The sequence below is a fragment of the Loktanella sp. IMCC34160 genome (assembly GCF_004145845.1).
Taxonomy (GTDB): domain Bacteria; phylum Pseudomonadota; class Alphaproteobacteria; order Rhodobacterales; family Rhodobacteraceae; genus SELP01.
Genome location: NZ_SELP01000004.1, coordinates 109,850 through 165,048, shown reverse-complemented (window position 1 = coordinate 165,048; position 55,199 = coordinate 109,850). Strand labels below are relative to the sequence as shown.

Annotated in this window: 59 protein-coding genes (2 of these 59 running past the window's edge); 20 read left to right on the top strand and 39 right to left on the bottom strand. The window is 63.7% G+C overall.

All coding sequences use genetic code 11. The features are described from left to right. On the top strand, positions 1-102 hold the 3' end of the coding sequence (locus tag EU803_RS11960; RefSeq protein ID WP_129683103.1) for a 5-(carboxyamino)imidazole ribonucleotide synthase. The gene continues 972 nt to the left of window position 1, outside the view; 102 of the gene's 1,074 nt are visible here — the last part of the coding sequence; the start codon falls outside the window, past its left edge; its stop codon occupies positions 100-102. 99 nt (positions 103-201) lie between these two features. Here EU803_RS11960 and EU803_RS11955 read toward each other — a convergent pair whose 3' ends face one another. Next, positions 202-951, bottom strand: coding sequence for an alpha/beta fold hydrolase (locus EU803_RS11955; RefSeq protein WP_129683101.1), 750 nt, complete (start codon positions 949-951; stop codon positions 202-204). An 89-nt stretch (positions 952-1,040) separates the two neighbouring features. Here EU803_RS11955 and EU803_RS11950 point away from each other — a divergent pair, with 89 nt between their 5' ends. Beyond that, entirely contained in the window at positions 1,041-1,496 is a 456-nt protein-coding gene (locus tag EU803_RS11950; RefSeq protein ID WP_129683099.1) for an NUDIX hydrolase, read from the top strand. A gap of 51 nt (positions 1,497-1,547) precedes the next feature. Here the strand turns inward: EU803_RS11950 and EU803_RS11945 are convergent, their stop codons facing one another. From EU803_RS11945 to EU803_RS11915, 7 genes are all read right to left on the bottom strand, one after another. Continuing rightward, positions 1,548-3,023, bottom strand: a complete 1,476-nt coding sequence (locus tag EU803_RS11945) for a Do family serine endopeptidase (protein WP_129683097.1) — start codon at positions 3,021-3,023, stop codon at positions 1,548-1,550. A 112-nt stretch (positions 3,024-3,135) separates the two neighbouring features. Continuing rightward, positions 3,136-3,342, bottom strand: a complete 207-nt coding sequence (locus tag EU803_RS11940; RefSeq protein WP_242494355.1) for a DUF2065 domain-containing protein — start codon at positions 3,340-3,342, stop codon at positions 3,136-3,138. Then, positions 3,342-4,241 carry a protease modulator HflC gene (locus EU803_RS11935; RefSeq protein ID WP_129683095.1) on the bottom strand — a complete coding sequence of 300 codons (900 nt, stop codon included), beginning with the start codon at positions 4,239-4,241 and terminating at the stop codon, positions 3,342-3,344. The genes EU803_RS11940 and EU803_RS11935 overlap by 1 nt, the downstream gene beginning before the upstream one ends. Further along, the gene (gene hflK / locus EU803_RS11930; protein WP_129683093.1) at positions 4,241-5,455 is read right to left on the bottom strand and encodes an FtsH protease activity modulator HflK; all 1,215 of its coding nucleotides are present in this window, start codon (positions 5,453-5,455) and stop codon (positions 4,241-4,243) included. The genes EU803_RS11935 and hflK overlap by 1 nt, the downstream gene beginning before the upstream one ends. A gap of 94 nt (positions 5,456-5,549) precedes the next feature. After that, positions 5,550-6,905, bottom strand: coding sequence for a glutathione-disulfide reductase (gene gor / locus EU803_RS11925; RefSeq protein ID WP_129683091.1), 1,356 nt, complete (start codon positions 6,903-6,905; stop codon positions 5,550-5,552). A 115-nt stretch (positions 6,906-7,020) separates the two neighbouring features. Further along, positions 7,021-7,809: a ribose-5-phosphate isomerase RpiA gene (rpiA, locus tag EU803_RS11920; protein ID WP_129683089.1), complete on the bottom strand. Its 789-nt coding sequence runs from the start codon at positions 7,807-7,809 to the stop codon at positions 7,021-7,023. An 81-nt stretch (positions 7,810-7,890) separates the two neighbouring features. After that, entirely contained in the window at positions 7,891-8,769 is an 879-nt protein-coding gene (locus EU803_RS11915) for a LysR family transcriptional regulator ArgP (RefSeq protein ID WP_129683087.1), read from the bottom strand. A gap of 95 nt (positions 8,770-8,864) precedes the next feature. Between EU803_RS11915 and EU803_RS11910 the strand changes: the two genes are divergently transcribed. After that, entirely contained in the window at positions 8,865-9,470 is a 606-nt protein-coding gene (locus tag EU803_RS11910) for a LysE/ArgO family amino acid transporter (RefSeq protein ID WP_129683085.1), read from the top strand. Positions 9,471-9,510: 40 nt separating this feature from the next. Next, complete coding sequence (locus EU803_RS11905) at positions 9,511-10,416, top strand: DMT family transporter (RefSeq protein WP_129683083.1); 906 nt, start codon at positions 9,511-9,513, stop codon at positions 10,414-10,416. 10 nt (positions 10,417-10,426) lie between these two features. On the opposite strand, the gene EU803_RS11900 is transcribed toward EU803_RS11905, so the two are convergent. Both EU803_RS11900 and EU803_RS11895 read right to left on the bottom strand, forming a co-directional pair. Continuing rightward, the gene (locus EU803_RS11900; RefSeq protein ID WP_129683081.1) at positions 10,427-11,173 is read right to left on the bottom strand and encodes a leucine-rich repeat domain-containing protein; all 747 of its coding nucleotides are present in this window, start codon (positions 11,171-11,173) and stop codon (positions 10,427-10,429) included. Between the two features lie 117 nt (positions 11,174-11,290). Then, the gene (locus tag EU803_RS11895) at positions 11,291-12,040 is read right to left on the bottom strand and encodes a YebC/PmpR family DNA-binding transcriptional regulator (protein ID WP_129683079.1); all 750 of its coding nucleotides are present in this window, start codon (positions 12,038-12,040) and stop codon (positions 11,291-11,293) included. A gap of 232 nt (positions 12,041-12,272) precedes the next feature. On the opposite strand from EU803_RS11895, the gene EU803_RS11890 reads away from it, so the two are divergent. After that, positions 12,273-13,019, top strand: coding sequence for a 1-(5-phosphoribosyl)-5-[(5-phosphoribosylamino)methylideneamino] imidazole-4-carboxamide isomerase (locus EU803_RS11890; protein WP_129683077.1), 747 nt, complete (start codon positions 12,273-12,275; stop codon positions 13,017-13,019). A 51-nt stretch (positions 13,020-13,070) separates the two neighbouring features. Here EU803_RS11890 and EU803_RS11885 read toward each other — a convergent pair whose 3' ends face one another. After that, positions 13,071-13,289, bottom strand: a complete 219-nt coding sequence (locus EU803_RS11885; protein ID WP_129683717.1) for a DUF465 domain-containing protein — start codon at positions 13,287-13,289, stop codon at positions 13,071-13,073. 162 nt (positions 13,290-13,451) lie between these two features. Between EU803_RS11885 and EU803_RS11880 the strand changes: the two genes are divergently transcribed. The 3 genes from EU803_RS11880 to EU803_RS11870 all read left to right on the top strand — a co-directional run bounded on the left by EU803_RS11880 (position 13,452) and on the right by EU803_RS11870 (position 14,694). After that, entirely contained in the window at positions 13,452-13,874 is a 423-nt protein-coding gene (locus EU803_RS11880; protein ID WP_129683075.1) for an Hsp20 family protein, read from the top strand. Next, positions 13,871-14,101 carry a DUF1150 family protein gene (locus tag EU803_RS11875; RefSeq protein WP_129683073.1) on the top strand — a complete coding sequence of 77 codons (231 nt, stop codon included), beginning with the start codon at positions 13,871-13,873 and terminating at the stop codon, positions 14,099-14,101. Before EU803_RS11880 ends, EU803_RS11875 begins: the two co-directional genes overlap by 4 nt. Before the next feature lie 116 nt (positions 14,102-14,217). Next, positions 14,218-14,694 carry a cytochrome b/b6 domain-containing protein gene (locus EU803_RS11870; RefSeq protein WP_129683071.1) on the top strand — a complete coding sequence of 159 codons (477 nt, stop codon included), beginning with the start codon at positions 14,218-14,220 and terminating at the stop codon, positions 14,692-14,694. 62 nt (positions 14,695-14,756) lie between these two features. On the opposite strand, the gene EU803_RS11865 is transcribed toward EU803_RS11870, so the two are convergent. The 4 genes from EU803_RS11865 to trxB form a co-directional block, all read right to left on the bottom strand. Beyond that, positions 14,757-15,170, bottom strand: a complete 414-nt coding sequence (locus EU803_RS11865) for a hypothetical protein (protein ID WP_129683069.1) — start codon at positions 15,168-15,170, stop codon at positions 14,757-14,759. Between the two features lie 120 nt (positions 15,171-15,290). Next, on the bottom strand, positions 15,291-17,366 hold the full coding sequence (locus EU803_RS11860; protein WP_129683067.1) for a bifunctional sulfate adenylyltransferase/adenylylsulfate kinase: 2,076 nt from the start codon (positions 17,364-17,366) through the stop codon (positions 15,291-15,293). A gap of 154 nt (positions 17,367-17,520) precedes the next feature. After that, positions 17,521-18,021, bottom strand: coding sequence for an RES family NAD+ phosphorylase (locus tag EU803_RS11855; RefSeq protein WP_165352829.1), 501 nt, complete (start codon positions 18,019-18,021; stop codon positions 17,521-17,523). Then, positions 18,018-18,962, bottom strand: coding sequence for a thioredoxin-disulfide reductase (trxB, locus tag EU803_RS11850; protein WP_129683063.1), 945 nt, complete (start codon positions 18,960-18,962; stop codon positions 18,018-18,020). Before trxB ends, EU803_RS11855 begins: the two co-directional genes overlap by 4 nt. A gap of 225 nt (positions 18,963-19,187) precedes the next feature. On the opposite strand from trxB, the gene EU803_RS11845 reads away from it, so the two are divergent. Beyond that, the gene (locus EU803_RS11845; protein ID WP_129683061.1) at positions 19,188-19,688 is read left to right on the top strand and encodes an Lrp/AsnC family transcriptional regulator; all 501 of its coding nucleotides are present in this window, start codon (positions 19,188-19,190) and stop codon (positions 19,686-19,688) included. On the opposite strand, the gene EU803_RS11840 is transcribed toward EU803_RS11845, so the two are convergent. The 5 genes from EU803_RS11840 to lgt form a co-directional block, all read right to left on the bottom strand. After that, positions 19,685-20,476: a Hint domain-containing protein gene (locus tag EU803_RS11840; protein WP_242494354.1), complete on the bottom strand. Its 792-nt coding sequence runs from the start codon at positions 20,474-20,476 to the stop codon at positions 19,685-19,687. The genes EU803_RS11845 and EU803_RS11840 overlap by 4 nt on opposite strands. Before the next feature lie 309 nt (positions 20,477-20,785). After that, entirely contained in the window at positions 20,786-20,983 is a 198-nt protein-coding gene (locus EU803_RS11835; protein ID WP_129683059.1) for a hypothetical protein, read from the bottom strand. A gap of 263 nt (positions 20,984-21,246) precedes the next feature. Continuing rightward, a complete protein-coding gene (gene pgeF, locus EU803_RS11830) occupies positions 21,247-22,014 on the bottom strand; it encodes a peptidoglycan editing factor PgeF (RefSeq protein WP_129683057.1) in 768 nt (255 codons plus the stop codon). Beyond that, on the bottom strand, positions 22,011-23,069 hold the full coding sequence (locus EU803_RS11825; RefSeq protein WP_129683713.1) for an SAM-dependent methyltransferase: 1,059 nt from the start codon (positions 23,067-23,069) through the stop codon (positions 22,011-22,013). The genes pgeF and EU803_RS11825 overlap by 4 nt, the downstream gene beginning before the upstream one ends. After that, positions 23,066-23,950: a prolipoprotein diacylglyceryl transferase gene (lgt, locus tag EU803_RS11820; protein ID WP_129683055.1), complete on the bottom strand. Its 885-nt coding sequence runs from the start codon at positions 23,948-23,950 to the stop codon at positions 23,066-23,068. The genes EU803_RS11825 and lgt overlap by 4 nt, the downstream gene beginning before the upstream one ends. A gap of 107 nt (positions 23,951-24,057) precedes the next feature. On the opposite strand from lgt, the gene chrA reads away from it, so the two are divergent. Then, the gene (gene chrA / locus EU803_RS11815) at positions 24,058-25,254 is read left to right on the top strand and encodes a chromate efflux transporter (protein ID WP_129683053.1); all 1,197 of its coding nucleotides are present in this window, start codon (positions 24,058-24,060) and stop codon (positions 25,252-25,254) included. Positions 25,255-25,312: 58 nt separating this feature from the next. Here the strand turns inward: chrA and soxB are convergent, their stop codons facing one another. Then, positions 25,313-27,010, bottom strand: coding sequence for a thiosulfohydrolase SoxB (gene soxB / locus EU803_RS11810; RefSeq protein WP_277985710.1), 1,698 nt, complete (start codon positions 27,008-27,010; stop codon positions 25,313-25,315). A 217-nt stretch (positions 27,011-27,227) separates the two neighbouring features. Between soxB and EU803_RS11805 the strand changes: the two genes are divergently transcribed. Continuing rightward, positions 27,228-27,473, top strand: coding sequence for an accessory factor UbiK family protein (locus EU803_RS11805; RefSeq protein ID WP_129683049.1), 246 nt, complete (start codon positions 27,228-27,230; stop codon positions 27,471-27,473). Positions 27,474-27,489: 16 nt separating this feature from the next. Here the strand turns inward: EU803_RS11805 and EU803_RS11800 are convergent, their stop codons facing one another. Next, positions 27,490-27,933: a hypothetical protein gene (locus EU803_RS11800; protein ID WP_129683047.1), complete on the bottom strand. Its 444-nt coding sequence runs from the start codon at positions 27,931-27,933 to the stop codon at positions 27,490-27,492. A 151-nt stretch (positions 27,934-28,084) separates the two neighbouring features. Between EU803_RS11800 and EU803_RS11795 the strand changes: the two genes are divergently transcribed. After that, the gene (locus EU803_RS11795; RefSeq protein ID WP_129683045.1) at positions 28,085-29,854 is read left to right on the top strand and encodes an SLC13 family permease; all 1,770 of its coding nucleotides are present in this window, start codon (positions 28,085-28,087) and stop codon (positions 29,852-29,854) included. 231 nt (positions 29,855-30,085) lie between these two features. Continuing rightward, a complete protein-coding gene (locus EU803_RS11790; RefSeq protein ID WP_129683043.1) occupies positions 30,086-30,820 on the top strand; it encodes a glutamine amidotransferase in 735 nt (244 codons plus the stop codon). A gap of 6 nt (positions 30,821-30,826) precedes the next feature. Here the strand turns inward: EU803_RS11790 and speB are convergent, their stop codons facing one another. The 6 genes from speB to mgtE all read right to left on the bottom strand — a co-directional run bounded on the left by speB (position 30,827) and on the right by mgtE (position 37,624). Beyond that, positions 30,827-31,783, bottom strand: coding sequence for an agmatinase (speB, locus tag EU803_RS11785; RefSeq protein WP_129683041.1), 957 nt, complete (start codon positions 31,781-31,783; stop codon positions 30,827-30,829). A gap of 70 nt (positions 31,784-31,853) precedes the next feature. Then, positions 31,854-33,635, bottom strand: coding sequence for an SLC13 family permease (locus EU803_RS11780; protein ID WP_129683039.1), 1,782 nt, complete (start codon positions 33,633-33,635; stop codon positions 31,854-31,856). After that, positions 33,632-34,588, bottom strand: a complete 957-nt coding sequence (locus tag EU803_RS11775) for a DMT family transporter (protein ID WP_129683037.1) — start codon at positions 34,586-34,588, stop codon at positions 33,632-33,634. The genes EU803_RS11780 and EU803_RS11775 overlap by 4 nt, the downstream gene beginning before the upstream one ends. After that, on the bottom strand, positions 34,585-35,400 hold the full coding sequence (locus EU803_RS11770; RefSeq protein WP_129683035.1) for a TIGR00282 family metallophosphoesterase: 816 nt from the start codon (positions 35,398-35,400) through the stop codon (positions 34,585-34,587). The genes EU803_RS11775 and EU803_RS11770 overlap by 4 nt, the downstream gene beginning before the upstream one ends. Before the next feature lie 251 nt (positions 35,401-35,651). Beyond that, positions 35,652-36,224 (bottom strand): 5-formyltetrahydrofolate cyclo-ligase, encoded by a 573-nt coding sequence (locus tag EU803_RS11765; protein ID WP_129683033.1) that lies wholly within the window; start codon positions 36,222-36,224, stop codon positions 35,652-35,654. A 23-nt stretch (positions 36,225-36,247) separates the two neighbouring features. Further along, entirely contained in the window at positions 36,248-37,624 is a 1,377-nt protein-coding gene (mgtE, locus tag EU803_RS11760; protein ID WP_129683031.1) for a magnesium transporter, read from the bottom strand. A 620-nt stretch (positions 37,625-38,244) separates the two neighbouring features. On the opposite strand from mgtE, the gene EU803_RS11755 reads away from it, so the two are divergent. Both EU803_RS11755 and guaD read left to right on the top strand, forming a co-directional pair. Then, positions 38,245-39,087 (top strand): DUF481 domain-containing protein, encoded by an 843-nt coding sequence (locus EU803_RS11755; protein ID WP_129683029.1) that lies wholly within the window; start codon positions 38,245-38,247, stop codon positions 39,085-39,087. Between the two features lie 153 nt (positions 39,088-39,240). After that, positions 39,241-40,536, top strand: coding sequence for a guanine deaminase (gene guaD, locus EU803_RS11750; RefSeq protein WP_129683027.1), 1,296 nt, complete (start codon positions 39,241-39,243; stop codon positions 40,534-40,536). On the opposite strand, the gene EU803_RS11745 is transcribed toward guaD, so the two are convergent. Further along, the gene (locus EU803_RS11745) at positions 40,533-41,021 is read right to left on the bottom strand and encodes a CAP domain-containing protein (RefSeq protein WP_129683025.1); all 489 of its coding nucleotides are present in this window, start codon (positions 41,019-41,021) and stop codon (positions 40,533-40,535) included. The two genes, guaD and EU803_RS11745, sit on opposite strands and share 4 nt — an antisense overlap. 69 nt (positions 41,022-41,090) lie before the next feature. Beyond that, positions 41,091-42,428, bottom strand: coding sequence for an 8-oxoguanine deaminase (locus EU803_RS11740; RefSeq protein WP_129683023.1), 1,338 nt, complete (start codon positions 42,426-42,428; stop codon positions 41,091-41,093). 217 nt (positions 42,429-42,645) lie between these two features. On the opposite strand from EU803_RS11740, the gene EU803_RS11735 reads away from it, so the two are divergent. Continuing rightward, positions 42,646-43,284 (top strand): DUF1638 domain-containing protein, encoded by a 639-nt coding sequence (locus EU803_RS11735; protein ID WP_129683711.1) that lies wholly within the window; start codon positions 42,646-42,648, stop codon positions 43,282-43,284. On the opposite strand, the gene EU803_RS11730 is transcribed toward EU803_RS11735, so the two are convergent. Beyond that, positions 43,281-43,691: a SufE family protein gene (locus tag EU803_RS11730; RefSeq protein WP_129683021.1), complete on the bottom strand. Its 411-nt coding sequence runs from the start codon at positions 43,689-43,691 to the stop codon at positions 43,281-43,283. The genes EU803_RS11735 and EU803_RS11730 overlap by 4 nt on opposite strands. A 125-nt stretch (positions 43,692-43,816) precedes the next feature. Here EU803_RS11730 and EU803_RS11725 point away from each other — a divergent pair, with 125 nt between their 5' ends. Then, positions 43,817-44,305, top strand: a complete 489-nt coding sequence (locus EU803_RS11725) for a hypothetical protein (RefSeq protein WP_129683019.1) — start codon at positions 43,817-43,819, stop codon at positions 44,303-44,305. 2 nt (positions 44,306-44,307) lie between these two features. Here the strand turns inward: EU803_RS11725 and rnd are convergent, their stop codons facing one another. Next, the gene (gene rnd, locus EU803_RS11720) at positions 44,308-45,468 is read right to left on the bottom strand and encodes a ribonuclease D (RefSeq protein WP_129683017.1); all 1,161 of its coding nucleotides are present in this window, start codon (positions 45,466-45,468) and stop codon (positions 44,308-44,310) included. Between the two features lie 192 nt (positions 45,469-45,660). On the opposite strand from rnd, the gene EU803_RS11715 reads away from it, so the two are divergent. After that, a complete protein-coding gene (locus EU803_RS11715; protein ID WP_129683016.1) occupies positions 45,661-46,668 on the top strand; it encodes a Hint domain-containing protein in 1,008 nt (335 codons plus the stop codon). On the opposite strand, the gene purN is transcribed toward EU803_RS11715, so the two are convergent. Beyond that, positions 46,608-47,225, bottom strand: a complete 618-nt coding sequence (purN, locus tag EU803_RS11710) for a phosphoribosylglycinamide formyltransferase (RefSeq protein WP_129683014.1) — start codon at positions 47,223-47,225, stop codon at positions 46,608-46,610. The genes EU803_RS11715 and purN overlap by 61 nt on opposite strands. Beyond that, on the bottom strand, positions 47,222-48,265 hold the full coding sequence (gene purM / locus EU803_RS11705; RefSeq protein ID WP_129683012.1) for a phosphoribosylformylglycinamidine cyclo-ligase: 1,044 nt from the start codon (positions 48,263-48,265) through the stop codon (positions 47,222-47,224). Before purM ends, purN begins: the two co-directional genes overlap by 4 nt. A gap of 243 nt (positions 48,266-48,508) precedes the next feature. On the opposite strand from purM, the gene EU803_RS11700 reads away from it, so the two are divergent. After that, the gene (locus EU803_RS11700; RefSeq protein ID WP_129683011.1) at positions 48,509-49,969 is read left to right on the top strand and encodes a DEAD/DEAH box helicase; all 1,461 of its coding nucleotides are present in this window, start codon (positions 48,509-48,511) and stop codon (positions 49,967-49,969) included. A gap of 86 nt (positions 49,970-50,055) precedes the next feature. Then, a complete protein-coding gene (locus EU803_RS11695) occupies positions 50,056-50,616 on the top strand; it encodes an HD domain-containing protein (protein WP_129683009.1) in 561 nt (186 codons plus the stop codon). Here the strand turns inward: EU803_RS11695 and EU803_RS11690 are convergent. The 5 genes from EU803_RS11690 to nuoN form a co-directional block, all read right to left on the bottom strand. Beyond that, positions 50,613-51,452, bottom strand: a complete 840-nt coding sequence (locus tag EU803_RS11690; protein WP_129683007.1) for a phytanoyl-CoA dioxygenase family protein — start codon at positions 51,450-51,452, stop codon at positions 50,613-50,615. The two genes, EU803_RS11695 and EU803_RS11690, sit on opposite strands and share 4 nt — an antisense overlap. Positions 51,453-51,538: 86 nt before the next feature. Beyond that, entirely contained in the window at positions 51,539-53,206 is a 1,668-nt protein-coding gene (locus EU803_RS11685; protein WP_129683005.1) for a ribonuclease J, read from the bottom strand. Then, positions 53,203-53,976, bottom strand: coding sequence for a type III pantothenate kinase (locus EU803_RS11680; RefSeq protein WP_129683003.1), 774 nt, complete (start codon positions 53,974-53,976; stop codon positions 53,203-53,205). The genes EU803_RS11685 and EU803_RS11680 overlap by 4 nt, the downstream gene beginning before the upstream one ends. A gap of 9 nt (positions 53,977-53,985) precedes the next feature. Further along, a complete protein-coding gene (locus tag EU803_RS11675; RefSeq protein ID WP_129683001.1) occupies positions 53,986-54,747 on the bottom strand; it encodes a biotin--[acetyl-CoA-carboxylase] ligase in 762 nt (253 codons plus the stop codon). Then, positions 54,737-55,199, bottom strand: partial view of an NADH-quinone oxidoreductase subunit NuoN gene (nuoN, locus tag EU803_RS11670; protein ID WP_129683000.1) — the 3' end only. 974 nt of this gene lie beyond the right edge of the window; 463 of the gene's 1,437 nt are visible here — the last part of the coding sequence; its start codon lies beyond the right edge, outside the window; its stop codon occupies positions 54,737-54,739. Before nuoN ends, EU803_RS11675 begins: the two co-directional genes overlap by 11 nt.

Genomic DNA, 55,199 nt, shown 5'->3' with positions numbered 1-55,199 from the left:
ATCGCGCGGACAGATGCGGCGATCCATCTTTACGGCAAGGCCGAGGCCAAGCCGGGCCGCAAGATGGGGCACGTCAACCGGGTGACCGGCCCCGCGTCCTAAAGCGTCATGCGAAAAACCTGAATCACCTAACGCTGCCTGAAATCCAAGATTTCAAAGCGTTAGGTGATTCTTGTTGCTTCAGGTATTTCGTCAGACGCTCTAGCTGTCGTCTTCGCCGAAGATCACGCCGGTCAGGGTCAGGCTGCGGTCAAACCGCCCGCTGTCCAGAAAGGCGATGACCTGCGCCATAACCAGCGGGTTGTTCATCATGAAGGTATGGGTGACCGGCAGGACGATATGGTCGCGCATCCCGTCCATCCGGGTCGAGGCGACCGAGACCTTACCGTCATCCGGCCCCTCGATCAGGCTGGAATAGATGGGGTTCAGGGATTGGTTCCCGGCGATGATCCCCACCTCGTAACTTGGCAGGGCAAGGGAATTGGGCAGGCTGGTCTCGGCGGTGCCCAATTGCAGCCCCGCCGGGCCGTTGACCCATTGGAACGGCTCGAAATCCCCGAACATATCCACCAGTTCCGACCCGTGGTTCGGCGGCCCCATCATCACCACGCGGCCCATTTTCGCGGGCCGGTGTTTCGTCAGCCACGCCCGGACAAGGATGCCGCCCATTGAATGGGTGACAAAGTTCACGGTCCTGTCGCCACAGGCCTCTACATCGCGGGGCAAGGCAATATCGACGAGGGTCTGGATGGTCTGTTCCGTTGAGGGGTAGCCGGAATTGACGACGAAATAGCCTTCCCGCTCAAGCACCAGCTCCATCGGCGCAAGCGAGAAATCCGACCGGGCCAGCCCATGCAGCAGAACCACGCAATCCGTATCCGGCGAAGGCGTGGCACGCAGCGGCGTTGCGGATAGGGCCAACAGGGCAAAAAGGGCGACAAGGCGTTTCATGGGGTCAAAGATAAGAGTTGCCCAGGTCGGTTATAAGGTGAGGTCATCCTGACCTTGCGTCAGTATGCCAGAACCGGCAATTTGGCGCCATGGCACAGCCGCCCCGCCCCATCCGGATCGCGACCCGCGCGATTATCATGCACGATAATCGGTTGCTGATCGTGAATGCTTGGAAAGGCCGCACTCATCTGTGGTGTGCACCCGGCGGCGGGGCCGAACCGCATCAAAGCCTGCCCGAAAACCTTGCCCGCGAGGTGATGGAGGAATGCGGGTTGGAGGTTGCGGTTGGCGCCCCCTGTCTGGTGAACGAATTTCACGATCCGGGCGGCGCTTTCCATCAGGTCGATATCTATTTCCGGTGCCGGATCATCAGCGGCAATCTCACCGGCGACTGGACCGACCCGGAAGGGGTGGTGACACACCGCCGCTGGGTCACCCGAGAGGAGTTGTCGCGGCTTCGCGCAAAACCTGACAGTCTTGCCGCGGTCGCGTGGAAGGACCCCGGAGCGCCAGCCTACGACCCGCTCGAGCCGATCCAGAAATAGACAAGGGGCGGTTCGACGACCGCCCCTTCTCCAGTTCGAATGGTATCGGACCTATTCGTCCAAACCCAGCGCCACGAATCGCGGGTCGCCGCCGCGGCGGATCAGCAGGAGGATCGATTTCCGCCCTGCTTCGCGGGCCTCTTCGATCCGCGCTTCAAGGTCTTCAACACTCGCGACCGGTTGCTGGCCTGCCTCGGTGATCAGATCGCCGGGGACAAGTCCCTTGGATTCGGCGTCCGACTCCGGTGCAACCTCGGTGATGACCAGCCCGTCCGACAGTGTCAGGCTGAACTGATCGGCAAGCTCGGGCGTGATCTCGGACAGGGTCAGTCCAAGCACCTGGGCCTGTTCCACCACTTCCGGTTCCTCGGCGGGGAAGGCAGCGGCCTCGGCGGTTTCGCGGCGGCCAAGGGTCACGGCAAGTGTCACCGGTTCACCATCGCGCAGCACGATCACCTCGACCGTTTTGCCCACGGGCGAATTGCCGACGATACGGACCAGTTCGCGGGTGTCGGCGATTTCGATCCCGTCGAAAGACGTGATGACATCACCGGCTTCGACACCACCATCCAGGGCCGGGCCTTCAGGCACGTCCGACACCATCGCGCCACGCGCCACCTCAAGCCCTTCAATCGCCTCGACCATGTCTTCGGTCACGTCCTGAATGCGGACGCCCAGCCAGCCGCGCCGGGTTTCCCCGTATTCCTTCAGCTGATCGACAACATTGGTAACCACATTCGACGCCATGGAAAAGCCGATCCCGATGGACCCGCCGTTTGGCGACAGGATCGCGGTATTCACGCCAATCACCTCACCGTCCAGATTGAACAGCGGCCCGCCAGAGTTGCCCCGGTTGATCGCCGCGTCAGTCTGGATGTAGTCGTCATAGGTGCCCGACAGTTCCCGGTTGCGGGCCGATACGATCCCGGCCGAGACCGAGAACCCTTGGCCAAGCGGGTTGCCCATGGCCATGACCCAATCGCCCACGCGGGCGGTGTCACTGTCGCCGAAAGGCACAAAGGCCAGCCCCTGCGCATCGACCTTCAAAAGGGCGATATCGGTGTTGGGGTCAGTGCCGACCAATTCGGCGGGCAACTCGTCACCCGAGAAAAACTCGATCAGGATTTCATCGGCGCCTTCGATGACGTGATTGTTGGTCACGATAAACCCGTCCGCGGAGATCACGAAGCCAGAGCCGAGCGCCGAGGATCGGCGCGGACCATTGTTGCCCCGGTCCTGAAAGTCGCGGAAGAAATCTTCGAACGGGGATCCTTCGGGCACAACGCCCTGCGGGCCGGTGTTGGCCGCCACAACGGTCGAGGTGGTGATATTGACCACTGCCGGGCTGACCTGCTCTGCCAGATCGGCAAAGCTTGCCGGCCGGTCCTGCGCCCCGATGGGCAGGGCCTGCGCCAGCGCAAGGGCCAGACCAAGGACCAGTGCGGTCACGCCCGCACGAAGTTTCCCCTCGTCCCGCCGGGTCAGGGAAATTGCTTTGCTCGTCACGATGGACCTCCTTGTTTCCATTGCCGTCACCGGTGGAAACCGGTGACCCTCCGGGGCTGAATGTCATCCTAAGGGTCGCCGGGTTCAACGCAATCCCGGATCGCATTCCGTCACTTGCGCGTGAAGCCGCCGGTCAGGCGCCAAGCCCCTTTGCGATCCAGACCAGAACCACGCCAAACGCCAGCGCGCCCAGCCCGAAGGCCCGCCGCTGATCCATTGGCATCCGCCGCATTGCGTCCAGAAGATCTTCGATGATGGAGGGGGCGACCGCGTAGATCAGCCCCTCCACCACGAAGACAAGGCCCAGCGCCAGTAGCGCGGTGGCCAACACCTCTGCCATCAGTTGGCCGAGGCGTCCGCGTCGGCACCGCTGTCCGACTTCAGGTAGTTGAAGAATTCATTGTCCGGGGTCAGCACCAAAGAGGTGGACCCGGGACGCAGCGAATTCTGATAGGCGGTCATCGAGCGGTAGAATTCAAAGAATTCCGGGTCTTCGCCAAAGGCTTCGGCAAAGATGCGGTTCCGCTCGGCGTCGGCCTCACCACGGATGATTTCCGCCTGACGGGTCGCGTCAGACACCCGTTCCACCACGGTCCGGTCGGCCTGTGCACGGATACGCTGCGCGGCTTCGCGGCCACGGGCGCGTTCGTCTTCGGCCTCGCGTTCCCGTTCGGCCACCATCCGGCGGAAGGTCGCCTCAAGGTTCGCGGGCGGCAGGTCGGTCCGCTTCAGGCGCACGTCGATCACCAGAAGACCCAGCGCATTGGCTTCGGAAATTGCGGCGTTACGGATACGCAGCATCAGCGCGGCCCGATCCGTCGACAGGATGTCATTGGAGCTGACCGAACCAAGCACCTCTCGCGTCGCGGCGCGCAGGATCGAGTCGAGCCGGCGGCTGGCGACAAAAATCGCCTGATCGCCACCGGCACCGGTGGCTTGACGGAACTGTTCCACGTCGTTGATCCGGAACCGCGCGAAGGCGTCCACGATCAGACGGCGGTCATCCAGCGGCGTGACTTCCAGCGGGTCCATGTCGATCGACAGGATACGGTCATCGTATTTGACAACCTGCTGGAAGATCGGGATGCGGAACCCGATGCCGGGATCGTCCTCGACCCGGACAATCTGTCCGAATTGCAGGACCAGCACCTTTTCGCGTTCATCCACGATGAAGATAGAGGCCAGGCCAGCGGCCACAAGCGCCACGAAAGCGGGCAGAAGCAAAGCAGTCTTGCGCATCAGTTCGACCCTCCCGTGGTGGTGCTTCGGCGAATTTCATTCAGGGGCAGGTATGGCACGACACCATTGCCGCCATCCCCCGCGCCATCATCCAGCAGGATGATGTCGACGCCACCCAGAACCTGTTCCATCGTTTCGAGGTACAGGCGCTTGCGGGTCACTTCCGGCGCATTGCGGTATTCTGCCAGAACGGCGCTGAACCGGCTGGCTTCACCGCTGGCTTCGTTCACGACCTGCGCGCGGTAGGCTTCGGCCTCTTCCAGAAGCTGGGCCGATTGACCCCGCGCTTCGGCAAGTGCCCGGTTGGCATAGGCATCTGCACGGTTCTGAAGCTGGTCACGTTCCTGTTCGGCGTCCTGCACGTCGCGGAAGGCATCCAGCGGCGAGGTGCGGCGCTGGTTTCCGTCGATGTCGGTGACTGCCACCTCGGTCGAGGGCGGTTCGGCCGCGTTCAGGTTCACACGGACGATGTTGACCCCGCTGTCATAGCTGTCGAGAGTGGACTGGATCAGGTCCTTCAGACGGTCGGCAATCGCGCCCCGGTCCCGGTTCAGGATCGGCGCCATTTCCGACTGGGCGATGATTTCGCGCATGGCCGACTCGGACACCGCTTCGATCGTGGCGGCGGGCGCGGCAAGGTTGAATTTGTAATCGCGTAGGTTGGAAATGTTCCAGACCACTTCAAAGTCGATGTCGACGATATTTTCGTCCCCGGTCAGCATCAGGCCGGCATCAAGGCCCGACGCGGCCGTACCGATCGCGATGTTGCGCTCGGTCGTGACCGGCTCAACCTCGGCAGTCACCACCGGCCAGGGTGCAAAGTTCAGGCCCGGTTCGCCGGTCGACATGTATTCGCCAAGGAACAGGTTGATCGACCGTTCTTCCGGCTTGACCGTGTAGAAAGAGGCAAACCCCCAAAGAATCGCGGCACCAATGACGCCAAGGCCGATGGTGCCCTTTGTCAGAAGGGGGCCGGACGGGCCACCGCTTCCGCCGGTGCCACCCGGACCACGGCCACCGCCGCCGCCGCCCATCAGAACGCGAAGCTGTTCGCGCCCCTTGTTCATCAGCTCGTCAAGTTCGGGGATCTGCGGTTCGTTCGGGCGCTGCGGGCCCCGGTTTCGGTCGTCGCCATTGCCATTGTCGCCGCCATCGCCGCCGCGCGGGCCACGGTTTCCGCCGCCGCCCCAGGGGCCGCCGTAGTTTCCAGCCATCGGTTACCTTTGGTCCTTCCTGTTTCCAATCTCCGGCGGCGCGGACAGGCCGCACACCGGGTTGTCTTTCAACTTGTGCGTTCAGCGCGGAAAATCAAGCGCTGCGCACCGGTTCCTTCATCGTTACCAGTTCTTCCGAGATCGTCGGATGCACCGCAACGGTTCGGTCAAAGTCCTCTTTCGTGGCGCCCATCTTGACCGCGATGCCAACCATCTGGATCAGCTCGCCCGCGTGGTCCGCGACGATATGACAGCCCAAAACCTTGCGGGTGGCCTTGCTGACGATCAGTTTCATCATCACCCGATCCGACCGGCCCGCAAAGGAATGGTTCATCGGCTTGAACGAAGTGCAATAGACCTCGATCGGTTCCTGTTCGCGGGCGTCCTCTTCGGACAGGCCGACGGTGCCGAATTCGGGCTGGGTAAAGACGGCCGAGGGGATCAGATCGTGATCGACCGGCGTCGGGTTGCCCTTGAACACGGTTTCGACGAACGCCATGCCTTCGCGGATTGCCACAGGGGTCAGGTTGACCCGGTTGGTCACATCGCCCACCGCATAGATCGACGGCACCGCGGTCTGGGAATAGTCATCCACGACGATTTCACCCCGGCGGCCGATCTTCACCCCGGCCTCTTCCAACCCGATGCCGTCGGTATTGGGGACCCGGCCAGTGGCGAACATGACCTGACCATAGGTCGCCTCGGACCCGTTCGATCCCTTGACCCGGACGCCGCCGTCAACCTGCTCCATCGACAGGATGTTGGTGCCGCAATGCAGGTCGACCCCGCGTTCGCGCATCTGGTCGGCAATCAGCCCCCGCGCTTCGCCATCAAAGCCGCGCAGGATCTGCGCGCCCCGGTAGAACTGAGTCACCTTCACGCCCAGCCCGTTCAGGATGCCCGCGAATTCGCAGGCGATATAACCGCCGCCGACGATCAGGATGCTGTCAGGCAGTTGGTTCAGCTTGAAAATCTCGTTCGAGGTGATGCCCAGCCCAGCCCCCGGCATATCCGGCAGGACGGGGCGGCCGCCGGTGGCGACAAGGATATGCTTGGCGGTCTTCGTCTCACCTGTCGACAGGGTCACCGTATGCGGGTCGGCCAGCGCGGCGCGGGCGTCGAACACGGTCACGCCGGACCCGTCCAGCAACCGCCGATAGACCCCTTCCAGCCGGTCAAGTTCGGCGTCCAGCTTGCCCCGGAACGTGGTCCAGTTGAACGATCCGTCCTGCACGTCCCAGCCATAGGCGCGCGCGTCCGACATGGCCTCGTGAAATTCGCTGGCGAAGACCATCAGCTTTTTCGGCACGCAGCCCCGGATCACGCAGGTGCCGCCCATCCGATATTCCTCGGCCAGTGCAACCTTTGCCCCGGTCGCGGCCGCCACCCGTGCCGCCCGGACCCCGCCGGACCCGCCACCAATGACGAAAAGGTCAAAATCGAATGCCATTCTTGCCTGTCCTTCCATTCTGTGCCCCGCCTACTTGGGCTGCGGTGCCTGCCGGGGCAAGCCCGGGCGGGTCGGGAACACGCAATTGCGATGTTCCGCCCTGCCCCGCCGGCGGTCAGTCCCCGAGATCGGAAAACAGGTTGTCGTCGTCCAGGAAGTCGAATTTTTCCTTCTCGACCGATCCTTCGTTGATGTCGCGCACTTCCACGCGGCCATCGCCATAGCCGATCACCACCGCGTCGCAGATATCGATGAACAGGCCGTTTTCGACCACGCCGGGGATCTGGTTCAGCACAAGGCTGAGCTGCCGGGCGTTGCCGATGCGATTCAGATGCAGATCAAGGATATGGTTGCCTTCGTCGGTGATGAAAGGTGCGTCGCCGTTCATCCGCAGGCTGGTGGTCCGGCCCAGAACATCCATGCCGATCAGGACCTCCTCAACAAGCGTCTTGGTGGTCTGCCAGCCGAAGGGGATCACCTCGAGCGGAAGCGGGAAGGCCCCCAGAGTTTCGACCTGCTTGGTCGCATCGGTGATCACGACCATCTGGTCGCTTGCCGTTGCCACGATCTTCTCCTGAAGATGGGCACCGCCGCCGCCCTTGATCAGGTTCAGGTTCGGGTCAAACTCGTCCGCCCCGTCGATGGTCACGTCCAGCCACTTCGCCTCGTCCAGCGAGATCACCTCGATCCCGACCTGCCGGGCCAGTTCGGCGGTGCGCGACGACGTCGGCACGCCCTTGATCTTCAGCCCTTCGTTCTGAACCATGTCGCCCAGGCAGCGGACCAGCCACGCGGCGGTGGACCCGGTGCCAAGCCCCACCTTCATGCCGCTTTCGACATATTGGGTCGCCCGTTTGGCGGCGACGAATTTGGCCTTGTCGATCGGGGACAGTTCGGACGGCATGGGGCAGCTCCATGGGCAATGCGGGATTCCCAACGCTTATAGGCAAACCCGCCCCCGGGGGCGAGGGGGCATTGCCCCGAATTATCGGCTTTGCAGCAGCATCTTGCGGGCGGTTTCCCGGATCGCGCGGGTCAGGGGCGCAAGCGCGGGCGCCGACAGACGGCTGACCTGCCAATAAAGCGGGGTTTCCATCGTCTCGGGCGCGATGGCGACCAGCCGCCCCGCGGCGATATCTTCGGCGACAAGGGGTTCGGGGTTCATGCCCCAGCCCAGCCCAAGGATCGCGGCGCGGCGGAAATCGTGGCTGGATGCGATCCGGTGCGCGGGCAGGGCCACCCGCTGCCCCGCGACCTTTGTCACCCAATCCTGCTGCAACCGGTCCTTCAGCGAGAAGACCAGCGCCGGGGCCTGCCCCAACGCCGTGGCCGTCGCGCCCTTGGGGAACCAGCGGGCGACAAAGCCGGGGCTTGCGGTCGCAACATAGGACAGGGTGCCCAGCGCGATGCTGTCACAGCCCTGCACCGGGGTGGCCCGCGCCGTGACCGCAGCCGCCACCTCGGCCTTGCGCAGCCAGACGTCGGAATGGTCTTGATCATCTATCTCCAGCTCGAACAGCATGTCCGGTACGCGGGCGATGGCGGGCAGGAACCAGGTGGCAAGGCTGTCGGCGTTCACCGCAATCCGCACCGTGGGCCGGGGGCTGGCGGGCGTGCCCAGATCGCGGGCCAGCCCCTGCTCCATCAGCGCCACGTCGTCGAGATGGCGCAGCAGCCGCGCGCCGGTGGGCGTGGCGGCGCAGGGCTGCCCCCGCAGCACCAGCGTGGCCCCCATCCGGTCCTCCAGCCCCTTGATCCGCTGCGACACGGCCGAGGGCGTCACCCCAAGCTGCGCCGCCGCCCGGTCGAACGATCCGGTGCGCAGGACGGCGGCAAGGGCAGAAAGGGCATCGTAATCCAGCATGTGAATTAAGTTTCACTAATGAGCGCTAAAATCAATTCATTTTCCTTATTCATTTCCGGCAGCTATCCCGGCCAAGACCGCAAAAGGGTGCACAAATGCTCGGCACGTTCTTCACAGGGTTTGGCCTGTCGTTTTCCCTGATCATGGCCATCGGGGCGCAAAACGCCTTTGTCCTGAAAATGGGGTTGCGGCGGGCGCATGTCTTGCCACTGGTGCTGACCTGCGCACTGTCCGATGCAGTCCTGATCTCTGTCGGGGTCTGGGGGTTTGCCGGGGTGGCCGATGTGTTGCCGGGGTTGGCCCCGGTCATGCGTTGGCTTGGGGCCAGTTTCCTGATCGTCTATGGTGCGCTGTCGTTCCGGGCGGCGCTCCGTGGCGGCGCGGCGCTGGACCCGACGGCGGACAGGGGATTGAGCCTTGGGGCGGCGGTGCTGACTTGCCTCGCCTTCACATGGCTCAACCCGCACGTCTATCTGGACACGGTGGTCTTGCTTGGGTCCATCGCGCAGGGGTTCCCGGGGCAGGAGCGGGCCTTTGGCGCCGGGGCCATTGCCGCATCCTTCGCGTTCTTCTTCATGCTGGGCTATGGCGCGCGGCTTCTCGCACCGCTGTTTGCGCGGCCGATGGCGTGGCGAGTGCTCGACGTGGTGATCGGCTGTGTCATGTGGTCCATCGCCGCCGGGCTGATCCTGAAGGGATAGGCCCCTTGCACCCCCCGCCTTCCCGTGCGCCTATGGCGCCATGACGACAGGCGTGAGACAGGACCGGCCGCTGGCCGGGGTGTTCTGGATGGTGGTGACGGGGCTGAACTTCGTTGCCGTCACCGCGCTTGTGAAACATGTGGGCGATGACGTGCCCGCGGCCGAGGCGGCCTTTCTGCGCTATGCCCTTGGCATCGTCTTCCTGATCCCGATGATCCGCCCGATCCTTGCCGCCCGTCTGACACGGCGCCAATTGGGTCTGTTCGCCGCGCGCGGGGTGGCGCATACGCTGGCGGTGATCCTGTGGTTCTTCGCCATGGCCCGCATCCCGATTGCCGAGGTGACGGCGCTCAACTACCTCAACCCGGTCTATGTGACCCTTGGCGCGGCCCTGTTCATGGGGGAAAAACTGCCGCCCCGCAGGTTGGCCGCTGTGCTGATCGCGCTCTGCGGGGCGCTTCTGATCCTGCGGCCCGGCGCACGCGAGTTGGAACCGGGTCACATCGCCATGCTGGCCACCGCCGCGCTGTTCGCGGTCGGCTACATGCTGGCCAAGCAACTGTCCGGAGAGGTGAAACCGGCGGTCGTGGTGGGGATGCTGTCGATCACCGTCACCATCGGGCTTGCGCCCTTCGCCGCCGCGGTCTGGGTTACGCCGACGCTGGAACAATGCCTCTGGCTGTTCGGCGTCGCCTGTTTCGCCACCGCCGGGCATTACACCATGACCCTTGCCTTTGCCGCCGCACCGCTGACCGTGACGCAGCCGGTGACCTTCCTGCAACTGGTCTGGGCGGTGACGCTGGGCGCTGTCGTCTTCGGCGAGGCCGTGGACGGCTGGGTCGTCGCCGGCGGGCTGGTGATCGTCGGATCGGTCAGCTTCATCACCTGGCGCGAGGCGCGGGCGAAACGGCGGATCACCCCTGCCCCGGCGGAAACGAAGGTCTAGGGTCCAACCCCTAGCACATCACAATCACTTCGATTTCCGTCACTTCGACCCCACGATCTCTCAGCGCCTGAACCTGTGCCCGGAATTCTTCGTCGCGGTCATACAGGGTGACGCTCACCTGCTTTAGGTTGGGCAGTCTCATCAAAGGCCCAAGGTCCGTCACCGAAATCCAACCAAGATCCAGTCTTTCAAGTTTGTGCAGGCCCTCGAGCGGCGACAAGTCGGACACACCGCTTTCAGAGATATCCAACGCGCGCAGCGAGCTCAGACCAGAGACAAAGCCGATATCGGTTGTGGAGCGATCCCCAACCCCAAGCTCCTCAAGCCCGCTCAGTTGTCCGATCGCGGAAAGGTCGGCGCCCTCGGCAAGCTGTTGGGCGTGAAGTAGCCTTAGGTTCGGGAAGGCCTTCAGCAATGACAAGTCCGAGACTTCTGTCCAGCCGATGTGCAGCTCGGTCAGTTGATCCATTTCCGCGATATCGGACAAGTCGTCAAAATCCGAGTAGCTGATCATCAGGGCGGTCACGTGGTCCAGACCACCCAGCGTCGAATAGTCTTCTAAAGTTGCTCGATCGAGGTTGAGCGTCTCACACTGTGTCGCAACGCATTCGGCAAAGATGGCGGCACCGCGTTCGGCACGGGTTGGCATGGTCGTAGCGGGGCTTTCCGGCACACAGGAAATCAACGTCATGGACGCGACATATGCGGCGGCGATTGTGGCGAAAGGCCGGAAAGGACTGGTCATGAAAAACACCAAGCTATCAGTTCAACTATTGGCTGATCTTGGGGCAAGCCGCCATTCATGGGAAGCCATGAAAAGAAACGACCCGGCGCGTAGGCACCGGGTCGCAGATTCTTGCCTGTTCTGTAATATTCAGGAATTGGCGAACTGTTCCATGACCTCGTCCGAGGCTTCCATGTTGGTGGTGACGCGCTGCACGTCGTCGTCGTCTTCCAACACCTCGACCAGCCGCATCAGCTTCTGAACCCCTTCAAGGTCCAGTTCGGCGGTGGTTGTGGGTTTCCAGACCAGCTTGGTCGATTCCGACTCGCCCAGGGTGGCTTCCAGCGCGGTGGAGACCTCGTTCAGGTCGGTATCGGCGCAATAGATCACGTGGCCGTCGTCATCGCTTTCGACGTCCTCGGCCCCGGCTTCGATCGCAGCCATCATCACCGTGTCCGCGTCGCCGACAGAGGCCGGGTAGACGACTTCGCCCTTGCGATCGAACATGAAGCCGACCGAGCCGGTTTCCCCAAGGTTGCCGCCATGCTTGCCAAAGGTCGACCGCACGACCGAGGCGGTCCGGTTGCGGTTGTCGGTCATCGCCTCGACGATGACGGCGACACCGCCGGGGCCATAGCCTTCGTAGCGGATTTCTTCGTAATCATCGCCCTCGCCGCCCTGCGATTTCTTGATCGCGCGTTCGATCACGTCCTTGGGGACCGATTGCGACTTGGCTTCCTTCACCGCAAGACGCAGGCGGGGGTTCTTGTCCGGGTCCGGGTCGCCCATCTTTGCCGCCACGGTGATTTCCTTGGCAAGCTTGGAGAAAAGCTTGGACCGGGCGGCGTCCTGCCGCCCCTTGCGGTGCTGAATATTCGCCCATTTGGAATGGCCGGCCATGGGTCGTCCTCGTCATCTGAATTGGATCAGCGCGTCTATAGGGCAGCGCGGGGCAAAATGGCAATCCCCAGAGAGGAACCGCGGCCGCAACAGGCCGCATCGCCGGGCCGCTTCCCCGCTGCACGCTGCCAAAGTGCCGCTTTTGCGCGATCCATGCTGTATCATGGGCCCTAGGGTCGGGGCGACTCGCCCCTAGCGCGACATCGGATTCCACATTTCAGCGGAGGTCAGGATGATCATCTACCCCACCATCGAACTGCAAAAGGGCCGCTGCGTCAGCCTGCATCGCGGCCGGCTGGAAGAGCCGCAAATCTGGCACGTGAACCCGGTTGACCGGGCCCGCAGCTTTGCCGCCGCCGGGGCCAGCTGGATGCACCTGACCGACTTCGATGCGGTCGCCGGGAATGAAGAAACCAACGCCGATCTGGTGCAAGAGATCATCCGCGCGGTGGGCATTCCGGTGCAATATGGCGGCGGCGTGAAGTCCATGGACCAGATCGCCCATTGGGCCGAGGCCGGCGCGGGCCGCATCGTCATCAGCTCTGCCGCCGTGACCCAGCCGCAGTTGGTCAAGGACGCGGCCCATGCCTATCCCGACCAGATCGTCGTCGCGGTCGATGTCTACAAGGGCAAGGTCATGTCCGGCGGATGGCGCGAAAGCACGGCCTTCGCCCCCGAGGATTTCATCCGCCAGTTCGACCGTGACCCGCTGGCAGCGATGATCGTCACCGACATCGACGCGGATATCGCGGAAAGCGATGCCTCGCTGGCGATGATCACCCGCGCCGCCGAGCTGGCCAGCGCGCCGGTGATCGCGCGCGGCACCATCCGGTCGCTGGATGACATCAGCCGCCTGAAATACGTCCCGCGCGTGTCCGGCACCATCATTGGCCGGTCGCTGTTCGACCGGTCCGTTGATCTGGGCGAGGCATTGGCCGTCGCCGGTGCGGGCAAGGAAGCGACCGCGCCTTTCGTCTGAAGGGCGTGAGCATAGATCAGAGGGCCGCCCCGACCGGGCGGCCTTTTTCGTTCAGGCGATGATATCGGGCAAAATCCGGTCTTCGATCCGGGCAATCTTGTCCTTCAGCGCGAGCTTCTGCTTCTTCAAGCGCCGAATCGTCAGCAGGTCACCGGTGCCCCGCTCTTCCAGGGCATGAATCGCTTCGTCCAGATCGCGATGCTGTTGCTTGAAGATCTCCAGTTCGACCCGGAGCACCTCGAGCTGTTCCATTTTCGCTGATTTGTTCATCGGTGGGCCCGAACCTGTTTCCTGCACCCCAAGATAAGGGCTGGCAGGCGTTTCGCCTAGCCCTTCCTCTTGCACCGGGGCGGCCTGCTGCCCATATTTCAAGTCAGGCCGCCGCAATCGGGGCCATCCGGACATCGGTCGCTTTGACAAAGGACATGTCGCATGACGAAACTGACCCTTGGAACGCATCCGTTCCTTCTTGGATTTGAACAGCTTGAACGGCTGGTCGAGCGGACCGCCAAATCGGGCAACGACGGCTATCCCCCCTATAACATCGAACAGACCTCGGACCGGTCCTACCGGATCACCCTTGCGGTCGCCGGGTTTGCCGAAACCGATCTGTCAATCACCGTCGAGGACAACCAGCTTGTCATCCGGGGCCGCCAGTCGGATGACAGCGAGGGCCGCATCTTTTTGCACCGCGGAATTGCCGCGCGGCAGTTCCAGCGGTCCTTTGTTCTGGCCGATGGGGTGGATGTGGGCGAAGCGATCATCGAAAACGGCCTGTTGCACGTCGACCTGAACCGCCGCGTCCCCGACACCGTTGTTCAGACCATCAAGATCCGGAAGGGAGGTGCGAAATGAACACGAAATTCGACCTGAGCACATTTGGACAGGGCATCGTTTATATCCGCCCGGTCAATGTGGATGACCTGCCCGCAGATGTTCAGGCCCAAGCAGAGGCCGGCGGGCTGAAGCAGCTGTTCGCCGTGCACAACACCGACGGCGACCGGCTGGCGCTGGTGGCTGACCGGACGATGGCCTTTGTCCTTGCGCGGCAACATGACATGACCCCGGTCACCGTTCACTGAAACAGGGGCGCCCGTCTGCGCGATGGACGGGCGCGAAATCGCGGCCTAAGGTTTCGACGGAAATTGCGCCGCTCGGCGTAGATCAGTCGAAGAGACCATGTAAAAAGGGCCCGACCATGGCAAATCCCGAAAAATACAGCCGCCTTCAGATCATCCTGCATTGGGCCATCGCGGCCCTGATGATTGTCAGCTTCATCACCCACGAGGCGATGGGCGAAGCTTGGGACGTCGTCGAAGACGGTGGCACCGCCGTGATCGAGGGCGGCGCGCGCGTGCACCAGCTTGTGGGTCTGACGATCCTGGCGCTGGCGGTTCTGCGGATCATCCTTCGGCTGACCAAAGGTGCCCCTGCCCCGGTGCCTGCACCGAAACTTCAGGACCTCGCGGCCAAGCTCACGCATGTCGGTCTATATGTCGTGATCTTTGCCCTGCCGATTACCGGGATGCTGGCCATTGGCGCCGGGATCGAGGCGGCGGCCGAGTTTCATGAACCCCTGTTCCAGCTTGGGATGGTGCTGATCCTGCTGCACATCGGCGCGGCGCTCTATCACCAGTTCATCGTCAAGGACAACCTGATGGCGCGGATGCGCTAGAAGCGCCCGGCATCGCTGCCGCGAAATTCAATGGTTCGAATTTCGCGGCAGGCTTTACGATATCAATATCGCGTCCGGCTGATTTCGACGTCGAAAACCGGGTCGTCGACGACTGCCATTGGGGTCAGACGGCATTCGGCGGGCCGGCCGTCCGGCCGCGAATTGCCCGTCACATTGGGAGCCCAGCGGAACCCGTTCTGAATCCGTGTCTGGTTGACCGTCAGGCTGATGGCGCTCATCACCTGCCGATCTCGGTTATTTCGGACGTTTTGGGTGATTGCACAGACAGCAAACCGCCCCTGGTGTTCGACAACGGTAACCCAGAGGTGGATGGATTGTCCCTGCTCCCACCTGGGTCCAATGTCGATAAAGCTGTCGTCCACAGGCAACTGACCAATTGGTTCACCTGACTGAGCGAAGGACGGCATTGAATAAAGCGAAAATAGAATTGCCGCAATGAAGCCGAATTTTTTCAAGTTACTCTCCAAAACTGTGTTTACGACTCAAAGCTAGCAACCCCGGGGCGATCTGCAACCCAAAAAAAGGGCGCCACACAGCGTGCGGCGCCCAAATCTTACCATGATGCCAGCGGCTTATCAGCCCGCGATCAGCCCCATGCTTTCCAACTTCAAGATCACCTGGTGGGCGCAGTTGTCGACGTCCACATTTTCGGTTTCGACCCGCAGTTCCGGGTTCGCCGGCTCTTCGTAGGGGTCGGAAATCCCGGTGAATTCCTTGATCTTGCCTTCGCGGGCCAGCTTGTAGAGCCCCTTGCGGTCACGCCGTTCGCACTCTTCGATGCTGGTGGCCACGTGAACTTCGACAAAGGCACCATACTGTTCGATCTCTTCCCGGACCGCGCGGCGGGTTGCGGTATAGGGCGCGATCGGGGCGCAGATGGCGATCCCGCCGTTCTTGGTGATCTCGGACGCGACATAGCCGATGCGGCGAATGTTCAGGTCGCGGTGTTCCTTCGAGAACCCAAGTTCCGACGACAGGTTCTTCCGCACGATATCCCCGTCCAGAAGGGTCACCGGGCGGCCGCCCATCTCCATCAGCTTGACCATCAGCGCGTTGGCGATGGTGGATTTGCCCGACCCCGAGAAGCCGGTGAAGAAGACGGTAAAGCCCTGCTTGGACCGGGGCGGAGAGGTGCGGCGCAGTTCCTTCACCACCTCGGGGAACGAGAACCATTCCGGAATCTCCAGCCCTTCGCGCAGGCGGCGGCGCAATTCCGTGCCCGAGATGTTGAGGATGGTGACGTTATCCCGATTCTCGATCTCGTCGTTGGGTTCGTATTGGGCGCGTTCCTGCACATAGACCATGTGCTTGAAGTCGACCATTTCGATGCCGATCTCGGACTGGTGCTCGCGGAACAGGTCCTGCGCGTCATAGGGGCCGTAGAAATCCTCGCCCGCGCTGTTCTTGCCCGGGCCCGCGTGGTCACGGCCGACGATCATATGGGTGCAGCCGTGGTTGCGGCGGATGATCCCGTGCCAGACCGCTTCGCGCGGGCCAGCCATGCGCATGGCAAGGTTCAGCAGCGACATGGTGGTGGTGGACTGGGGGTATTTGTCCAGAACTGCCTCGTAGCAGCGGACGCGGGTGAAGTGGTCCACGTCGCCCGGTTTGGTCATGCCAACCACCGGGTGGATCAGCAGGTTGGCCTGTGCCTCTTTCGCGGCCCGGAAGGTCAGTTCCTGGTGCGCGCGGTGCAGCGGGTTGCGGGTCTGGAAGGCCACAACGCGGCGCCAGCCCAGCTTGCGGAAATAGGCGCGCAGTTCGTTCGGCGTGTCGCGACGGCCCCGGAAATCATAGTGCACGGGCTGCTGGATGCCGGTGATCGGCCCGCCCAGATAGACCTTGCCGGCCGTGTGATGCAGGTAATTCACCGCCGGGTGCGCCAGATCGTCGGCGCCGAACACCTTTTCCGCCTCATGCGACTTGTTCGGGGTCCAGCGGTCGGTCACGGTCATGGTGGCAAGGATCACGCCTTCCTGATCGCGCAGCGCGATGTCCTGACCCAATTCGATGCTGTCGGCAAAAGCTTCGGACACGTCCAGCGTGATCGGCATCGGCCACAGGGTGCCATCGGCAAGGCGCATGTTGTCCACAACGCCATTGTAATCTTCCTCGGACAGGAAGCCCTTGAGCGGGTTGAAGCCCCCGTTCATCAGCAGTTCCAGATCGCAGATCTGGCGCGGGGTCAGGTCGTGGCTGGTCAGATCAGCGGCTTCGACCTTGAGCTTCTGTGCACTCTCGTAAGAGACGTAGAGCTCTGGGATGGGGGCAAGGTTATTCTGCATCGGATGGGTCCTGTGTTTGATGGGAGTGAGGCCGCTGCTGGAACCGGTCAGCTCTGCGTGCAGGGCATCGTATTCGGCGAATTTGCGGGCAAGGAATTGGTCGCGCAGCCGCGTCTTTTCAGCGGCGCCACGGGTGGTGATGGTATAGGCGAACCGTTGGCGTTTATCGGGGCCAGGCCGGGCGTTGATGGTGATCAACCCGGCCTCTGCCGCGCCACGCAACAACGCATTGAGCCGCCCAAGCGAGATATCCAACGCCGCCGCCGTCGCACGCTGCGACGCCCCTGGCGCAGCGTCCAGCTGGCGCAAGAGCCGGAAGATCAGGTCTTCCTCGGCAGGGTTATGTCTGGCCACGGAGGTGGGCATCGGGGACTCGCAATATGTTCACGCGTGAACACATAAGCCGAAGCGAATGGCGAGACTAGGGGGAAATCTTGGCAAAATCAGACCATTCCGGACTGTGTCCGGTGGGTCACGCCTGCGCACCCGACCCAGCACTCCGTCGATCCACCTTGGGATGTCAGAAATCCATAGGCGGACCGTCAGGTTCGACCTTTGGTAAGCCAAGTCCATTCCAGCGAAACAAAGACAGGTGGGTCAGGTCAGGACGGCTCCGCGAAGGAGTCAGTATTCCGTCGAACCCCGCGTCCCGAAGGCGGTCCGAAATGCTCCAAGTGGCAGGACGTTGACCTGCCGACGCAATCTTCGCCCAAAACACATGAATATCGGCCAGCGCGATTCCCAACGCTTCACGCACCGCTTCGGTCCGCAGATCGGTGACAACAGTGGCTGTGACTTTGACAGGGAAGACGGCCCGTGGCGGGTCATCTTCCTGAAGGTAGACTTTCATCGCCACGCGACACCCTTCCGGTGTGGCGGAAAGATAGAGGCAGGTCTGTCCACTGTGATGCCAACGGCCTTCTGGCGCCCCGGCAGGCTCAAGGATCATCCCCGCTCGGTCTCGAAACCCGGCACGCCAGAACCGGCCGGAAACCTGAACCGAAGGGACCGTTTTCGTCAATCGTCCTGCTCTGCCAGCCAGTGTTCGGCGTCCAGCGCAGCCATGCAGCCCATCCCGGCGCTGGTCACGGCCTGCCGATATTTATGGTCGGTCAGGTCGCCCGCGGCGAAGACGCCGGGGATCGAGGTTTTGGTCGATCCCGCCTCGACCTTTACATAGCCGCCGTTGTGCAGTTCCAGCTGGTCCTTGACCAGTTCCGACGCCGGCGCATGGCCGATGGCGATGAACACCCCCTTGGCCGGGATCTCGGTGATCTCTCCGGTCTTGACGTGCTTTGCGCGCACGGCCTCGACCCCAAGCGGGTTGTCGGTGCCGACGACCTCTTCGAGGGTGTGATCCCAGAGCGGTTCGATCTTGGGGTTCTTCATCAGCCGGTCGATCAGGATCTTTTCGGCCCGCAGCTCATCGCGGCGGTGGATCAGGGTCACCTTGGTCGCGAAATTGGTCAGGAACAGCGCCTCTTCCACGGCGGTATTGCCGCCGCCGATGACAACGATTTCCTGTCCGCGATAGAAGAACCCGTCACAGGTGGCGCAGGCAGACACGCCAAAGCCTTTGAACTTCTCTTCGGTCGGCAGGCCAAGCCATTTGGCGCGGGCGCCGGTGGCCAAGATCACCGCGTCGGCGGTGTAGGTGGTGCCGCTGTCGGCCTTTGCGGTGAAAGGCCGCTTGGACAGGTCCAGACCGGTGATGATGTCCATCACGATGTCACAGCCCATGGCGCGGGCGTGGGCCTCCATCCGGACCATCAGGTCGGGGCCCTGCACCTCGGTATCACCGGGCCAGTTTTCGACCTCGGTGGTGGTGGTCAGCTGACCGCCGGGCTCCATCCCCTGCACAAGGATCGGGTTCAGCATGGCGCGGCTGGCATAGACGCCCGCGGTATAGCCCGCAGGGCCGGAGCCGATGATCAATACCTTGGTGTGACGCGTCTCGGCCATGTGTTCCCCCGACTCTGGTGTTCCGTCCCACCCGATATAGACGGCAGCCCCCGGAACCGAAAGGCCCTGCAAGGCGACCATGCGTCGCGCGAATACCGGGCCGCCCTATGCCGGACGGAGCAGGGGGAAAGACGTTGGACGCTAAGAATCTTGCGCCGACACGAAACAATATTGCGCAGCCCGCACCTTCGGCGTAGTGTTCGCAAAATTTCTTGGGGATGACGTATGCCGGGTTCCAAACTCGATGAAATCGACCGGATGATTCTGGCAGAGCTTCAGGCGGACGGGCGCATGACGAACGTCGAACTGGCCAAGCGGGTGGGCATCTCTGCCCCGCCCTGCCTGCGCCGGGTGCGCACGCTGGAAGAACAGGGGTTCATCCGGGGCTATCACGCCGATGTCGATGCCCGCGAACTGGGGTTCGAGGTGCAGGTCTTTGCCATGGTCGGGCTGGTCAGCCAGGCCGAAGCCGACCTGAGCGCGTTTGAGGAGCGGTGCCGCAACTGGCCACTGGTTCGCGAATGCCACATGCTGAACGGCGAGGTGGATTTCATCCTGAAATGCGTGGCCCCGGACCTGCGCAGCTTCCAGACCTTCCTGACCGAACAGCTGACCGCCGCGCCCAATGTGGCCAGCGTCAAGACCAGCCTTGTGATCCGGGGCGCCAAGGATGAACCCGGCGTCCCCTTCGACGTTCTGGAAGCGCGGCTGGCGAAAGACGCCTAAGCGGCAGAAAACAGATCCAGATCAGCCAGACGCAGCCGGGGGAAACGGGGCGCGCCAAACCCCATCAGATCGGGGATATGCGGGAAGAAGGACAGGTAAAGGTCCAGCAGATCCCCGCGCAGCGGCAGGCGGTGTACCGGGCCAGGATGGAAGCTTTCCAGCTCGATCCCGTCGGCGACCAGCCGCTCCTGTTCCTCGAACCCAAGGTGATAGACCTGCACGGCGGTCTGTGGCGTCAGATCGACGATGTTCACCCCATCCGCGAAGTCCCGCACCGGCACGACGGCGGTGGGCCGCCCGGTCATGGTGCGCACCCCTTCTGAGCTGTGGAACAGCCGGGCCGAGGGGCCCAGAACAATATCGCGCCCCGGACGACCAAACCCGAGGGAATCGGCCGACACCCGGACAAGAGACCGCAATTTCGACGCCTGTTCGGGGATATTCGCGATCAGGCTGCAACTGCCCTTCCAGATCAGCGGCTGAAATCCACGATCGGCGGTCTTGACCCGGTCCCCCGGCAAAAGATCCTCGACCGCGCGGGGGCCGTCCTCGGTCTGGAACAGGGTGCCGCGCGCAAAGGCGGAAAAGGCTTCCTCGAAGGCCTCCATTGCGGGGGCCACTCGGGCAAAGTCGGCAATATCGCCATTCGGGGCAAGGTGAACCACCTCGAACCGGCGCATCACCGGGGGGCGGCGCTGCGGCTGGTCGCCGGTCTGGGCGAACCGGTCATTGTGGTCACGGGACGGGCGAAGAGAGCCGAAATGGCCAATCGAAGGGGCAGCGGTCATGCGAAACCTATCAAAGTTGCGCTTTTCGCCGGCCCCCACCGGCAACGATCAGCAGATCATGAGTCAGGAAACGATTCCCCGACGGGACCGCATTTGTCAAAAATTCTATGTGGAAGGGTATGAATTCCGCTTCAATGCAAGTCTTTGAAGCGGATTGTTCGCGGCAGCCGGCCAATCCTGCCATATTTCGGCGTGCCCCCGGGCCGACAGAACGAAAAACGGCCCCTGCCGATTGGCAAGGGGCCGTTTCAGGTTCGGGGGAGGAACCCCGAGGGAAACCGTGCGGGACCGAGCGACCCGCCGGAGCGATCAGGCGACGACCTGAGCCCCCATGAAAACCTTGGCGCGACCACGCGCGACCGTGGCGAGGCTGGCCACTTCCCGGTCGCTCAGCGACGCCTTGCGGCTGGCGATGAAAGCCTGACGGCGCAGACCACGTTCCCAAGGCATCCGGGTCGTGCATTTCGCTGCTTCGTCGATCACCCCGTTCATCCAACGTTTCTTCATCTGTTCAATCCTTTGCTGCTCGCTAGGTCGCCGATCTTGCCGACGTTGGACCCACTATCGCGGCGGTTCTTGGCGCGAGTTTGACAAATCAAGGATTTTCCAAGGAATTGCATCAAATCCCGAAGTTTCTGCAGGATTGCCCTTTGAAATGGAAACAACGGCGGCAAACCCCAGCAAAACAAGGGATTTCAAAACAATACTGCCATTCTCAGGTGGTTTGTTTCCGGATCGGGGCAGTCGAACTTGCCCGATTTCTGCCCGAATTACAGCCGGATCGCCGAGATGAGCCGCCCATAGTCGGCCTGACGTTCATGGGTGGTGCGGCGGTAGCTATAGAACCGCGCCGGGTCTGAATAGGTGCAGTGCCGGGTCCATTCGGCCTGCCCGACCCCGGCGGCGCGCAATCGGTACAGGCCAAACCCGGGAAGGTCGAACAGGAACCGGTCGCCATCGCCATTGGCAAAGAACCGGCCATAGGCGGGGTCTTCGTCCATGAAGTCCTCGAAGAACTCCGGCCCGACCTCATAGGCGCGCTGGCTGATCGACGGGCCGATGACCGCGACGATGTCCTGCCGTTCGGCGCCCAGCGCCTCCATCGCGTCGACGGTTGCCTCCAGCACCCCGCCCAGCGCCCCTTTCCAGCCCGCATGGGCCGCGCCCACGACCCCGGCGCGCGGGTCGGCAAACAGCACCGGCTGGCAATCGGCGGTCAGGACGGAGACGACGATCCCCGGTGTCGCGGTGACGATGCCATCGGCCTCGGGCCTTGGGCCTTCGGGGTCATCGACCGGACCGTCGACGGTCAGAACCTTTGCCGAATGGGTCTGGTGCACCCCTTGCAGCGCCTTGATCGGCGCGCCCATCGCCTCGGCCACGCGGGTGCGGTTGATGGTGACCGCCTCGTGCTGGTCAGAACTGCCGTAGCCGCAGTTCAGCCCCTCGAACACGCCGGACGACGCCCCACCCTTGCGGGCAAAGAACCCGTGCCGCAGGGGCGACAGTAGGTCAGAGGTGATGATGTCCAGTGTCATGCCTCGGTCCCCGGTGGCGGCGGACAGCCGTCAGGATAGAGTCCCATTACCTTGAACAGGTCACCCATTTCCGCCGGGTGGGTCAAGCGCCGATGCGCGGCAATATGCTGTTCCAGCGCCGGATCGGTCATCCGCGCAGCCAGCGATTGCGCCCGCGCCGTGATGCCCAGCCGTTCCAGAAACACCCCTTGGGTCACCAGCCGCGTGTGCCGGGCGGGAGCGGCGGCATTGGCCACCGCTTCGAAATCCACATGCGCCGTCAGGTCGGCCTGTCCCGGCGCGGCAAGCGGATCTGTTGTGTCATGCCCCGACAGCGCCTGAAGCGTATCGCCCAGCGACCGCCAGTCGCCGTAGTCGATGAACAGGGCCGCGCCGCCGTGGTCCGCGATGCGCTGCCCCACCGCGCCGACAATCCCAGGAAGCGCCGGGCAGGATTCGACGATGTCACCGGGCTGCGTATCGTCCAGCCGGTGGTCCAGCGCGGCAATGGGCGCGGGTGCGGAAAGGCCGAAGGTCAGACTGCCCTCGGTCACGCCGACCATCCGTTCGCGCCAACCATTCTGGTCGCGGGTGAATTGCCGGATCGGCAGAGCGTCCAGGAACTCGTTCGCGACCAGAAACAGCGGTGCCTCGGGCAGGTCATCAGCACAGTCGTGCCAGATCGCACCGGGAACCCGCGCCGCCTGTTCCGCCCGCAGCGTGGCAGAGGTTTCGACCAGATGCACAGTGGTGGCGGCATGAAACCCCGGCACGCCCCGCGTGGCCCGCAGGATATCGGCCATTAACGTCCCGCGCCCCGGCCCCAGTTCGGCCAGTGTGAATGACGCCGGGCTGCCCTGATCCATCCACGCCTGCGCCAGCGACAGGCCGATCATTTCCCCGAACATCTGGCTGATCTCGGGCGCGGTGATGAAATCGCCGCCCGCGCCCAAAGGATCGCGGGTGCTGTAATAGCCGTGCTCGGGGTGCATCAGCGCCTCGGCCATGAACTCGGCCAGCGTCATCGGACCGGTCGCCGCGATCCGGCGGATCAGCAGGTCGGCCAGCGCAGTCATGCCCGCCGCCGCGATCGCAGGATCACCCAAAGCCCGATCAGGATCATCGGCAGCGACAACAATTGCCCCGCGGTCAGACCGTAGCCATCCAGATGCAGATAAAGCCCCAGCGGGTTGCCGGGCGTGACGAATTGCGCGTCGGGCTGGCGCACGAATTCAACCATGAACCGGGACAACCCGTAACCCGCGAAGAACAGCCCCGACACCAGCCACGGCCGCTTGAACCCGCCACGCAGGGCGACCACAATCAGGATCAGGCCCAGAAGCAATCCTTCCAGACCGGCCTCGTACAGCTGGCTGGGATGCCGGGCGCAAAGAAGCAGGATATCCGGCCCGCAATCCTGTGCCGCCTCGCCCGGGAACACGACGCCCCATGGCAGGTCCGTCGGGCGACCCCAAAGTTCGGCGTTGATGAAATTGGCGACGCGTACAAGGAAAATGCCGGGCGGCGCGGCCACGGCGATGACATCGGCGGTGGACCCCAGCGGCAGGCCATGCCTGCGCGCGAAAAAGAACACGGCAGCGACCACGCCGAGGAACCCGCCGTGGAAGGACATGCCTCCTTCCCAGACGCGCAGAATGGCCAATGGATCGCTCAGGTAGGCGCCCTGACTGTAGAACAGCACATAGCCAATCCGCCCGCCCAGAATGACGCCGACAACGATCCATGTGGCAAGATTTTCAAGGTCTTCGCGGCTCATCGGTGGCTGGTTTTCCGGCCATAACCCGACCCGCCCGATCAGCCAGCGGATCAGACCCCAGCCGATGGCAATCCCGGCGATATAGCCCAGCGCATACCAGCGCAGCGCGAACTCCATCCCGAAGAGCGTGATCGAGAAAATCTCGGGCGAGATGTCGGGGAAAGAAAGCGCGGCCTGCATGGGAAGAATGGATGGGACGGCACCGGAGGGAAGTCAAGGCCGGGCGGTCTTGGCCAGAGGCGCGATTGGTCCTAGACCTGTGCCAATTGGTTGAGGGCACAGGCGGCATGGCACAAACAGGCAAACCGGCGGGAACCGTGGCAGAGGTGTTTTGGACCTTCCTGCGGCTGGGCTGCACGTCCTTTGGCGGCCCCATTGCCCATCTGGGATATTTCCGCGCGGAATGCGTAGACCGGCGTGGGTGGCTGTCTGACGCGGACTATGCCGACCTTGTGGCGCTCTGTCAGGTATTGCCCGGCCCGGCCTCCAGCCAAGTGGGATTTGCACTGGGGCTGCACCGTGCGGGACCCTTGGGGGCACTGGCGGCGTTTGTGGGTTTTACCCTGCCGTCCGCCCTTGTCCTTCTGGGGTTCGCGTTGGGGGTCGGATCACTGACTGGACCAGTGGCCGTGGGCGCGCTGCACGGGCTGAAGATCGTTGCCGTGGCCGTGGTGGCGCAAGCGGTGCTTGGCATGGCGCGCACATTGTGCCCGGACCGCGAGACCGCGGCGATTGCCGTTGCGGCCGTCGTTGCGCTGGCGGCGTTTCCGTCCGGGATGGGCATGATCGGGGCGATTGGTCTGGGGGCGCTCGCGGGGCTGGTCACAGGCCGTGCGGGGGAATCCGCACCGACAGGCAGGGCCAGCCTGTCCTTACCTCGCTGGGTCGGCATTGCGGCATCGGCGCTTTTTGCCACCGGGTTGGTCGCCCTGCCCCTCCTTGCGGATCGGGCAGAGGTTTGGGCGGTCGCCGATGCCTTCTACCGGTCCGGCGCATTGGTGTTCGGGGGCGGCCATGTGGTCCTTCCCTTGCTGGACGCCGCCGTAGTGCAGCCCGGCTGGGTCAGTGATGCGGATTTTCTGGCGGGCTATGGGGCGGCGCAGGCGGTTCCGGGGCCTTTGTTCACGCTCAGCGCCTATCTGGGCGCGGTCAGCATCGCGGGTCCGGGTGGCCTTGCCGGGGCGGCGCTGGCCCTTGCGGCGATCTTCCTGCCGGGGTTCCTGATCCTGATCGGGGTCCTGCCCTTCTGGGACCGGCTGCGGCAGGTTGCGCCGGTTCGCCGCGCATTGCGGGGCATCAACGCGGCGGTGGTCGGGATCCTTGGTGCGGCGCTCTATGACCCGGTTTTCACCGGCAGCGTCGGCGGCATGGCCGACTTCGCTTTGGCGCTGGCGCTGTTCGTGGCCCTGACGGTCTGGAAATGCCCGCCCTGGTTGGCGGTCCTTGCAGGCGCGGCTGGCGGGATCGTCTTGGCGCTGGCCTGAACGAAAAACGCGCCCCCCGGTGACGGGAGGCGCGCGACGGGTGCAGGGAGGCCCCCCGTTATAGTTCGATCTTGACGGTCCGTTCGTCCGGCACGTTCACCACGCCCTTGGAGGTGATGTAATCCTCCATCAGGTCGTAGATGGCCGGACCTTCGGTGCCTTCGTTGACGGACGCCCAACCACCGACGGTGTAGGTCTTGTCGGCCTCGATCGGGGTGCCGTCGTCCAGCAGCATGTCAGCGATCCGGTTCCCGGCGTCGTTGTTGACGTGGCAGGTGTAGCGCATGCCGCCGACGCGAACCATGTCGCCGCCCTGCTGATAGAACGGGTCCTTGTTGAACAGGTTGTCACAGACATCTTCAAGGATGACCTTGAGCTGTTCGCCCGACATTTCCGTCCGGTAGACCGCCGGGTAGCTCATCGAGGTTTCGGTATAGAGATCATCCACCGTGATGTCCTGCCCCGGCAGCAGGGTCGTGCCCCAGCGGAAGCCCGGCGACAGAGCAATCTGAACGTCGCGCTGTTCGCGGATACCCTGACAGATCAGATCATCCCAAGTGCCGTTGAAGTTGCCGCGCCGATACAGCAGCGTTTCGGTCTTGCCCAGAACGCGGTTCAGTTCGGCGGCGTGCGGATCGCGGTATTCGGCGATCTTGGCGGCCATTTCCGGATCGGGCGTGATCACATCCGAGAAGACCGGGATCAGGTTGGAGCTGTAGCCGACGACCTTGCCATCCTGCACCTCAAGATCGACACGGCCCAGATATTTGCCGTGGCTGCCCGAGGACAGGATGATCGTCCCGTTCACCTCGACCGCCTGCGGGATGGCGTCGTGGGTGTGGCCGGTCAGGATCACGTCGATACCGGACACGACGGTGGCCAGTTTGCGGTCCACGTCGAACCCGTCATGCGACAGCAGCACCACGACCTCGGCCCCAGCGGCGCGGGCGGCGTCCACGTTTTCCTGAAGCACCTCGGGACGGATGCCGAAGCTGTATTCGGGGAACATCCAGCGCGGGTTCGCGATGGGGGTATAGGGCATGGCCTGCCCGATCACCGCCACGTTCACCCCGCCCTTTTCGAAGAAGGCAGTGTTCTCAAAGGCGGGTTCGTCCCATTCCACGTCGAAGATGTTGGACGCAAGGAAGGGGTATCCCATGCTTTCGGTCAGTTCGAGGAACCGATCGGTGCCAAAGGTGAATTCCCAGTGGCCGGTCATCGCGTCGGGCTTCAGCAGCTTCATGCATTCGACCATGTCCTCGCCATTGGTCTTGAGCGAGGTGTAGGAGCCCTGCCAGGTGTCGCCACCGTCAAGGAACAGAACCTTGTCGTCGCCCCGGTCGGCGCGGATCGCCTTGACCAGCGTCGCGGTGCGGTCCAGCCCGCCCAGCCGGCCATAGGTACGGGCAAGGTCGACGTAATCGACAAATGTATGCGCATAGGCCAGCGGGCTGCCCCGTTCGATTCCGAAATGGCGCATGAACTCCTCTCCCACCAGATGCGGTGGGATACCGGCATAGTCGCCCACGCCAATGTTGGTGTCCGGCGGGCGGAAGTAAACCGGGGCCAATTGGGCGTGCACATCGGTGAAGTGCAGCAGCGTCACCTGCCCCTTGGCGTCGAACTTCAGCAGGTCATCCTGCGTCAGTTTCTGCTGGGCCAGCGCCCGCGTCGGGTTGCCGGCAAGTCCGGCCGCGCCAAGCGTCAAGGTGGCGTTCATGCCGTATTGAATGAAATCCCGTCTGGTAATGGGCACGTCTGGTCCTCCCCGATTCGTTTCCCACATCATATTCAAATATGTTTATGCCTTGTAAGCCCCTCTTGTGCCACCCGCGATGCAGGGCATCCAAGCCCTGCCAACATAGCCAATGGATGGGCATCCTGAACCCGGGTTGGCGGTCTGGCCCGGTTCCGCGGTTGTGAACCTACGCATTCCACCCCATATAGAGCAGACAAAGCCACGGAGAGACCCGATGCAGACCCGCAACAAGATCATGGACGATATCGGCCAGTTGATGACCAACGCCATGGGCGTGGCCCAGGGCGCCAAGACCGAGGCGGAAACGGCCATGAAGTCCCTGCTGGACCGCTGGCTTGCCGACCGCGATTTCGTGACCCGCGAGGAATTCGACGCGGTCCGCGCCATGGCCCAGAAAGCCCGTGAAGAAAACGAGGCCCTCAAGGCCCGGATCGAGGCGCTGGAAGCCAAGTCCGGCTGACAGACGCGGCTGGGGCCTATGGCCAGCCGCCCGGCGGTCGATACTTGTTGTCGACCTCCCTTTCGCTGACCTTCACCCCCGGAACACTCAACGCCTTGGCGACTTCCCGTTTCGTCGCAAAGCGCGCGGTCACATGGTAGTTCGTCGTCTTTTGGCGCCCAATGCCGACGCCGCGCGCGCCGGGCTCGTTCGCCTTACAGATTACATGTTGGGGATGCTTGCCCTCGCCCTCGAAAGCTTCGTTTTCAAAATCGATCTGCATGACCGTGGTGATATTGGTAATCGCGGTCTGGTCCAGATCATAGGCAATCAGGACCGCACCGTTCTGGATGCGCCCACCGGGGCGATAGGTCTGGGTCAGGTCGAATATCCAAAGCGCCGAGCCGTTGTGAGATATGAAGCCCGCGTTCACGGCATTCTGCCCGAATTGGTAGGGCACCCAACGCACGAATTGGGTCATGGTGTTTCCTCCGTCCGAAAATGAATCTTTGCTAATTTGACAAGGCTACACCCGGAACGTGTGCCCGGGATAGGGGATTCCCGCCGCCTTGGAAACGGCGCACCCCGTTTTCCCCGTGGCATCGGATGCGGATTTCCGGCAGGTTTGGGCCATGACCCAACACCAGATCATCCTGTTTTCGCTCTTTGGACTTGTCTTTGCCCTGCTTCTTTGGGGGCGATACCGCTATGATCTAGTTGCCTTCTCGGCCCTGATGGCCGGGGTCGTTCTGGGGGTGGTCCCGACCAAGGACGCGTTCAGCGGGTTCGGGCACCCGGCGACGCTGGTCGTGGCGCTGGTGCTGGTGGTCTCGGCCGGGTTGGTGCGGTCCGGCGCGGTGATGCTGATTACCCGGACGCTGGTGGACAGCAGCCGCAAACTGGGCACCCATATCGCGATCATGGGGGCTGTCGGCGGCGTCTTGTCGGCCTTCATGAACAACGTGGCCGCGCTGGCGCTGCTGATGCCGGTCGATATCGCCACCGCGCGCAAGGCCGGACGGGCCGCGGGGGTGACATTGATGCCGCTGTCCTTCGCGACGATCCTTGGCGGGATGGTCACGCTGATCGGCACGCCGCCGAACATCATCATCGCGTCGATCCGGGGCGAGGCTTTGGGCACGCCATTCGCCATGTTCGATTTCGCGCCCGTGGGCGGGATTGTGGCGATTGCCGGGCTGGCCTTTGTCGCGCTGATCGGCTGGCGCCTGATCCCGCAAAAGGACGGCGCGGGGCTGGAAGGCGACCCACTGCGGGACTACGCCGAATACCTGTCAGAACTGGCCGTTCCCGAAGGATCGCCCCTGACCGGCCAGCGGGTTCGGGATCTGGACGATCTGGCCGAGGCCGCAGATGTCGCGCTTCTCGGGCTGATCCGCGAGGGCAAGCGCCTGCCGGGCCGGGCTCGGAACGCCACGATCCGCCCCGGCGATCATCTGGTGATCGAGGCGGCGCCCGATACGCTGGATGAATTCCGGGTCGCGCAGAAACTGGACCTTGCCGAGGCGACGGTCGATGCCGCAGGCGCCGATATGGTGATCGTCGAGGCCGTGGCGACGCCGGAATCGCGGATCACGGGGAAGACCGCGCAAACCATCGGTCTGGCGTGGCGGCAGCGGGCGATCCTTCTGGGCCTGTCGCGGCGCGGCAAACCGATCCGCAGCCGGATCCGCAAGACCGAGGTGCAGGCCGGCGATATCCTTCTGCTGCTGGTCCCAAAGGAAGCGGCGGCGGATGTGATCGACTGGCTGGGATGCCTGGCGCTGGCTGACCGGGGCCTGTCCGTCACCGCCGATCGCAAGGTCTGGCTGGCAATCGGGCTGTTCGGGGCGGCGGTTCTCGCGGCCTCGCTCGGGCTGGTTTACCTGCCGGTCGCGCTGGGGATTGTGGTCGTGGCCTTCGTGCTCACGGGCATTCTGCCGCTCAGGAACATCTACGACCACATCGAATGGCCGGTGGTGGTCTTGCTGGGGTCGATGATCCCGCTGGGCGCGGCGCTGGAAACCTCGGGCGGCACCGAACTCATCGCCGGAACGCTGACCGGGCTGACAGCGGGATGGCCCGCCTGGGCCGTGCTGACGGTTCTGATGGTGGTGACGATGTCGCTGTCGGATGTGCTGAACAACACGGCGACAACCATCGTCGCGGCCCCGGTGGGGATCCAGATGGCGCAGACGCTGGGGGTATCACCCGATCCGTTCCTGATGGCGGTGGCCGTCGCGGCCTCTTGCGCGTTCCTCACGCCGATCGGGCACAAGAACAACACGCTGATCCTTGGGCCCGGCGGTTACCGGTTCGGGGATTATTGGCAAATGGGTCTGCCGTTGGAACTGATCGTGATCGCGGTGTCGATCCCGACGATCCTGCTGTTCTGGCCGCTGTAGGGGGTGGTGGGTCAAGACCCACTTTACCCGGGGGCGCGTCGCCCCCCACCAAATGATTCATGGCCCCCCGAGGATATTTGAGACCCAAAGAAGAATGGACTCTCATTTTGCCAAAAATACTTCGGGGGTGAGGCCCGGCGGGCCGAGGGGGCAGCGCCCCCTGCCGTGTAAGGTGGGTCTTGACCCACCGCCCCCTTCCCCTTGGCCGGGGTTTTGGCTATCGGGACAGGCATGAAACCGTTCCTGATCCTGCAGCTGCGCCCGGAAACCGAGGCCGCCGACGATGAATTCGCAGCCATCCTTGCCAAGGGCCGGCTGACGGCGGACCGCACCCATCGTATCCGGCTGGATCAGCAGGATCTGCCCGCGGACCTGTCCCTTGACGCCTATGCCGGCGTCATTGTCGGCGGCGGCCCCGGCTGCGTCTCTGACGCGCCCGAGGACAAGGACCCGACCGAGGCCCGGATTGAGGCCGCCTGCCTGTCGCTCATGCCCGAGATCACCGCCCGAGACATGCCCTTCATGGGCTGCTGCTATGGGATCGGCATCCTGACCCACCATCTTGGGGCCGAGGTATCGAAGGCCCGCTATGGTGAACCCGTCGGCACGACCACCTGCGAACTGACCGACGCGGGCCGCACCGATCCGCTGCTGTCCGGCCTGCCCGACCGCTTTGACGCCTTTGTCGGCCACAAGGAAGCGGCGCAGACCCTGCCCGAAGGCTGCGCCCATCTGCTGCATTCCGACGCCTGCCCGTTCCAGATGATCCGCTATGGTCAGAACGTCTATGCCACGCAGTTCCACCCCGAGGCGGACGCGGCCGGGTTTGAGACCCGCATCCGCATCTACCGCAACAAGGGCTATTTCCCGCCCGAGGCTGCCGAGGACCTGATCGCCATGTGCCGTGCGGCCGATGTGACCGTGCCGGAACTGATCCTGCAACGGTTCGTGGCCCGCTTCGGCTGACCCCCGCTATTTCCCCTTTGCGTGAAAGATGAACCCCAGAAGGTTCAGCAGGACCTGCGCCGCAAGGATGCTGGTCGATCCCGTGGGGTCATAATCCGGAGCCACTTCGACCAGATCAATCCCGACGACCTCGTGCCGCTGCGCCACGGCCTGCAGCATTTCCAGCACCTCGTAATAGAGGAAGCCGCCATGGCTGGGCGTGCCTGTTCCCGGCGCGATCGAGGGGCAGAAGGCATCAATGTCGATGGTGATATAGACCCGCGCCTTTTCGGGGATGTGGCCGACCACCCCTTCGGTCCCCATCTTCCGCGCCTGCCGGACCGAGATGATCGACGACCCCATCCGTCGCGCGTCGTCATAGCCTTCCTTGGCGGTCGAGCTGACGTTGCGGATGCCCACCTGCGTCAGCCCCGTGACATAGGGCTTGTCCGCGGCCCGCCGCATCGGGTTGCCGTGCCCATAGCGGACCCCGTGCCGTTCATCGACGAAGTCGAGGTGCGCGTCGATCTGCAGAACGTGAATATCCCCCTGATCGTCGAAGGCGTTGATGCAGGGGATGTTGATCGAATGGTCCCCGCCGATCACCACCGGCAAGGCGCCCGCTGCAAGGATCGCCCGCACTCCGGTTTCGATATTGGCGTGCGACGTCATCGTATCGGTGTGGACGATATCGGCATCCCCGATATCGACGATCCGCACGTCACCCGGCAGGTAGGTCGCGTCGTCTTCGTGGTCATAGGCCCCGGCGTGGCCAAAGCTGAACAGGGTCGATGCCTCGCGCACGCCGCGCGGGCCGAACCGTGCGCCGGACCGCCACTGCGTGCCGAAATCGAAGGGTGCCCCAAGGACCGCGACGTCGGCGTCGATCTTTGACCAATCCTCGACATAGGGCCGCTTGCCAAAGGTCGCGATCCCCACGAAGGGCAGGTTCAGCCGCCCTTTTTCGTAACCATGTCCGGACATTGCCACCTCCCCTTTGCCACGTACCGACCGGCGGACGCTAGCAACCCTGCCACGCCCCGGCAAGGCGGGATCACAGCGGCCAGATTAGCGGGATCACAGCAGAGACGATGAGCCCCATCGACAGGTTCAGCGGAATCCCGACCTTGAGGAAATCCTTGAACTTGTAGCCCCCCGGCCCGTAGACGAGCGTGTTGGTCTGATAGCCGATGGGCGTGGCGAAACTGGCCGAGGCCGCGACCATCACCGCCACGACCAGCGGGCGCGGATCGACACCCAGCGCACCCGCAAGCCCAATTGCAATCGGGGTCACCACGACGGCCACCGCGTTGTTCGACACCAATTCGGTCAGGACCGAAGTAATCAGGTAGATCGCCCAGACCACCATGAAAGGCGGCAAATCACCGATCAACGGTGTCAGCCCGTCGACGATCAGCGACACCGCGCCGGTGTGTTGCAGGGCCGCGCCCACGGCCAGCATGGAAAAGATCAGCACCAGCAGGCTGCTTTCGACATAGCCATAGGCCTCTTCCGCGTCGATGCAGCGGGTCGCCAGAACCACGGCGACGGCAATAACGGCCAGAAACAGGATCGGGGCCACGCCCAGCGCGGCCAGAACCACGATCCCTGCCAGTGCCGCCAGCGCAATCGGCGCATGGGCCCGGCGGAAGGCGCGGGCCGATGGGTGCGACACGTCCACCATGTTCATATCCGCCGCCAGCCGCTGAATATCCTCGGCCGCCCCTTCCAGAAGCAGCGTATCCCCGACCCGCACCACCAGATCGTCAATCTGGCGGCCGATGTTCTTGTCCCGCCGGTGCACGGCCAGCACATAGACCCCATAGCGGCGACGCAGGCGCATTTCACCCAGACGGCGGCCCACAAGCCGGCAATCGGGGGTGATCAGCACCTCGACCGTGGTGGTTTCCACCGCGCTGACCTGATCGACCCGGCGCAGCGACTTGTTCGATTGCAGGGACAAAAGCTCGGTCATCTGGGTGCGCAGCACGACCCGGTCACCCACCTGTAACGACACCCCCTGAAGGTTGCGCCGCAGCGATGCATCGCCGCGCACCACGTCCACCAGTCGCACACCGGGACGCTTGAACAGTTGCACGCCCAGAACCTCGCGCCCGATCAGGTTGCTGTCGGGGGGGATCACGGCCTCGGTAAAGAACCGCATCTTGGACTTGTCGGACAGAAGGTTGGCCATGCTGTCCCGGTCGGGCAGAAGCCGCCGGCCGATGGTGGCCAGATAGATCATCCCCCACAGGCAGACGACAAGGCCGATGGGGGTGATTTCGAAGATGGTGAAGGGCTGCAGCCCCCCCGCCCGCGCGACCCCGTCGACCAGCAGGTTGGTCGAAGTGCCGATCAGGGTCAGCGACCCGCCCATGATCGCGCCATAGGACAGCGGGATCAGCAGGCGCGAGGCGGCAAAGCCCATGGTCTTGGAAATGGTCACGAAGACCGGGATCATCACGACGACCACCGGCGTGTTGTTCATGAAGGCCGAACCCGCCATGACAAAGGCCATTAATCCGATGATGGCGGCCTTTGGATGGGTCCGCGCGTATCGCTCGGCCTGCCCGGTCAGCACATCCAGCGCCCCGGTGCGCACCAGCGCGCCCATGACGATGAACATCGCCGCAATGGTCCATGGGGCGGGGTTGGCCAGCACATCAACGGCCATCTGGTAGGGCAGGACACCGGTGACAAGCAAAAGCGCCACACCGGTCAGCGCGACCACCTCGGTCGGCAGGACTTCCCGCAGGAACAGGGCGAACATGAGCCCGACAACCGACAGGGCAAGGATCGCCTGCCCGGTTCCGGACAACTGGAGAATGTCGTTCATCTGGCCTCGGTCGCTGCGTTCGCCTGACTGTCCACCGCTTCCGCTTCCGGCGCAAGGGTTTCACGCGGCCGCGGCTGAACCAGCGCGATGCCGCAGAGCATCACGCCCAGCGCCACCCAGATCCAGATGGCGTAGGTTTCGGACAAGAGAACCATGGACCAGAGCACCCCAAAGCCGGTGACGACATAGGCGACCTGCCCCGCGAAAACCGGCCCGGCCCGGCCCACCAGCCAGACATAGGCCGCATAGACCGTTGCATGGATCAGCGCCGACACGACCAGCGCCCATTCCGGCGCACCCATGCCCGCCGTCGGGTCGATGAATTGGCCGGTGGCCAGCGCGGCGGGTGCCATGAAAACCGCCCCCAGAACCGAAGCGCCAAAAAGCGCCTGCACCGGGTCCAGCCCGGACAGGCCCCAGCGGGCGACGACATTGCCCTCTAGCCCATAACAAAGCGGCGCGATCAGGGCGACGGGGATCCAGGCCAGCATGGCCGGGTCGGGCAGGCTTGCCTCTGGCGCCGCGATCAGCCCGACACCCAGAAGCCCAAGGCACAGGCCCAGAAGACGCCGCAGGGCAAAGCGGTCCTGCCCCAGCGCCAAGGCCACGGGAAAGGCGAACATCGGCACCGTGGCGATGATGATCGCCATGATCCCGGCGGGCAGATGTGCCGCCGCGCGATAACTGAAGGAATTGGGCAGAATCGTTCCCAGACAGGCGATCACCACGAAGACCCGCAACGCGGGCCAGCCCAGCGGAAAGGGACGGCGACGCATGGCCAGCAGCCCACCCAGCAGGACGGACCCAATCAACAGCTGCCAGAACAAAAGCCCAAACGGCAGGTGCCCGGTGGAAACGGCGATCCGGCTGAGCGGTACGGTCAGCCCCCAACCGGCCCCAAGCACCAGAAGTATCCCGCTCAGGACCAGCCGATCCCGGACCCGGTCGGTCATGCGGGTCCGGCCGATGACAAGAGACCGCCTTGCCGAACCTGTTCGACCCGCTTGGCCTTGCCGGTGCGGTCGTCGGTTTCAACGTAGAGGCCCGACAGGGTGACATCGGCCAGCGCCGGCTCGAACCGCTCCTTCGCCATGCCGGTAATGAAACGGCGCAGCGGTTCGTCCTTCTTCATCCCGATGACCGAATTGTAGTCCCCGCACATGCCCGCATCGGTCTGATAGGCGCTGCCCTTGGGCAGGATCATCGCATCGGCGGTGGGCACATGGGTATGGGTGCCGACGATGACCGAGGCACGGCCATCGCAAAAATGGCCCATCGCCATCTTTTCGCTGGTGGCTTCGCAATGCATGTCGATCAGGCTGGCCTGCACCATCCCGCCCAAGGGGTATTGGCGCAGAACTGCGTCTACCGCGCTGAACGGATCGTCAAAGGGCCGTTTCATGAAAACCTGCCCCAGCACTTGCGCCACCAGAACCTTTTGCCCGCCCCGGGCGGTGAACACCCGTGCGCCCTTGCCCGGCGCCACCTTGGAAAAATTCAGCGGCCGGATGATGCGCGGTTCCTGTTCACAGAATTGCAGCATGTCCTTCTGGTCGAAGGCATGATCTCCGAGGGTGACGACATCGGCCCCCGCCTCGAACAGGGCGCGGGCGTGATTGCCCGACAGGCCCATCCCGCCGGTGGCGTTTTCGCCGTTGATCACCACGAAATCGAGCCGCCAGTCGTCGCGCAGCTTCGGCAGCCGTTGGGCCACGGCCTGACGGCCACCCCGGCCCACGATATCACCCAAGAATAGAAGTCTCATGGCTTTCCTCTAGGCAAGGGAGGGGGCAAGCGCAAGCACGGGGATGGTGGGTTGAAACCCACCTTACGTTCAGGGGCTCTGCCCCTCTGGCCCTGTCGGGCCATTCACCCCGGGATATTTATTGACCCAAAGAAGGGGGCTGGACTCAGCGTCCATTCTTCTTTGGGTTCTAAATATCCTCTGGGGGCCATGAATTATCTGGTGGGGGGCGAAGCGCCCCCGGGGTAAGGTGGGTCTTGACCCACCATTTCCTAGCGGCGAGGTTCGATCACCCCGGCTTCGGTCACGATCAGGTCAAGCCATTGGTCCGTCGCTTCCAGCGGCAGGTCCGGGTCTTCCTGCGCGGCGTAGGCAAAGCCGATGGCCATCGTCGGGCGCTTGGCCCGCAGCCCTTCCAGCGTCCGGTCGTAGAACCCCCCGCCATAGCCCAGCCGCCCACCCGCGCGGGAGAAGGCCACCAGCGGCACGATCAGGATTTCGGGCTCGATCCAATCGCCTTCGGCCGGGATGCGCGCGCCAAACTCGCCATCCGCCATGGCGCACCCCGGGGTCCAGGCCCGGAACTTCAGCGGCTGGCCTGCGCCGATGATCACCGGCAGGGCCACAGGCCCGTGGGCTGCCGCCTCGTCCATGGCTGGGGTCGGGTCGATCTCGGTCCGCATCTGGGCGTAGCCGGCCAGCGGCACGCCGCGATATCCGGCCAGCACCTCGGACAAATGGGCGGCGGTCGCGCCGTTGCGATGAAGGGCATGGGCTTCGGCCCGGCGGGCAAAGGCGGCTTTGCGGGCGGCCGCCTTGCGGGCGGTCAGGTCAGGATCGGTCATCACAGGGGCACCTTTGCCGGGGATCAGAGAAGGAAGACAGCCGCAAGCCCAAGGAAGGCGAAGAAGCCCACCACATCGGTCACGGTCGTCACGAAGGCCCCGGACGCAAGCGCCGGGTCCACCCCCGCCCTTTCAAGAAGCACCGGCACCGCCGTTCCCGCCAGCCCGGCAACGACCAGATTGATCACCATTGCGGCGGCGATGACAACACCCAGCATCATGGTCCCGAACCAGAGGTATCCGATCACCCCCATCACCAGCGCAAAGATTATCCCGTTCAGAAGGCCCACCAGAACCTCGCGCCGGATCACCCGCCAGACGTTCGACCCGGTCAGGTCGCGGGTGGCGATGGCCCGCACGGCAACCGTCAGGGTCTGGGTGCCCGCGTTGCCCCCCATCGAGGCCACGATCGGCATCAGCACGGCCAACGCCACCAGCCCGGCGATCACCTCTTCGAACAGGGCAATGACCCCCGAGGCGAGGATCGCGGTTACGAGGTTCACCCCCAGCCACGGCATACGCTGCCGCGTGGTGTCCAGAACCGAATCCGAGAGGCTGCCTTCGCCGACACCGGCAAGGCGCAACATGTCTTCCTCGTGTTCTTCGTCCAGAAGGATCATGGCGTCGTCGATGGTGATCACGCCGACCAGCCGGTCGTCGTCATCGACCACCGGGGCCGAAATCAGGTGGTAGTGGTTGAAGGCGTGGGCCACGTCCTCCACGTCATCCTCGACATGGAACGTGTTGAAACTGTCTTCGGTGATCGCCGCCAGCGGCACGTCCCGCTTCGACGACAGGATGCGGCCCAGCGTGGCATAAGACACAGGCTTCATCCGCGGGTCCACAAGGATCACGTGGTAGAACTGGTCCGGTAGTTCGATGTCAGAGCGCAGGAAGTCGATGGTTTCGCCCACGCTCCAGTGTTCGGGAACCCGAACCACCTCGGACTGCATGTGACGGCCCGCCGATTCCTCGGGGTAGGTCAGCGCCTTTTCGACGGCGACCCGGTCGGTCGCTTCGAGCGCGTCCAGAACCTGTTCCTGCTGCTCCTCGTCCAGGTATTCGACAAGGTCGACAACGTCGTCCGATTCAAGATCGCGCACTGCCTCGGCCAGTTCGGCGGGGCCCAGGTTGTCGATGATTTCTTCGCGCAGGGATTCGTCGAGTTCGGACAGGATTTCCCCATCCATCCCGCCCTTCCAGACGGTCAGAAGGTCGCGCCGGTCGCGGGCATCGACCTGTTCGATCAGGTGGGCGATGTCGGCGGCGTGCAGCGGGTCCAGAAGCGCGTCGATCGCTATCGCATCGCGGGCCTCGACCGCGTCCAGAACCTCGGAGATCAGCCTGTCGGTCACACCGAAGGCTTCATCATCTTCATGTTCCAGAATCTCTTCGGCCATCGCACTCCTCCGGTCTTGGCGCACCATAGCGATTGCGCGCCAAGCCACAACCGCCCAAAGGCCGAACCCAGCGCCCGACGATCTGGGTTTATTACATCGACGGTGAGGGCTTCGGATTTCATCGCGAGCCGGAGGAACGGGCGTCGGAAGATGCGTCTGGATAGACAGGACTGCTGCCCCTAGAATCGGTGATGCCCATCGTATCAAGTGTTCTTGTGATCCGGGCCGGCCTAGCAATCGCAAATTGGCCGTCCCGCTGCCGTAGAATCGCGGCTGGATGACTTCGCGGCCGGAAAATGGGCCCCGAGTTCAACCCGTGAACCGCGCTTGATCTGCAAGTCCCCCGCGAAAATTTTTGTGGGCGACAGGCGGAATTCCCCCACCCGATTTCCGCCGCACCGACCCTGCGAACGAGGGGCGCCAAAATATTGGCCTTTTCGCACCGGGAATTGCTTCAAACCAGTGAGGTGGACTGGCGAACAACCGCTTATGTTGCAGGAAAATCAGGTGTGAATTGTGCTGGTTTCCTCCCCCTTGCTGATTGCGCGTTTCCGGATCATTCGACCGATGTGATGTAACGATCCCCATTGTTTTCGGGGACTGATTGAAAGGAGTTCATCATGTCTAAGACTGTGAAATTCGCCCTTGCCGCTGCAATCTCCGGCTTTGTCGTGACCGGTGCAGCCGCGCAGGAAGATCTGTTCGGCACCCAGTCCGCCGCCGATGAAATCGGCGACCTTCAGGAAGCGATCGAAGATGACGCGGACCGCCAGACCTTCACCTTCGGAAACGAAGGCCGCACTATCGGCACCTATGGCTCGGTTGCCCTTCGGGCGGTTCATTCGACCTCTGACACCTCGGACACGACCACGACCGTGGGGATTGGCGCTCAATACGGGTTCTACGACGGCACCAACGGGTCCGAGCTGAACCTGTCCTACGCCTATTCCAGCACCGGCGATGTTGTTGATCGGGACACCTTGAACGCGGGCTATGACTACACCCGCGATTTCAACGATGCCTTCTTTGGCTACGGCAACCTGAATGTGAAATGGGACCGTCTGGCCGATGAAGCCGGTGAAAACTATCGCGACGCCTTTGTCGGTGTCGGGATCGGCTACCGGATTCTGAACAGCGACGATACCCAGCTTGCTGTTAAGGCAGGTCCGGGCTACCGCTTTATCGAGGACGGTCTGGGCACCCAGATCGACGAAGCCGCCTATAGCGTCGAGGCGAACTTCTTCCAGCGCTTCAACGATACCGTTTACCTTTCGGACGATGTCCAGCTGATCGGCTCGGCGTCTGACGTGACCGTCGTGAACGAACTGGCGCTGAACGTGTCCCTCAGCGACACGCTGTCGATGCGGACCAGCTATACGTCGAAGTTCGGCGGCGCCGATTTCAACGCCCTGTCGAACAACGAAAACACGCTGGGCGCGTCGATCGTCTACAACTTCAACTGATCCTTCGGCTGCATTCCCGAAATCACCAGAGCGGGCCCCTCGGGCCCGCTCTTCCTTTTTAGCGATCGACCCCGCCTATTTTCGCCTGATGCCGGAAACTCCCTTCGGACTTTTCGGATTTACCGAAAAACGAGGGGCGGATAACGTCCGCCCATGACCCAACAACATCTTCTTCTCGGCCAGACGCTGGCCTTTTCCGGCGACCCGTTCCAGACCGCTTGGGAGGATGTGACCCATCACACCCGGCGCGGGGCTGTCCTGATCGACGGAGGCCGGATTGCGGCGGTTGGTCAGGCGGATGTGCTACGCGCGGCCAACCCACAGGTGCCGGTCACGGACTACGGCGATGCGCTGATCACCGCCGGGTTTGTCGATGCCCATATGCATTATCCCCAGACCGCGATGATCGCGAGTTGGGGAAAGCAGCTGATCGACTGGCTGAACACCTACACCTTCCCCGAGGAATCAAAGTTCGGCGATCCGGCCTATGCCGCCGACATCGCGGGCCGCACCTGTGACCTTGCGCTGGCCCATGGCACGACCACCCTGACCAGTTTTTGCACCATCCACCCCGAAAGCGTTGACGCCTTCTTTAACGCAGCGGCGGATCGGGGCATGGCGGTTGTCGCGGGCAAGACATGCATGGACCGCAACGCGCCCGACACGCTGCGCGACACGGCACAGACGGCCTATGACGACAGCAAGCGCCTGCTTCAGAAATGGCATGGGGTTGGTCGCGCGACCTATGCGATCACGCCCCGGTTTTCCCCAACTTCGACGCCCGAGCAGTTGGAGGCCTTGGGCGCGCTCTGGGCCGAATTTCCCGATTGCCCGATGCAGACCCACCTGTCCGAACAGGTCCCCGAAATTGATTGGGTCAAGCGGCTGTTCCCCGAGGCGCGGGACTATCTGGATACCTACGAAAAGTTCGGCCTTTTGGGCACCAAGGGCCTTTATGGCCATGCGATCTGGCTGGAAGATCGCGAAAGGGCGCGGCTGGCGGAATATGATTGCAGCCTTGTGCACTGTCCGACCTCAAACACCTTCATCGGGTCGGGGTTGTTCGACCTGATGGGATTGGCCAGCGCGGGGATGCGCGTGGGTCTGGCGACGGATACCGGCGGCGGGTCGTCCTTTTCGATGCTGCACACCATGGCGGCGGCCTATGAGATCGGGCAGCTGCGGGGCATAGCCGTGCACCCGGCGCAGTTGATGTGGCTGGCGACCGAAGGATCGGCGCGGGCGCTGCATATGACGGGCGAAATCGGCCATCTGGGCACCGGCGCGGCGGCGGACATCACCGTGTTGGACCTTGGATCGACCCCCGCCATCAAGCAGCGGACAGACCGGGCCGAACACATCTGGGACGCGGTGTTCCCGACCATCATGATGGGCGACGACCGCGCAGTGCGGGCGGTCTGGGTTGCTGGGGAAAAGCGGCTGGGCTAGCAGCGCCGCCCAAGAACCAAGACCCAGGTTTCGCCGACGCGGGCCAGCCCGTATTCATCGACATTGGACCGCAGGTTGTTCCGGCGGTGGCCCGTCGACGCCATCCAATCGGCCAGCACCTGTGCCTCGCCCGTCTGGCCCTGCGCGAGGTTTTCGGCGATCTGGCACCAGACATAGCCCTGCGCCCGGGCCCTGTCGCCCACACCGCGCCCCTCTGGCGACCGATGCGCGAAATAGCCCCGGCCCGCCATGTCCCGGGCGTGGGCCATCGCCGCCGCTTCAAGCATCGGATTGCGCACAACCGGGCCGGTCCCGGCCCGCGCGCGTTCGGTGTTCAACCGGCGGCCAAAGCTGTCCACTGCCCCCGGCCCGGACAACAGGGGAACCGGGTTGTCTGGCGGCTGCGGCCCGATCGGGACATAGACCGGAACGACCGCGATACAGGCAGACAGCGCAAGCGGAAGGATGAGGGCAAGAAGACGCATGGCCCCTAGTGCCGCCGACCCGCCCTGCAGGCAAGCGGCACCGGCGACCCCGGCAGGTTTCTGCCAGCCCTAGCCCGCCAAAGCGCGTGCCAGCCGGTTCTGGGTTTCGATAACACGCGGCAGATCGATTGTTGTCATCTGCCCCGCCGCAACCACCTGACGCCCCTCGACGAACAGATCCCGGACCCGCGTCGGCCCGGCCAGCAGCAGTGCGGCCGGGTCCCAGCTTCCGGCGCTTTCGATACCTGTCGTGTCCCAGATGGCGATATCTGCCCGCTTGCCCGGCGCGATACGCCCGCAATCCGGGCGACCCAAGACATCGGCGCCGCCCCGCGTGGCGATCTCCAGCGCCTCGCGCGCGCTCATCTTGTCGGCCCCACCTGCGACCCGCTGCAACAGCATGGCCTGTCGCGCCTCGGCAATCAGGTTGCCCGCGTCATTGCTGGCTGACCCGTCCACGCCAAGGCCCACCGGCACGCCCGCGTCGCGCATCGCCCGGACCGGCGCGATCCCGGACCCTAGGCGGCAGTTGGAACAGGGGCAATGGGCGACCCCGGTGCGGGACCGGGCGAACAGGTCAATCTCGGCCCCGTCCAGTTTCACGCAATGGGCGTGCCAGACATCCGGCCCGATCCATCCCAGATCCTCGGCGTACTGGCCGGGACGACAGCCGAATTTCGCCTCGGAATAGGCGATATCCTCGTCGTTTTCGGCAAGATGCGTGTGCAGCATCACCCCCTTGTCGCGGGCCAGCAGGGCGGCGTCGCGCATCAGGTCCCGGCTGACCGAGAAGGGCGAACAGGGGGCAAGACCGACGCGGACCATCGACCCTTCCGCCGGGTCGTGGAAGGCATCGACGACACGGATCATATCCTCCAGAATGTCCCGCTCCCGCTCGACCAGCGCATCGGGCGGCAGCCCGCCTTCGCTTTCGCCGATGGACATGGCACCCCGGGTTGGATGGAACCGAAGGCCCACCTCTGCCGCGGCGTGAATGGTGTCCTCCAGCCGCGACCCGTTGGGATAGAGATACAGGTGGTCCGAGGTCAGGGTGCAGCCCGACAGGGCCAGTTCGGCAAGCCCCACCTGCGCCGAGGTGAACATTTCGTCCGGACCGAACCGGGACCAGATCGGATAGAGCGTTTGCAGCCAGCCGAACAGCAGCGCATCCTGCCCGCCCGGCACCGCGCGGGTCAGGGTTTGATACAGGTGATGATGCGTGTTCACGAGGCCGGGGGTAACGACGCAGCCCGCCGCCTCGACCACCTGCGCGCCCGGCGCGGTCAGTCCGTTGCCCACGGCGGCAATCGCCCCGTCGCGGATCAGGATATCGGCGCCCGATAGTTCGCGGCGGTCGTCATCCATCGTCAGGATGGTATCAGCGTTGCGGATCAGAGTTTCTGGCATGGTGTTCCTCCCCTATGTGCCACCCCCCTTCGGTGGATATCGGGAAGGGGCGCCGCCAGAAGGGGGAAGGACGCGGCACCACGGACCAAGTTTACGAAACTCGGGGCGGGGATGGCAACCCGCATCCCCATTGATGCCGCGCCCTGCCCCGCATATGTCGATTTGCGCCGGGACCGGGGCCAGCGCCCATGGCACGCTCGGCACGAAAGGAACCGCAATGGCCGATCTGGACGACAAGGTGCTGACCGAGGACGGGCTTGACCCCAAGGGCAAGGGCCGGATCCTGCTGATCGCCTGCGGGGCGCTGGCGCATGAAATCCTTGCGCTGAAGCGGACCAACGGCTGGGACCACATGGACCTGCAATGCCTGCCCGCCAAGCTGCACCTCTATCCTGACCAGATCACCGAAGCGGTAACCGTGGCCGTGGCAGAGCACCGGGATGCCTATGACACAATCTTTGTCGTCTACGCGGATTGCGGCACCGGAGGGCTGCTCGAGGCGCGATGCCGGGACCTAGGCGTCGAAATGGTCGCCGGGCCGCATTGCTATTCCTTTTTCGAAGGCAACGACGCCTTTGCCGCGAAAGCGGATGACGACATGACCGCCTTTTTCCTGACCGACTTTCTGGTGCGGCAGTTCGATGCCTTCGTCTGGAAACCGATGGGGCTGGACCGGCACCCGCAGCTGCGGGACATGATTTTCGGCAATTACACCAAGCTGGTCTATCAGGCACAGGTGGACGACCCGAAGCTGACGGAAAAGGCGCGCGCCTGCGCGGACCGTCTGGGTCTGGCGTTTGAACGGCGGTTCACCGGCTACGGTGATCTGGCCACCACGTTGGAAAAACTGGCCTAGGCTGCGGCCGCCGCCGTTGCACCGATCCGTTCCACCATGGCCCGCAGCCCGTTCGACCGCTGCGCCGAGAGGTGTTCGTTCAGGCCAAGCCGCCCCAATTCCGCCCGCGCATCGACCTTGCCGACCTCGGCCAGTGGCAACCCGTTGTAAAGCGCCCCCAGAATCGCGATCAGCCCGCGCACGATCATCGCGTCGCTGTCGCCCATGAACCGGAACGTCCCGCCTTCGATCTGCGGGACCAGCCAGACCTGACTGGCGCAGCCGTCCACCTTGAATGCGGGCACCTTCAGCGCATCATCCAGCGGGTCCATCGCCTTGCCAAGGTCGATCACATGACGATAGCGGTCCTCCCAATCGTCAAGGAAATCGAAGGTTTCTGCGATCTCTTCAAAGGCGTCGGTTGCCATGGCGGTCCCTTTCACTTGGCCCGTGATGTAGGGGCCAGCGGCGCAAAGGTCCAGTGGGCGCTTTTCAAGAAGCCCGCGATGGGCTAGGCCTTTTCCCCAGAAAGATCCAACCGATAGGCCCGCCCATGCTGCGCCCCGCCGTGACCGCCCTTTGCCTTGCCCTGACGTTGTCCGGCTGCGCCCGTCTTGCCGACAGCCGGATGAACCCGATGAACTGGTTCGGCGGCAACCGGCAGGCAACCGAGGCGACAACCCCGCAAGAGATCAAGCCGCTGGTTCCCGAGGGTCGCAGCGTTCAGGTTGTGGATGGCCGCGTGCTGATCGCGACGGTCGATGTGGTCGAGGTGCTGCGGTCGCCCAGCGGGGCGATCCTGCGGGCCACGGGCACGGCATCGCGGCAGGGGTATTTCAACGCGGAACTGGTTCTTGTGTCGGTCGAAAACGGCACCGCCACCTATGATTTCCGGGTCGAGGCCCCCGGTGAATTCACCACCGACGGCCCCGCGCAAAGCCGCCGGATCACCGTGGCCGAACCGATCAGCGCGGACGAATTGGCGGGCATCCGCAGGATCATCGTCCGGGGTGCCTCCAACAGCCGCAGCGCCAGCCGCTGATCCTAGTCCAGATCGAAGGTGACGACCTTGCGGCCCTTGGTGGCAAGGCCGATCTTGCCATTGCACAGCGCGATGGCCGCATCGCCGAACACTTCTTTGCGCCATCCTTTAAGCGCCGGGATATCCCGTTCGCCCGCTGCGATCAGATCCAGATCTGCCGAGGTTGCGATCAGTTTCTGCGCCACATCCTCCTGGTCGGCGCGCGCCTTTAGCAGCACCCGCAGAAGATCGGCCAGCGCCGGGTTGACTTGAAGCTTTTCCCGGCTGCGGTCGGGCTGCGGCATGTCTTCGGGCGCGGTTTCAAGGCCGACCTTCACGGCGGCCAGAATACCCTCGGCGATTTCGCCCTTCCGGGCCTCGCGCAGCAGCAGGCGGGACCGGCCAAGATCCTTGTCCGACGCAGGCTTGGTCGAGGCCAGTTCGATCAGCGCGTCATCCTTGAACACCCGGGTCCGCGGAATGTTGCGGGATTGGGCATAGCCTTCACGGAACCGGGCAAGTTCCTTGACCACGGCCAGAAATTTCGGGCTGTTGGTGCGGGTCTTGATCCGCTCCCAGGCCTCGCTTGGCTTGGTGACATAGGTGGCCGGGTCGCGTAGAACGGCCATTTCCTCGGCCACCCAGCGGGCGCGGCCCGACTGTTCCAACCGCTTGGACAGCACCTCGTAGATCTGGCGCAGGTGGGTCACGTCGGCCACCGCATAGGTCAGCTGGGCATCGGTCAGCGGGCGGCGCGACCAATCGGTAAACCGCGAGGATTTGTCCAGTTCCGCCTTGGCGATCTTGCGCACCAGCGTTTCATATCCGACCTGTTCGCCATAGCCACAGACCATCGCCGCGACCTGCGTGTCGAACAGCGGTTCGGGGATCAGCCCGGCCTCGACATAGAAAATCTCAAGATCCTGCCGCGCGGCGTGGAACACCTTGACCACGTCGGGGTTGCGGAACAGGTCATAGACCGGTTCAAGCGACAGCCCTTCGGCCAGCGGATCGACTAGGATCGCATCACCACCATCCGCGTCGGAATAGGCCATCTGCAACAGGCACAACTTGGAGTAGTAGGTGCGTTCGCGCAGAAACTCTGTGTCAACGGTTACATAGGGGTGCTGGGCAGCGCGCTCACAAAACTCGGCCAGCGCCTCGGTCGTGGTAATCGTCTTCATATGGCCTGCATCATCTCAAATGGTTTGATGCTTGATATTTGAATGCGCCGGAATTGGAAAGAGCCGGGAATCAGGCGAATTTTGCCAGCGGTCCGCCTTTAGGTTGTATTTTCGAAAAATTGTACTTATTATGGCGTCACGCATCCTGGGGGGCAGGTTGCGGAGCGTGTCTTGTCCACAGTCGAGTTATTTGTGACTGGCGACGAGATTGGTTTCTTCTCGTCGGTATCAGTCAGCGGAAGTTCGAACGGCACCAAGGTCACCCTTGATGGCGGCGGTTCGCTTGGCAGCGCGACGGATGTCTTCCGGATCGTGGTCGAAGACGTTGTTGATGGGGTCACCGGCTTTGTCACCGGGCAGACGATTTCGGTCTATGCTTACCCGCCGACCAGTGACCCGGAGGTCCCCCTTTATTCCGATTACACGATCAACACCGATGACTATAACGGGCGGGCCACATCTGCGGACCACCTGATCATCGAAGGGGACGACGGCACCGCGCTGGTTATCGACCTTGACGGCGTCACCAGCCCAAGCCACCAGATCGGGCCGGGCATCGACCCGGGCCGGTATCAGGAATTCCAGTTTTCAAGCCTGCCTTCGACCCCGCCGACCTTCCCCTGTTTCGCCAGAGGGACGCTGATCGAGACGGACATGGGACCGCTGCCGATTGAGACGCTGAAGGCTGGCGATCTGGTCAAGACGATGGATGACGGGCTGATGCCGATCCTCTGGATCGGGTCCAGCACCGTTCCCGGCTATGGCGCTATGGCCCCGATCACGATCGAGGCGGGGGCCCTTGGCAATTACCGCCGCCTGCGCGTGTCGCCACAACACCGGATGCTGGTGCGCGATTGGCAAGCCGAGCTTTTGTTCGGCGATCCACAGGTTCTGGCGGCGGCCAAACACCTTGTGAACGGCCGGACGATCCGTGAAACCCCCTGCCCCAAGGTGACCTATTTTCACATGATCCTTGACGGACATCAGGTGATCTATGCCGAGGGTTGCCCGGCGGAATCCCTGCATCTTGGGTCAGAGGCGATCGAGATGATGTCGGATGAAGCGCGGGCGGAAATCGCCGCCCTCTTTCCCGAACTGAACGCGGCGGACACGCCAACGGCGCGTCCCTGCCTGAAATCCTACGAAGGGGCGTTGATCTCGCCGCTCAGGAAAACCGGGGTCCGGTCGGCGGCGGCGTAGCGGCGCAGAACAGCCGGATACAGGCGGTGTTCCTGCACCAGAACCCGCGCGGCAAGATCATCGGCCGTATCGCCCGGCAGGATCGGCACCCGCGCCTGACCAAGGATCGGGCCGTCGTCCAGCGCGGCGGTCACCTCGTGCACGGTGCAGCCGGCCTCGGTATCGCCCGCGTCGATGGCGCGCTGATGGGTGTGCAACCCCTTGTATTTCGGCAGAAGCGAAGGGTGAATGTTCAGCATCCGCCCTTCCCATTTCGCCGTGAAATCGGCGGTTAGGATGCGCATGAACCCGGCAAGGCAGATGATGTCGGGCCGCGCCTTTTCCAACACGCGGTTCAGTTCCGCCTCGAACCCGGCACGGTCCTTCCCAAAGGGGTGGTGATCCACGGCAAAGGTCGGGATGTTCAGCGCCCGCGCCTTGGCCAGCCCGCCCGCCTGCGGATCGTTCGACAGAACCAGCACCGGCCGCGCCGGGTGATCGTCGGCGCGCATACTGTCGGCCAGCGTGACCATGTTGGACCCGCCGCCCGAAATCAGGATGGCGACCCGTTTCGTCACAGAAGCGCACCCGAGTAGCGCACGCCTTCGCCCGGTTCGACCGTGCCAAGGCGGCTGACGGTTTCGCCCGCGTCCCGCAGCAGGGCTTCCAACGCGTCGGCGCGGCCCGCGTCGACGACAAGGATCATCCCGATGCCCGAGTTGAAGGTTTTCAGAAGTTCGGATTCGGCCATACCGGCGGTTTCCGCCAGCCAGCGGAACACCGGCGGCAACTCCCAAGAGGACAAGTCGATATGGGCGCCCAGACCCTCGGGCAGGACACGGGGCAGGTTTTCGGTCAGGCCGCCGCCGGTGATATGGGCCAACGCATGAACGCCGCCCGCGCGGACCGCCTCCAGCGCCTGTTTGACGTAAAGACGGGTGGGGGCCAAAAGCGCCTCGCCCAGCGTGCCATCGCCAAAGGGGTTGGCAGCGTCCCAGCCAAGGCCGGACAGTTCCACCACCTTGCGCACCAGCGAATAGCCGTTCGAATGAACACCGTTGGACCCAAGGCCCAGCAGTACGTCACCTTCGGCCACACCGGCGGGCAGGTCCGTGCCGCGTTCCATCGCGCCCACGGCGAACCCCGCGAGGTCGAAATCGCCCTTGTGATACATGCCGGGCATTTCCGCCGTTTCGCCGCCGATCAGGGCGCAGCCGGACAGTTCACAGCCCTTGGCAATGCCTTCGATGATCCGGGTCGCCTGATCCAGCTCCAGCTTACCGGTCGCGAAATAGTCCAGGAAGAACAGCGGCTCTGCGCCTTGGCAGACAAGGTCGTTCACGCACATGGCGACAAGGTCGATGCCGATTGTGTCGACGTTTCCTGTATCGATCGCGATGCGCAGCTTGGTCCCGACGCCATCGGTGGCGGCCACGAGGATCGGATCGACATAGCCCGCGCCCTTGAGATCGAACAGCGCACCAAAGCCGCCAAGGCCGGACATCACGCCGGGCCGCGCGGTGGCCTTCGCCGCCGGTTTGATCCGCTCCACCAGCGTGTTGCCCGCGTCGATATCGACGCCTGCGTCGGCATAGGTCAGCCCGTTCTTCTGTGCCATCTTGGTCCCCTTCCGGATGCTTGGCGCCCCGATACCCGATTGGCCCCGTGCATTCCAGTGTCAAACGCACAACCCGGCCCTGCGAAAATGGCGGGTTTCCCCCGTATTGATTGACCTTTTGCGCCCAAAGGTTTAGGCAGCGGCGCGTGGCCCGATAATGGGCCAAGACGATCGCGGGGCGCCCGGAATTTCGCGTCCCATCACCTGCCGCCCGAACCGTCGGGCCGCCTAGAACGGACGCATATGACCAAATTCACCGATCTGAACCTTGATAAGAAGGTTCTCAAGGCCATTGAAGAGGCCGGCTACGAAACCCCTACCCCGATTCAGGCTGGGGCCATCCCCCCTGCCCTCGAAGGCCGCGATGTTCTGGGAATCGCCCAGACCGGCACCGGCAAGACCGCAAGTTTTACCCTGCCGATGATCACCATGCTGGCACGCGGGCGCGCGCGGGCACGGATGCCGCGCAGCCTTGTGTTGTGCCCGACGCGGGAATTGGCCGCGCAGGTGGCCGAGAACTTCGACACCTATGCCAAGCATGTGAAACTGACCAAGGCGCTGCTGATCGGCGGCGTGTCGTTCAAGGAACAGGACACGCTGATCGACAAGGGCGTCGACGTGCTGATCGCCACGCCGGGCCGCCTGCTGGACCATTTCGAACGGGGCAAGCTGATCCTGTCGGACGTGAAGGTCATGGTCGTGGACGAGGCCGACCGGATGCTCGACATGGGGTTCATCCCCGATATCGAACGGATCTTCGGGCTGACACCCTTCACTCGGCAGACACTGTTCTTCTCGGCCACGATGGCGCCCGAGATCGAGCGGATCACCAACACCTTCCTGTCGAACCCCGCCCGGATCGAGGTTGCCCGTCAGGCCACCGCCTCGGAGACGATCGAACAGGCCGTGGTCATGTTCAAAGGCTCGCGCCGGGAAAAGGCGGACAGCGAAAAACGTGCCCTGCTGCGCGCCCTGATCGACGGCGAGGGCGAGGCCTGCACCAACGCGATCATCTTCTGCAACCGCAAGATGGATGTGGATGTGGTTGCCAAGAGCCTGAAGAAATACGGCTATGACGCGGCTGCCATCCATGGCGATCTGGACCAAAGCCAGCGGACCCGGACATTGGACGATTTCCGCAACGGCAAGCTGCGCCTGCTGGTGGCGTCGGACGTGGCGGCCCGCGGGCTGGATGTTCCGGCGGTCAGCCACGTGTTCAATTTCGACGTGCCCAGCCACGCCGAGGACTATGTCCACCGGATCGGCCGCACCGGCCGGGCCGGTCGGTCGGGCAAGGCGATGATGATCTGCAATCCCCGCGACGAAAAGTATTTCGATGCGGTGGAGAAGCTGATCCAGAAGGAAATCCCGCGCATCGAAAACCCGCTGGGCACCCCTGCGGCCGAGGCACGGGACGACGCCCCGCGCGAAGACAAGCCCAGGCGCAGCCGGTCCCGGTCGCGCAAGAAGGACGACGCCCCGGCGCAGGAACAGGCCGCCGCCCCGCAAGAGGCCGCCAAGCCCGTGGAACCCGCAGCAGAACCGCAGGCCGAAAAGCCGCGCCGTGACCGTGGGGATCGGGGCGACCGGGGCAATCGCGGTGGCAAGGGCGGCCGTGGCGGTGATGACCGCCAGATCGTCGGCATGGGCGACGACGCCCCCGCCTTCATCCGACTGAGCTTTGACGAACGGCGGACCGGATAGGCCCGTCCTTGCGTTCCTGACCGGAACGCCTATCTTACAAGGGTGGGCTTTGGCCCACCCAACCTTCCCAAACATTGGAAAACACTATGCTGACACATCGTTACGACGATGCGTTGTGCCTTGCCGCGCGGTTGCATCGCAGCCAGTGCCGCAAGGTCACGGCCATCCCATACCTGTCTCACCTTCTGTCCGTCTCTGCCCTTGTGATCGAATATGGCGGGGACGAGGATCAGGCCATTGCGGGCCTGTTGCACGACGCGGTCGAAGATGCGGGCGGCCATGCCACCGGCGAGGCGATCCGTGCCCAATTCGGCGATCGCGTGGCCGATATGGTCTATGCCTGTTCGGATAGCGACGGCGACGCGAAGGCCCCGTGGAAGCAACGCAAGGACGCCTATATCGCAGCGATCCCCGGCAAGGGCGACGCCCTGCTGGTGACCTGCGCGGACAAAGTCCACAATGTCACCACCATCCTTGAAGACCTTCACACTGTCGGTCCGGATGTCTTTGACCGGTTCACCGCCGGAAAGGCCGGGACGCTTTGGTATTACCAGTCGCTATCCACGGCCCTCACCGCCGCCTTTCCCGGCGCCCTGTCTGACCGGCTTTCCCGGATCGTCGACAACCTGACCGACGCCGCGCGCTAGTCCATCAGCGCATCGGCCCGCTGTCCGGCCCGTTCCAGATGGATCGGCAGGACGCGACCGTAGAGTTGCCGCGTCCGTTCGGGCGCGCCGACCATCCCCGGTTCTTCCACATAGCTGAAGATCGCCACATGGCGTGGCCTGTCGCCGCGCAGGGGCGCTACCCGATGCAGGGAATACCGTCCCCGGAACAGTTGCAGATCGCCCGGTTCCAGCCGCAGCGACACGACCTTGTCCGAGGTGCCATCCAAGACCCGCGTCACCTCGTCCAGGTTCTCGTTCTCGCGGCGGATGTTCGGGGCATATTCGAACTCCCCGCCCTCTTCCGCGTTCTGGATTGCCAATGTGACGGTGAAATTGTTGGTGTCGAAATGCCAGGGGAACCCGTTGCCTTCTCCGGCCGTGTTCACGATCACATCGGCCAGCGGGTCGGCGTAGCGGTAGAACTTCGGCTCTTCCAGGCAGTCCTTGATGAACGGCTCGAACGCCGCGAAATCATGGACCGTGCGCAGCGGGCCATCCGTGCCGAAATTGTCGGCGGGGATGAAGGCGTTCGACCGGTCAAAGAAGCGCCGGGCCGGATGCGTGTCGGGCAGGTCCGGATTGTCGGCTGTGAAATAGACGTTTGTGCGGTTGCGGCTGTGATGGCCCAGATGCGCCACGGCGTCGGCCTCGGCGCAGATCGCGGCGACACCCTCGGGCCGCAGGAACCCTTTGATCACCGCGCAGCCGTCCCGGCGCAGGCTGTCGCGCACGGGGGCAATTACTGCATTGCGGCGGGCAGGGTCGTGGATCGGGTAGCGGTCAAGGTCGATCAGGTCTTGGGCGTGATGGGTCATGGCGGGCTCCTCCTGACTTACAGGAAACGCCCGCCGTTATGCCCATGCTTGGCCCTTTGCGACCGACCCTTGGTCGGTTTCGATCGTCAGCCAAGACGGCTGATGATGACCGTCACCTCGGGTTTCTTCCCGATCTCGTTCTGGGCGGCGCGGCGCACGGTCTGCCGGATTTCCTTTTCCAGCTTGTCGTCGTCGGTCAGGGTCTTGTCCCCGGCCCGCATCAGGTATTGCGCCAGTTCCGCCTCCAGAACCTCGGCCAGCGGTTCATTGCCCCGGCCCTGTTCCGGCAGGCCCATCAGGTCGCACCACGGATCGCCCAGCGGGTCGTCGTTTTCATCCATGATCAGCGACACGGCGACATGGCCATTCAGGGCCATGCGAATGCGGTCGCGTACGATCCCGTCCAGCGCGCCGATCTTCACCGACCCGTCCAGATAGGTGCGGCCGGTTTCGATGTAGTCGGCCACCTCGGGGCGGTTGCCGGTCAGGTCGATCATCATCCCGTTCACCGCGACGACGCTTTCGATCCCCTTGGCCGTGCCCAGTTTCGCGTGTTCGCGCAGATGCCGGTGTTCGCCGTGCATCGGGATCAGGATCTGCGGCTGGATCAGCCGGTGCATGGTTTCAAGGTCAGGCCGGTTGGCGTGGCCAGATACGTGATACAGCCCGCCCCGGTCGTCGACCACGTCGACCCCCATTTCCGACAGCTGGTTCATGATCTTGATTACGCCGCGTTCGTTTCCGGGAATGGTCTTGGAACTGAACAGGAAGGTGTCGCCGTCCTTCAGGCTGATCCCAAGGTATTTGCCCTGCGCCAGCTGGGCCGAGGCCGCACGCCGTTCGCCCTGACTGCCGGTGACCAGCAGGAACAGGTTTTCGCGCGGGACAGAAACCGCATCCTCGGGCGAGATGGTCGACGGGAAATCCGACAGGACGCCGGTGGTGATCCCCGCCTCGACCATGCGGCGCATGGCGCGACCCAAAAGGCAGACCGACCGGCCCGCCTTTTTCGCGGCTTCGGCCAGTGTCTTCAGACGCGCGACGTTCGACGCAAAGGTGGTTGCCACGACCATCCCGGTCGCGTCGCGCATGAAGGCCTCGATCGGGTCGGCAAGCCCGGCCTCGGACCGGCCGGGCTCGGGCGAGAAGACGTTGGTCGAGTCGCAGACGAGTGCCTTGACCCCCGCCTTGGCGATTTCTTCCCAGACGGCCTCGTCGAAAGGTTCGCCGACGACCGGGGTATGGTCGATCTTGAAGTCGCCGGAATGGACGACCCGGCCCGCCGGACTGTCGATCACCAGACCCGCGCTTTCGGGGATGGAGTGGGACAGAGGCACGAAACCCACGGTAAAGGGGCCGGCCTGCGTCACCTCGGGCCATGGGCTGGCGGTGTGGACGGCGGCCTCTGGCTGGCCCATCTCTTCCATCTTGCGGCGGGCGTGATGGGCCGTGAAGGCACGGGCATAGACCGGCGCACCCAGACGATCCCAGAAATGGCCAATCGCGCCAATGTGGTCTTCGTGGGCGTGGGTGATGAAGATCCCGTCGATCTGGCCCTTGCGGGCCTCAAGCCACGAGATATCGGGCAGGATCAGGTCGACGCCGGGGCTTGTGTCCATATCCGGGAATGTCACGCCCAGATCGACCACGATCAGCCGTTCCTTGCCCGGCTTGCCGTAGCCGTAGACATAGGCGTTCATCCCAATCTCCCCCGCGCCACCGAGGGGGAGATAAATCAGTCGTTCATTACTCATTGAGTTTCCTTGTTGAACCTGTGGATCACGGTCAGCCCGTGCATCGTCAGGTCATCTTCAATTGTGTCAAACAGGGCTTCCCCCTGCGCGAAGAGGGGCGCAAGCCCCCCGGTGCCGACGACCTTCATCGGCCGTCCATATTCATCCTTGATGCGGGCGATGATCCCCTGGATCAGGCCCACGTAGCCCCAGAAAACCCCGGATTGGATACAGGCCACCGTGTTGGTGCCGATCACCCGCTCTGGCTGGGAAATATCAACATGCGGCAGGGCCGCAGCGCCCTGATGCAGGGCTTCGAGGCTGAGGTTCACACCCGGTGAAATCACCCCGCCCACATAGGCGCCATCTTCGGCTACCACGTCAAAGTTGGTTGCGGTACCGAAATCGACCACCACGCAATTGCCGCCGTGCCGGTCAAAAGCGCCGACTGCATTGGCTAGACGGTCCGGCCCGACCCTTGTACCCGGATCGACGCGCGGATCCACCGGCAGCAGGCATTCGGGTTTGCCCACAACCAGAGGGCGGCAGTTGAAATACCGGTCGCACAGGACGCGCAGGTTGAACACCACGCGCGGCACGGTCGACGAGATGATCACTTCGTCAATCGTCACGTCGATTTTCGACGCCTGCATCAGGGTGGTCAGCCAGACGAAATACTGGTCCGCCGTGCGCTGATGCTCGGTCGAGGTGCGCCATGTGGAAATGAACTGCGACCCGTCCCAGATGGAAAACACGGTGTTGGTATTGCCGGTATCAATGCACAGCAGCATGGCCGTCCCCTAGAAATACACATCGGCCGCGGCGATCCGCCGGGGTCCGGTTGCGGTGATAAGCACAAGGTTGCCGTCCTCGTCCACGGTGTCGAACAGGCCCGTGACCTCTTCACGCGGGGTGCGGGCGGTGATTTCCTCGCCCAGTCTGGCGGCGTTCCGCAGCCAGTCGGCCCGGATGCGGCCAAAGCCGAATTGCGACAGCTTCCGTTCCTGCGTGGCATAGGCCGAGGCAAGCGTGGTCAGGAAGACCTCGGGCGCGACGGGTTCGCCGCCTTCGTCCAGCAGGCTGACCGGGCGAAAGGTGGCGTTCCGGACGGCGGCGGGCGGGTGGCGCAGGTTTACCCCCACGCCGATCGACAGCCAGTTGACGAAGGGCCCGCCGGACGAGCTTTCCAACAGAATACCCGCGACCTTGCCGCCGTTCAGCAGCACGTCGTTGGGCCATTTCTGCGCCAGACCGCCACGGTCGGTATAGATGGCCAGAGATTCCAGCAGGGCGTTCGCGGCAAGGAAGGACCGCCGCGCGGCCTCTGCCGGGGTCGCCTCGGGCCGGAAGATCAGCGTGGCGGCAAGGTTGCCCGGCGGGTCGGACCACGGCCGCCCCTGCCGCCCTTTTCCGGCGGTCTGCCTGCGGGCCATGATCCATGTCGGACGGTCAAGGAGGCCGACGCGACGCGCGGCCTCCGCCATGGTGCTGTCCACCTCGTCAAGGATGAGGCGGTCATATCCTTCGGGCCAATGCCCGCCGGGGCTGCGATCAGTTGACAAGCGACCCGGCCGCGGCGGCGGCCAGCGGTTCGATACCGAACAGGTTCACCACGCCCACGACCATGATCAGCGCCGATCCCATAAGCATCGTCCAGCCAACCGGCGACATGCGCGTGTCGACACCATCGCCATCGCTGCCGAAGTACATGTAGAAGACGATCCGCAGGTAGTAGAAGGCCCCGATGACCGAGGCGATCACACCGGCAACCGCCAGCCATGCCATGCCCGCGTCAACAGCGGCCCGCAGCACATACAGTTTACCGAAGAAGCCCACCATCGGCGGCACGCCGGCAAGGCTGAACATCAGCACCAGCATGGCAAGCGCCTTGAGCGGTTCACGCTTGGAATACTGGTTCAGCGCGGCGATGTCGGTGACCGGGCGGCCATCCTTTTCCATCGACAGGATGAAGGCGAAGGTGCCGATATTCATGGTCACGTAGATGGCCATGTAG

Excerpts from the sequence above, each read along its gene's own strand:
- EU803_RS11955 (WP_129683101.1), bottom strand. The coding sequence starts at position 951 with ATGAAACGCCTTGTCGCCCTTTTTGCCCTGTTGGCCCTATCCGCAACG.
- EU803_RS11950 (WP_129683099.1), top strand. The coding sequence starts at position 1,041 with ATGGCACAGCCGCCCCGCCCCATCCGGATCGCGACCCGCGCGATTATC.
- EU803_RS11945 (WP_129683097.1), bottom strand. The coding sequence starts at position 3,023 with ATGGAAACAAGGAGGTCCATCGTGACGAGCAAAGCAATTTCCCTGACC.
- EU803_RS11940 (WP_242494355.1), bottom strand. The coding sequence starts at position 3,342 with ATGGCAGAGGTGTTGGCCACCGCGCTACTGGCGCTGGGCCTTGTCTTC.
- EU803_RS11935 (WP_129683095.1), bottom strand. The coding sequence starts at position 4,241 with ATGCGCAAGACTGCTTTGCTTCTGCCCGCTTTCGTGGCGCTTGTGGCC.
- hflK (WP_129683093.1), bottom strand. The coding sequence starts at position 5,455 with ATGGCTGGAAACTACGGCGGCCCCTGGGGCGGCGGCGGAAACCGTGGC.
- gor (WP_129683091.1), bottom strand. The coding sequence starts at position 6,905 with ATGGCATTCGATTTTGACCTTTTCGTCATTGGTGGCGGGTCCGGCGGG.
- rpiA (WP_129683089.1), bottom strand. The coding sequence starts at position 7,809 with ATGCCGTCCGAACTGTCCCCGATCGACAAGGCCAAATTCGTCGCCGCC.
- EU803_RS11915 (WP_129683087.1), bottom strand. The coding sequence starts at position 8,769 with ATGCTGGATTACGATGCCCTTTCTGCCCTTGCCGCCGTCCTGCGCACC.
- EU803_RS11910 (WP_129683085.1), top strand. The coding sequence starts at position 8,865 with ATGCTCGGCACGTTCTTCACAGGGTTTGGCCTGTCGTTTTCCCTGATC.
- EU803_RS11905 (WP_129683083.1), top strand. The coding sequence starts at position 9,511 with ATGACGACAGGCGTGAGACAGGACCGGCCGCTGGCCGGGGTGTTCTGG.
- EU803_RS11895 (WP_129683079.1), bottom strand. The coding sequence starts at position 12,040 with ATGGCCGGCCATTCCAAATGGGCGAATATTCAGCACCGCAAGGGGCGG.
- EU803_RS11890 (WP_129683077.1), top strand. The coding sequence starts at position 12,273 with ATGATCATCTACCCCACCATCGAACTGCAAAAGGGCCGCTGCGTCAGC.
- EU803_RS11885 (WP_129683717.1), bottom strand. The coding sequence starts at position 13,289 with ATGAACAAATCAGCGAAAATGGAACAGCTCGAGGTGCTCCGGGTCGAA.
- EU803_RS11880 (WP_129683075.1), top strand. The coding sequence starts at position 13,452 with ATGACGAAACTGACCCTTGGAACGCATCCGTTCCTTCTTGGATTTGAA.
- EU803_RS11875 (WP_129683073.1), top strand. The coding sequence starts at position 13,871 with ATGAACACGAAATTCGACCTGAGCACATTTGGACAGGGCATCGTTTAT.
- EU803_RS11870 (WP_129683071.1), top strand. The coding sequence starts at position 14,218 with ATGGCAAATCCCGAAAAATACAGCCGCCTTCAGATCATCCTGCATTGG.
- EU803_RS11860 (WP_129683067.1), bottom strand. The coding sequence starts at position 17,366 with ATGCCCACCTCCGTGGCCAGACATAACCCTGCCGAGGAAGACCTGATC.
- trxB (WP_129683063.1), bottom strand. The coding sequence starts at position 18,962 with ATGGCCGAGACGCGTCACACCAAGGTATTGATCATCGGCTCCGGCCCT.
- EU803_RS11845 (WP_129683061.1), top strand. The coding sequence starts at position 19,188 with ATGCCGGGTTCCAAACTCGATGAAATCGACCGGATGATTCTGGCAGAG.
- EU803_RS11840 (WP_242494354.1), bottom strand. The coding sequence starts at position 20,476 with ATGACCGCTGCCCCTTCGATTGGCCATTTCGGCTCTCTTCGCCCGTCC.
- EU803_RS11835 (WP_129683059.1), bottom strand. The coding sequence starts at position 20,983 with ATGAAGAAACGTTGGATGAACGGGGTGATCGACGAAGCAGCGAAATGC.
- pgeF (WP_129683057.1), bottom strand. The coding sequence starts at position 22,014 with ATGACACTGGACATCATCACCTCTGACCTACTGTCGCCCCTGCGGCAC.
- EU803_RS11825 (WP_129683713.1), bottom strand. The coding sequence starts at position 23,069 with ATGACTGCGCTGGCCGACCTGCTGATCCGCCGGATCGCGGCGACCGGT.
- lgt (WP_129683055.1), bottom strand. The coding sequence starts at position 23,950 with ATGCAGGCCGCGCTTTCTTTCCCCGACATCTCGCCCGAGATTTTCTCG.
- chrA (WP_129683053.1), top strand. The coding sequence starts at position 24,058 with ATGGCACAAACAGGCAAACCGGCGGGAACCGTGGCAGAGGTGTTTTGG.
- EU803_RS11805 (WP_129683049.1), top strand. The coding sequence starts at position 27,228 with ATGCAGACCCGCAACAAGATCATGGACGATATCGGCCAGTTGATGACC.
- EU803_RS11800 (WP_129683047.1), bottom strand. The coding sequence starts at position 27,933 with ATGACCCAATTCGTGCGTTGGGTGCCCTACCAATTCGGGCAGAATGCC.
- EU803_RS11795 (WP_129683045.1), top strand. The coding sequence starts at position 28,085 with ATGACCCAACACCAGATCATCCTGTTTTCGCTCTTTGGACTTGTCTTT.
- EU803_RS11790 (WP_129683043.1), top strand. The coding sequence starts at position 30,086 with ATGAAACCGTTCCTGATCCTGCAGCTGCGCCCGGAAACCGAGGCCGCC.
- speB (WP_129683041.1), bottom strand. The coding sequence starts at position 31,783 with ATGTCCGGACATGGTTACGAAAAAGGGCGGCTGAACCTGCCCTTCGTG.
- EU803_RS11780 (WP_129683039.1), bottom strand. The coding sequence starts at position 33,635 with ATGAACGACATTCTCCAGTTGTCCGGAACCGGGCAGGCGATCCTTGCC.
- EU803_RS11775 (WP_129683037.1), bottom strand. The coding sequence starts at position 34,588 with ATGACCGACCGGGTCCGGGATCGGCTGGTCCTGAGCGGGATACTTCTG.
- EU803_RS11770 (WP_129683035.1), bottom strand. The coding sequence starts at position 35,400 with ATGAGACTTCTATTCTTGGGTGATATCGTGGGCCGGGGTGGCCGTCAG.
- EU803_RS11765 (WP_129683033.1), bottom strand. The coding sequence starts at position 36,224 with ATGACCGATCCTGACCTGACCGCCCGCAAGGCGGCCGCCCGCAAAGCC.
- mgtE (WP_129683031.1), bottom strand. The coding sequence starts at position 37,624 with ATGGCCGAAGAGATTCTGGAACATGAAGATGATGAAGCCTTCGGTGTG.
- EU803_RS11755 (WP_129683029.1), top strand. The coding sequence starts at position 38,245 with ATGTCTAAGACTGTGAAATTCGCCCTTGCCGCTGCAATCTCCGGCTTT.
- guaD (WP_129683027.1), top strand. The coding sequence starts at position 39,241 with ATGACCCAACAACATCTTCTTCTCGGCCAGACGCTGGCCTTTTCCGGC.
- EU803_RS11745 (WP_129683025.1), bottom strand. The coding sequence starts at position 41,021 with ATGCGTCTTCTTGCCCTCATCCTTCCGCTTGCGCTGTCTGCCTGTATC.
- EU803_RS11740 (WP_129683023.1), bottom strand. The coding sequence starts at position 42,428 with ATGCCAGAAACTCTGATCCGCAACGCTGATACCATCCTGACGATGGAT.
- EU803_RS11735 (WP_129683711.1), top strand. The coding sequence starts at position 42,646 with ATGGCCGATCTGGACGACAAGGTGCTGACCGAGGACGGGCTTGACCCC.
- EU803_RS11730 (WP_129683021.1), bottom strand. The coding sequence starts at position 43,691 with ATGGCAACCGACGCCTTTGAAGAGATCGCAGAAACCTTCGATTTCCTT.
- EU803_RS11725 (WP_129683019.1), top strand. The coding sequence starts at position 43,817 with ATGCTGCGCCCCGCCGTGACCGCCCTTTGCCTTGCCCTGACGTTGTCC.
- rnd (WP_129683017.1), bottom strand. The coding sequence starts at position 45,468 with ATGAAGACGATTACCACGACCGAGGCGCTGGCCGAGTTTTGTGAGCGC.
- purM (WP_129683012.1), bottom strand. The coding sequence starts at position 48,265 with ATGGCACAGAAGAACGGGCTGACCTATGCCGACGCAGGCGTCGATATC.
- EU803_RS11700 (WP_129683011.1), top strand. The coding sequence starts at position 48,509 with ATGACCAAATTCACCGATCTGAACCTTGATAAGAAGGTTCTCAAGGCC.
- EU803_RS11695 (WP_129683009.1), top strand. The coding sequence starts at position 50,056 with ATGCTGACACATCGTTACGACGATGCGTTGTGCCTTGCCGCGCGGTTG.
- EU803_RS11690 (WP_129683007.1), bottom strand. The coding sequence starts at position 51,452 with ATGACCCATCACGCCCAAGACCTGATCGACCTTGACCGCTACCCGATC.
- EU803_RS11685 (WP_129683005.1), bottom strand. The coding sequence starts at position 53,206 with ATGAGTAATGAACGACTGATTTATCTCCCCCTCGGTGGCGCGGGGGAG.
- EU803_RS11680 (WP_129683003.1), bottom strand. The coding sequence starts at position 53,976 with ATGCTGCTGTGCATTGATACCGGCAATACCAACACCGTGTTTTCCATC.